At 50.1% G+C, this 52215-nt stretch carries 47 protein-coding genes; 35 read left to right on the forward strand and 12 right to left on the reverse strand.

Features of this window, described 5'->3' with window-relative positions:
• Positions 1-176: 176 nt before the first annotated feature.
• On the forward strand, positions 177-1367 hold the full coding sequence (locus tag HY879_03420; protein MBI5602380.1) for an ABC transporter substrate-binding protein: 1191 nt from the start codon (positions 177-179) through the stop codon (positions 1365-1367).
• Between the two features lie 377 nt (positions 1368-1744).
• On the opposite strand, the gene HY879_03425 is transcribed toward HY879_03420, so the two are convergent.
• Entirely contained in the window at positions 1745-1975 is a 231-nt protein-coding gene (locus tag HY879_03425; GenBank protein ID MBI5602381.1) for a hypothetical protein, read from the reverse strand.
• Between the two features lie 210 nt (positions 1976-2185).
• Between HY879_03425 and HY879_03430 the strand changes: the two genes are divergently transcribed.
• The 4 genes from HY879_03430 (at position 2186) to HY879_03445 (ending at position 3982) form a co-directional block, all read left to right on the forward strand.
• Entirely contained in the window at positions 2186-2434 is a 249-nt protein-coding gene (locus tag HY879_03430) for a hypothetical protein (protein ID MBI5602382.1), read from the forward strand.
• 1 nt (position 2435) lies between these two features.
• Positions 2436-2723: a type II toxin-antitoxin system RelE/ParE family toxin gene (locus HY879_03435; protein ID MBI5602383.1), complete on the forward strand. Its 288-nt coding sequence runs from the start codon at positions 2436-2438 to the stop codon at positions 2721-2723.
• Positions 2724-2878: 155 nt separating this feature from the next.
• Positions 2879-3175 (forward strand): SEC-C domain-containing protein, encoded by a 297-nt coding sequence (locus HY879_03440; protein MBI5602384.1) that lies wholly within the window; start codon positions 2879-2881, stop codon positions 3173-3175.
• A gap of 96 nt (positions 3176-3271) precedes the next feature.
• Positions 3272-3982 carry a transposase gene (locus HY879_03445; protein MBI5602385.1) on the forward strand — a complete coding sequence of 237 codons (711 nt, stop codon included), beginning with the start codon at positions 3272-3274 and terminating at the stop codon, positions 3980-3982.
• Positions 3983-4066: 84 nt separating this feature from the next.
• Here the strand turns inward: HY879_03445 and HY879_03450 are convergent, their stop codons facing one another.
• The 6 genes from HY879_03450 to lipA form a co-directional block, all read right to left on the reverse strand.
• Positions 4067-4414: a type II toxin-antitoxin system HicB family antitoxin gene (locus HY879_03450; GenBank protein ID MBI5602386.1), complete on the reverse strand. Its 348-nt coding sequence runs from the start codon at positions 4412-4414 to the stop codon at positions 4067-4069.
• Entirely contained in the window at positions 4411-4665 is a 255-nt protein-coding gene (locus HY879_03455) for a type II toxin-antitoxin system HicA family toxin (protein ID MBI5602387.1), read from the reverse strand. The genes HY879_03450 and HY879_03455 overlap by 4 nt, the downstream gene beginning before the upstream one ends.
• Positions 4666-4767: 102 nt before the next feature.
• Positions 4768-5277 (reverse strand): gamma carbonic anhydrase family protein, encoded by a 510-nt coding sequence (locus HY879_03460; protein MBI5602388.1) that lies wholly within the window; start codon positions 5275-5277, stop codon positions 4768-4770.
• 13 nt (positions 5278-5290) lie between these two features.
• On the reverse strand, positions 5291-5974 hold the full coding sequence (lipB, locus tag HY879_03465; GenBank protein MBI5602389.1) for a lipoyl(octanoyl) transferase LipB: 684 nt from the start codon (positions 5972-5974) through the stop codon (positions 5291-5293).
• A 40-nt stretch (positions 5975-6014) separates the two neighbouring features.
• The gene (locus tag HY879_03470) at positions 6015-8000 is read right to left on the reverse strand and encodes a sigma-54-dependent Fis family transcriptional regulator (protein ID MBI5602390.1); all 1986 of its coding nucleotides are present in this window, start codon (positions 7998-8000) and stop codon (positions 6015-6017) included.
• Between the two features lie 152 nt (positions 8001-8152).
• Positions 8153-9034: a lipoyl synthase gene (lipA, locus tag HY879_03475; GenBank protein MBI5602391.1), complete on the reverse strand. Its 882-nt coding sequence runs from the start codon at positions 9032-9034 to the stop codon at positions 8153-8155.
• 460 nt (positions 9035-9494) lie between these two features.
• Here lipA and HY879_03480 point away from each other — a divergent pair, with 460 nt between their 5' ends.
• The 25 genes from HY879_03480 to HY879_03600 all read left to right on the forward strand — a co-directional run bounded on the left by HY879_03480 (position 9495) and on the right by HY879_03600 (position 37837).
• Entirely contained in the window at positions 9495-9899 is a 405-nt protein-coding gene (locus tag HY879_03480) for a HEPN domain-containing protein (protein ID MBI5602392.1), read from the forward strand.
• Complete coding sequence (locus tag HY879_03485; protein MBI5602393.1) at positions 9854-10195, forward strand: nucleotidyltransferase domain-containing protein; 342 nt, start codon at positions 9854-9856, stop codon at positions 10193-10195. Before HY879_03480 ends, HY879_03485 begins: the two co-directional genes overlap by 46 nt.
• Positions 10196-10898: 703 nt before the next feature.
• Positions 10899-11963: a cyclase family protein gene (locus tag HY879_03490; GenBank protein MBI5602394.1), complete on the forward strand. Its 1065-nt coding sequence runs from the start codon at positions 10899-10901 to the stop codon at positions 11961-11963.
• Between the two features lie 593 nt (positions 11964-12556).
• Positions 12557-13708, forward strand: coding sequence for a hypothetical protein (locus tag HY879_03495; GenBank protein ID MBI5602395.1), 1152 nt, complete (start codon positions 12557-12559; stop codon positions 13706-13708).
• Positions 13709-13969: 261 nt separating this feature from the next.
• Positions 13970-14311 (forward strand): FAD-dependent oxidoreductase, encoded by a 342-nt coding sequence (locus HY879_03500; GenBank protein ID MBI5602396.1) that lies wholly within the window; start codon positions 13970-13972, stop codon positions 14309-14311.
• 579 nt (positions 14312-14890) lie between these two features.
• A complete protein-coding gene (locus HY879_03505) occupies positions 14891-15874 on the forward strand; it encodes a thiamine pyrophosphate-dependent dehydrogenase E1 component subunit alpha (GenBank protein MBI5602397.1) in 984 nt (327 codons plus the stop codon).
• Positions 15871-16854, forward strand: coding sequence for an alpha-ketoacid dehydrogenase subunit beta (locus tag HY879_03510; protein MBI5602398.1), 984 nt, complete (start codon positions 15871-15873; stop codon positions 16852-16854). Before HY879_03505 ends, HY879_03510 begins: the two co-directional genes overlap by 4 nt.
• Positions 16855-16868: 14 nt before the next feature.
• Entirely contained in the window at positions 16869-18215 is a 1347-nt protein-coding gene (locus HY879_03515; protein ID MBI5602399.1) for a 2-oxo acid dehydrogenase subunit E2, read from the forward strand.
• Positions 18216-18233: 18 nt separating this feature from the next.
• Complete coding sequence (lpdA, locus tag HY879_03520) at positions 18234-19628, forward strand: dihydrolipoyl dehydrogenase (protein MBI5602400.1); 1395 nt, start codon at positions 18234-18236, stop codon at positions 19626-19628.
• A gap of 268 nt (positions 19629-19896) precedes the next feature.
• The gene (locus HY879_03525; GenBank protein ID MBI5602401.1) at positions 19897-20952 is read left to right on the forward strand and encodes an ABC transporter permease; all 1056 of its coding nucleotides are present in this window, start codon (positions 19897-19899) and stop codon (positions 20950-20952) included.
• Between the two features lie 32 nt (positions 20953-20984).
• Positions 20985-22028 carry a sugar ABC transporter substrate-binding protein gene (locus tag HY879_03530; protein MBI5602402.1) on the forward strand — a complete coding sequence of 348 codons (1044 nt, stop codon included), beginning with the start codon at positions 20985-20987 and terminating at the stop codon, positions 22026-22028.
• 283 nt (positions 22029-22311) lie between these two features.
• Positions 22312-24468 carry an SMP-30/gluconolactonase/LRE family protein gene (locus HY879_03535; GenBank protein MBI5602403.1) on the forward strand — a complete coding sequence of 719 codons (2157 nt, stop codon included), beginning with the start codon at positions 22312-22314 and terminating at the stop codon, positions 24466-24468.
• A gap of 42 nt (positions 24469-24510) precedes the next feature.
• Positions 24511-25623, forward strand: coding sequence for an SMP-30/gluconolactonase/LRE family protein (locus HY879_03540; protein MBI5602404.1), 1113 nt, complete (start codon positions 24511-24513; stop codon positions 25621-25623).
• Between the two features lie 46 nt (positions 25624-25669).
• Positions 25670-27187, forward strand: coding sequence for a sugar ABC transporter ATP-binding protein (locus HY879_03545; GenBank protein MBI5602405.1), 1518 nt, complete (start codon positions 25670-25672; stop codon positions 27185-27187).
• Between the two features lie 42 nt (positions 27188-27229).
• Positions 27230-27364: a hypothetical protein gene (locus HY879_03550; protein MBI5602406.1), complete on the forward strand. Its 135-nt coding sequence runs from the start codon at positions 27230-27232 to the stop codon at positions 27362-27364.
• A gap of 50 nt (positions 27365-27414) precedes the next feature.
• Positions 27415-28671 (forward strand): branched-chain amino acid ABC transporter substrate-binding protein, encoded by a 1257-nt coding sequence (locus HY879_03555; protein MBI5602407.1) that lies wholly within the window; start codon positions 27415-27417, stop codon positions 28669-28671.
• Between the two features lie 273 nt (positions 28672-28944).
• A complete protein-coding gene (locus HY879_03560; protein ID MBI5602408.1) occupies positions 28945-29886 on the forward strand; it encodes a branched-chain amino acid ABC transporter permease in 942 nt (313 codons plus the stop codon).
• Positions 29883-31205, forward strand: coding sequence for a branched-chain amino acid ABC transporter permease (locus tag HY879_03565; GenBank protein MBI5602409.1), 1323 nt, complete (start codon positions 29883-29885; stop codon positions 31203-31205). Before HY879_03560 ends, HY879_03565 begins: the two co-directional genes overlap by 4 nt.
• A 2-nt stretch (positions 31206-31207) precedes the next feature.
• Entirely contained in the window at positions 31208-31963 is a 756-nt protein-coding gene (locus tag HY879_03570) for an ABC transporter ATP-binding protein (GenBank protein MBI5602410.1), read from the forward strand.
• Entirely contained in the window at positions 31960-32685 is a 726-nt protein-coding gene (locus HY879_03575; GenBank protein ID MBI5602411.1) for an ABC transporter ATP-binding protein, read from the forward strand. The genes HY879_03570 and HY879_03575 overlap by 4 nt, the downstream gene beginning before the upstream one ends.
• 22 nt (positions 32686-32707) lie before the next feature.
• The gene (locus tag HY879_03580) at positions 32708-33136 is read left to right on the forward strand and encodes a VOC family protein (GenBank protein ID MBI5602412.1); all 429 of its coding nucleotides are present in this window, start codon (positions 32708-32710) and stop codon (positions 33134-33136) included.
• Positions 33137-33146: 10 nt separating this feature from the next.
• Positions 33147-33896 (forward strand): SDR family oxidoreductase, encoded by a 750-nt coding sequence (locus HY879_03585; GenBank protein ID MBI5602413.1) that lies wholly within the window; start codon positions 33147-33149, stop codon positions 33894-33896.
• A 29-nt stretch (positions 33897-33925) separates the two neighbouring features.
• Positions 33926-34945, forward strand: coding sequence for an alpha/beta hydrolase (locus HY879_03590; GenBank protein MBI5602414.1), 1020 nt, complete (start codon positions 33926-33928; stop codon positions 34943-34945).
• Entirely contained in the window at positions 34932-35966 is a 1035-nt protein-coding gene (locus HY879_03595) for a zinc-binding dehydrogenase (GenBank protein MBI5602415.1), read from the forward strand. Before HY879_03590 ends, HY879_03595 begins: the two co-directional genes overlap by 14 nt.
• A 116-nt stretch (positions 35967-36082) precedes the next feature.
• Positions 36083-37837 carry an aldehyde ferredoxin oxidoreductase family protein gene (locus HY879_03600; protein ID MBI5602416.1) on the forward strand — a complete coding sequence of 585 codons (1755 nt, stop codon included), beginning with the start codon at positions 36083-36085 and terminating at the stop codon, positions 37835-37837.
• A gap of 180 nt (positions 37838-38017) precedes the next feature.
• On the opposite strand, the gene HY879_03605 is transcribed toward HY879_03600, so the two are convergent.
• On the reverse strand, positions 38018-38866 hold the full coding sequence (locus HY879_03605; GenBank protein ID MBI5602417.1) for a glucose 1-dehydrogenase: 849 nt from the start codon (positions 38864-38866) through the stop codon (positions 38018-38020).
• A gap of 202 nt (positions 38867-39068) precedes the next feature.
• Between HY879_03605 and HY879_03610 the strand changes: the two genes are divergently transcribed.
• Positions 39069-39362: a hypothetical protein gene (locus tag HY879_03610; protein ID MBI5602418.1), complete on the forward strand. Its 294-nt coding sequence runs from the start codon at positions 39069-39071 to the stop codon at positions 39360-39362.
• A complete protein-coding gene (locus HY879_03615; protein MBI5602419.1) occupies positions 39356-39685 on the forward strand; it encodes a hypothetical protein in 330 nt (109 codons plus the stop codon). The genes HY879_03610 and HY879_03615 overlap by 7 nt, the downstream gene beginning before the upstream one ends.
• Positions 39686-39714: 29 nt before the next feature.
• On the opposite strand, the gene nadA is transcribed toward HY879_03615, so the two are convergent.
• The 3 genes from nadA to nadC form a co-directional block, all read right to left on the reverse strand.
• Positions 39715-40635, reverse strand: coding sequence for a quinolinate synthase NadA (gene nadA / locus HY879_03620; GenBank protein ID MBI5602420.1), 921 nt, complete (start codon positions 40633-40635; stop codon positions 39715-39717).
• Between the two features lie 303 nt (positions 40636-40938).
• Positions 40939-42543 (reverse strand): L-aspartate oxidase, encoded by a 1605-nt coding sequence (gene nadB / locus HY879_03625; protein MBI5602421.1) that lies wholly within the window; start codon positions 42541-42543, stop codon positions 40939-40941.
• The gene (nadC, locus tag HY879_03630; GenBank protein ID MBI5602422.1) at positions 42540-43394 is read right to left on the reverse strand and encodes a carboxylating nicotinate-nucleotide diphosphorylase; all 855 of its coding nucleotides are present in this window, start codon (positions 43392-43394) and stop codon (positions 42540-42542) included. Before nadC ends, nadB begins: the two co-directional genes overlap by 4 nt.
• A gap of 268 nt (positions 43395-43662) precedes the next feature.
• Between nadC and HY879_03635 the strand changes: the two genes are divergently transcribed.
• From HY879_03635 to HY879_03645, 3 genes are read left to right on the forward strand one after another with little or no spacing between them, the layout of a single operon-like run.
• Positions 43663-46494 carry a site-specific DNA-methyltransferase gene (locus HY879_03635; protein MBI5602423.1) on the forward strand — a complete coding sequence of 944 codons (2832 nt, stop codon included), beginning with the start codon at positions 43663-43665 and terminating at the stop codon, positions 46492-46494.
• Positions 46491-48140 (forward strand): AAA family ATPase, encoded by a 1650-nt coding sequence (locus tag HY879_03640; protein MBI5602424.1) that lies wholly within the window; start codon positions 46491-46493, stop codon positions 48138-48140. Before HY879_03635 ends, HY879_03640 begins: the two co-directional genes overlap by 4 nt.
• Positions 48137-51256: a DEAD/DEAH box helicase family protein gene (locus tag HY879_03645; GenBank protein ID MBI5602425.1), complete on the forward strand. Its 3120-nt coding sequence runs from the start codon at positions 48137-48139 to the stop codon at positions 51254-51256. Before HY879_03640 ends, HY879_03645 begins: the two co-directional genes overlap by 4 nt.
• Positions 51257-51271: 15 nt before the next feature.
• Here the strand turns inward: HY879_03645 and HY879_03650 are convergent, their stop codons facing one another.
• Entirely contained in the window at positions 51272-51988 is a 717-nt protein-coding gene (locus tag HY879_03650; GenBank protein MBI5602426.1) for a DNA alkylation repair protein, read from the reverse strand.
• Between the last annotated feature and the right edge of the window lie 227 nt (positions 51989-52215).

The following is a 52215-nucleotide window of genomic DNA, read 5'->3' on the forward strand; positions in this document are numbered from 1 at the left end:
AAAACACCGTCCGTCGTTCGGCGTTCGGTGAAAACCCTTTCATGTTTCGTGGTACTCCCCTGAGCACAAAATATTTGTCTTTATTTCGCCGAACGCCGAACGCTGAACGACGAACGTTATTTTCATGTTAAACTTGCATCTTGAAACTTAAATTTTTTATTAAAAGGAGGGTGTTTATGAAAAAAAGAATTGGGATTTGCGGAATTTTTATTCTGGCCGTGCTGATCGGTTTGGCCGGCCTCAACAGCCCGGTTTGGGCAGCGGAAAAAGTCAGGCTGGGTATCCTGTGTGCTTTGAGCGGGCCGGCAGCCCCCTGGGGTATTCCGAACTCCCGGGGTATTACCCTGGATGCGGAAACCATTAATAAAAAGGGCGGATTCAAAGTCGCCGGGAAGACCTATGAACTCGAAGTGCTGGTATACGACCACAAATATGTCCCGGCCGAATCGGCTAAGGCCGCCAATAAGGCGATTTTTGCCGACAAATGTAACTTTTTAGCCATCCAGGGCGGCGCCCCTACTATGGCCGCCGCCCCGCTGATGAAGGAAAATAACATCCTGTCTCTTAATTTCGCCGGTGGAGCGGATACCTTGATCAAAAAGGAAAACCCCCTGCTTTTCATATACAACCCCTCCATCGAGCTCATGTACGCCTCGGTCTTCCCCTTTCTGAAGAAAAAAGAAAATATCAAGACCCTGATCATCGTTAATCCAAATGATACTTCAGGGAAATCCGGTACGGTGGCCTCGAAGGCGGCTGCCGATCGAGAAGGCCTGAAGGTGATCTCCGAAGAGTTTTTTGAAAGAGGAACCAAAGATCTTACCTCCTTGCTCACCAGGATCATCGCTAAAAAACCCGATTTGATTGATACCAGTTTTACGGATCCCACGACTTCCGCCCTGATCTGTAAGCAAGCCCGGGAGCTCGGGTTCAAAGGGGCCGTATTATTAGCCTGGGGTCCGGCCCCGGCCCAAGTGAAAAAGATTGCCGGTCCCCATTCTGAAAAGGCCTATATGGTCGTAGCCGGTCCCCTTGATCCCCGGACCGACTCTCAAAAGAAAATTCATAAGGCCTTTATGGATAAATGGGGAGAAAAGGAATGGGATTCCAATGTCTGGCCCCAATATGGACTGGCCAGCAGTCTGGTCAAAGGCATTGAAGCGGCCCAAAGCCTTGATCCTAACAAAATTGCAGCGGCCTTGGAAAAAGTAACCTGGGATACCCCCGTGGGCGTTCTTCGATTCGGCGGCTCCAAGCTTTTCGGCGCCAAGCGGCACCTGCTTTATCCGATCACCCTCTACCAGTTCCAGCAGGGAGAAGCCGTCTTCCTGGGAACACTCGATATCAAGGAAGGGGTCATGGATTAGAATAGGGGAAGGAGATCTTTTCTTAGAGGTAATGAAGAGGCCCGAAGACCCTGGCCGGCCAGGATTTTCGGGCCTCTTGATTTTGATCGGAATTTTATTGTAACAAAAGCCCTGATCGGATAGGGTGTTGCTGAAATTAAGGGAATAAAGGGGACATCCATGTTTCTATTCTTTTGGAAAGGATTTAAGCGGGGAGCATAAAGCAAAAATAAAATCCTATAACGATTGATTCTCCCATTTCCATGTCTCCTCAACTACTTCCTTTATCGAAGGTTTTTCGCAGGCAATCACCGCTTTTTGTGAATGCCGGTGATGTGGGAAGGTGGCAATATCTCAGAAATGAGGGGTGTTATCATATTCAGTAGCTTTTTAGGGAATCATGCAGCATGCTGTAAACGTTCTTCTATTTCCTCGCGCATCGCCAAATAGTGCTGATAGTCGTTTGCCCATTCAACGAATTTTTCTGAATCATCGAGATTTCCCTTAGTGTATTGATCAAAGAACTCCTCGGTTTCCAATCCATATCCATGTTCATATATTGCTAAACGTTTTGCCAATGCTACCAAAGCATCCACCCGCGAGTCGTATTCGATAGTCCTTTTCTTCATTTCATTGAGCCCTTTTTTGTAAAGATATTCAGTTGATAAGAAATTATTTGATAAAATCAAGTATAAAATAGAGTGGAAATAAGAGTCAAGAAAAAATCACGGAAAATTTGTTTTCTGAATCGAAGACTTTTCGGACAGTTTGAGCAAGTGGGATTTTCCCACTTGACTATTTATCCACTTTGAGATAATAGTTTTAAAGGAGGTGTAATTATGGAAAATTTAACCAAAGTGGCCGATTCGAAGGGAAGAGTTACCTTGGGGCCTGAATATGCCAGGAAGACTTTTCTGGTTGAAAAAAATGAAAACGATACCATAACCCTGAAGTTGGCGGAAGTCGTCCCCATAAGAGAAGCCTGGTTGTGGAAAAATAAATTAGCTTTTACTAAAGTAATGGAAGGGTTGGAGGATGCCCAAAAAGGCAGGTTTGAAAAAGTCGATCTAAAGAAATACGAAGATTAATATGGGCTATCAAATCATTTATACCGCCAGGGCCAGCAAGGATTTGGAGGAATTAAAGAGGGATAAAAGTCAGAAGAAAATCTTAAAAGCCGTTTGTAAGGCGATTCGATTCCTTGCGGAAAATCCTAAACACCCAAGTCTTCAAACTCACCAATACCATTCGCTTCTTGAGATTTACCCCGGACAAAAGGTCTGGGAAGCCTATGCCCAAGATAAAACCCCCGCAGCTTACCGATTATTCTGGTCCTATGGGCCGTCAAAAGATCAAATAACCATTTTAGCCATTTAGCTCATGGTGTTAGGAAAACCTGCCACCTTTTGGAAAAAGATTGACAAAAAGATCAAATAAATTAGGATATATAAAATTTCCTGTTCCATGAAGCGATTTAAGAAATCCAGGGAAAAAACGGGTGCAAACTGCGACGGCCAGAAAAGGAATAAGCTATGGCAAAATTGGGAACTAAGAAAAACCCTATCATAGCCCGAGTTCAAACTATGGAACGGGCCGAGGAAATTATTTCTATTTGTGAACGTAATAAATGGATTTTTACCATCGGTCTTGAACCGGACCAGCCGGAGGACATTTCGGATGTACTCAAACTACTCAATAAAAAACAACCGGATTCCCAGCCCGCCACCGTTGTTCCACGCTATAGTCGCAATGATTATTGCCCCTGCGGGAGCGGAGAAAAATATAAGAATTGTTGTTGGGACCAAGACCACCCCGGATCGGAAGCTTGAGGCCATTCGGGAGTTGATGTGCCCTCCCGAGATCCCTGTTTCATCAAAACGAAAAACCGGCGTCCCTCTCAAAGAAAAGCACGGAGACCGGGCACTATGATTACCATCAATTATTCGGACGTTTCTGCGAGTTCTTTGTCTGAAGCTAATAAAATCCTCCCAAAATGTCTGGAATGCGACAAGTTTTATAGGAGCCGGGTCGGCCATCAATGCCGCGTTTGCCGGGACCTGGAATTTGAGGAAAAGATTCTGTGTGATCTGAACCGGGCCGTTCAAGATGACCACAACTTCATTTGCCATGCCTTTCGCCCAAGATTGAATCTTGTAGGTTCAGCTGCACCTGAGATATTAACCGGTCCTGGCTCAGTGGATCGAAAGGCGAGGCACAAAACTATTGAAGAAATAATGGCCTCCGATAAGTTTAAGTATCAGAAAGCCCTGGCGCTGCAAAAATTAAACCAGAATCCGGATGAAATCTTTGTAGAACTCAAGTACCATTTGGCCTGGAATGTCAGCCACAGGAAGCCCGTCTTTTCTCCTGGAAAAAAATATTTTGATTTTGTACTCGATACGGTTATGGGCTGCGGGGATCTTGTCGGTGGGATAGCCCGTCTGCTTTGGCTGGCCCCGGATCACCTGCATATCTATGTCGAATCTGATGGAGAAAAATCCATAGAGGCGATTGTCCGGAAAATCAAGCCATTCTTAAAAAAAGCGCTCCTGGCCAATTTCCCCGAGATCAAAAAGTGCCTTGATAAAGGAACGGCTCTTTGGGATAATGCCTATTTTTCAGAAACATTGGGATAAGACTTTGACAGTCCGGGTGAAAGTCAAGGCGAAGAAGATGGTCTGATCAGAAGAAATGATTGAATTTAGAGTTGAATGATTATGTTACGCGCCTTCGCTATTAGATAAATATTTCTCCAGCGCATCGGTAATAATTGAATTCATATTCAGCCCTTTAGATTTTGCAAACAGCATTGTTCTTCGATGCAAATCAGGACCTGTTCGAACATTAAAACTTCCTTTAAATGGCATTTCCGGTTCCTTACGCTCCTCTTTACATAATTCCAGGTAATCATCAACTGCCTCTTCAAATGCCTTCCGCAGACTTTTAACATCTGTTCCTTCATAGCTGACAAGGCTTCGGATAAACTCAATTTTCCCATGAAATACCTGGTCTTCATCGCTATAATGAACCGAGCCATAGTATCCCTTATAGGCCATCATATCTTTCATACCATTCCCTCTTTTCTAATATGAACCAAAATATCATTAATCACATACTTTTTAACAATATTGTTAGGATGAGGTTTGTGCAGAGTAATAGGTGGAGCTGCGGGGTGTACAAATCTCGTCCTTGAACCTCCCGTTTTTCCGGTTTTTTTTTGCGTATAGCCCAAAATTTTTAGCAGGCTTGTCAGCTCATTCCAGGAAAAATCCTTTGGCCTTTGCTGCAACCTTTCCAATAATTTTTCTTTTCGACCCATTTATCCCCTTTAATAAAAATAATATAACTCATTAATATCGATGTTGCAACTAAATATAGTTGCTGAAATGGGAATCGTAAGTAAGGAAAGACGAATAACCAATCAGGGTTCTTGATATCGTTTGGCCAACTCCTGGTAGGTCTTCAGGCTTTGATGAATTCGTTTTTTTTGATCCTCCGATAAGGCTTTGACTATTCGGGCGGGATTTCCGGCGACCAGCAGGCCGGCGGGGATATGAAAATCTTCTTTGACCACGGAACCGGCGGCGATCATGACATGCTCCTCGATGGTAACGCCGGACATCAGGATCGACCCCATGCCGATCAAAACATAATAATCGATGGTGACGTCATGCAGGATGGCCCCGTGGCCGATGGTAACCTGGCCGGCGATGGAAACCCCTTCCCGGAAGCCGACATGAATGACACAATTATCCTGAATGCTGGTCCCCGGTCCGATTCTTATTTTATCAAAGTCCCCCCGCAGGACGGCCCCGGGACCGATAAAACAATCCCCGGCTATTTCCACATCGCCGATGATGGTAGCCTGGGGATGGACGTAAGTGGATCCGTGGATTATGGGCGTTTTGTTTTCAAATGTATAAATCCCCATAAAAGTTCCTTATTCAGATTGACCGTGTTTGTCCGTTTTTTGAGTGGGACCATTCTCTTAAATCGAGTTTAAATTGTCGGCTAAAATGCCCGGTTATTACCGATCTGAGATCTGATGCGTTTATCGGCCTGCCAAGGATCTTTCGCATAGAGGTCATTCGGACCCCGCTCAATCCGCAGGGGTTGATCAGGTCAAAATGGGCCAGGTCCGGGTCGTAATTGAGGGCCAGGCCATGAAAGGAGACCCCTCCCCGGACAGCGACTCCGATAGAAGCTATTTTTTCCTTTCCCACCCAGACGCCCCTTTTCCCCGCCTCCCGTTCGGCGGTAATACCAAAATCAGACAGGGTTTGGAGGATAATTTCCTCCAAGCCGTAAACCAATTCAGGTACAGACAGCCCCATGGACCGAAGGTTGAAAATGGGGTAGGCCACCAACTGGCCGGGTCCGTGGTAGGTGATCAGCCCCCCACGTTCCACGTTATGGACCTGGATGCCCTTTTCTGCGAGAACCGCTTCAGGGGCCAGAATATCGGTGGGTCCCGCCCGCCGGCCCATAGTCAGGACCGGCTCATGTTCGAGGAGAATCAACACTTCCGGGAATGGAAACCGGCGTTTTTGGTCCACCAGGCCTCGCATGAGTTCAAGGGCTTCTATGTAAGGAAGGTAGGGGAGATTGAGTAACTTTGTTGAAAACATTTCTACCGGAAACTTCTTGGAAAAAATTATGAGACCGTTTTTACATTCCAAATTCTTTCATTTTTCTATAAAGGGTACTTCTGGCTATTCCAAGTTCCCGGACTGCCATGGTGACATTTCCACCGCACCGGTTCAGGGTGCCTTCGATCATTTCCTTGTAACCCTGGCGAAGAGACGCCGGCCCGGATGGAAAATCGCTCGCTCTTTTTTGGGGACGCATAGAAAGATGCTCTTTTTGGAGGGTACTGCCCTCGGAAATCAATAAAGCCCGTTCAATGCAATTTTCCAGTTCACGGACATTGCCAGGCCAATGGTAGGTCCTCATTACTTCAATGGCTCCATTAGAGATTTCAGGTTTTTCAATACCCATCTCTTTACAGTGCCGACTCAAAATGTAATCGATCAACACGATTAAATCCTCGGCCCTTTCTCTTAAAGGGGGAATTATGACTTCCACAACGTTGAGTCTATAATAAAGGTCTTCACGAAAGTTCTTGTTCTCCACCTCGCTGATCAAATCGATATTACTGGCGGCAATCACCTTAACATCAACGGGGATGGTCCTTCTGTCTCCCAATCTGGTGATCTCCCTTTGCTGAATAACCCGAAGCAGCTTGGCTTGCCGATCCAAAGGCAGGCCGTTTACCTCATCCAGAAATAAGGTGCCTTTGTTGGCAAGCTCGAATTTCCCCATCTGTCCTTCACGGCGGGCGCCGGTGAAGGCCCCGCCCTTGTAGCCGAAGAGCTCGGATTCAATTAAATCACGAGGGATGGCTGCGCAGGAAATGGCCACGAAGGGTTCGTTCCTCCGGTGGCTATAGTTATGAATCGCCTGAGCAAACAGCTCCTTACCCGTGCCGCTTTCTCCGATGATCAGTACTTTTGAATTCGTTCTGGCCGCAATTTTGGCAATTTCTATTTGTTTATTGAAGGTGGAGCTGTTACCTATGATGTCCTTGAACTCATATTTGGCATAATTTCCACTGAATTTTTGGGCGATGTTTATCACCTGCCGCTTTTCGGTCATTGTGATGATCGCGCCCAGAATGTGGCCGGATGTGTTACGAACGGGATCGCTCGAACATATATAACTTTTTTGTCCAATAGGGCTATTAAAGCCGATCTCCACATTGCTCAGGTAATTTTTTTCTTTAAGCGATCGAATAAGGGAATCATCGGACTTAACCACCTTGGTTAATAAATGGCCCACGACCGAAATGGTGTTCAAACCAAGCATTTCTGCGGCCTTTTTATTAAACCGGATAACTTCCAGATTATTGTCCACAGCGATGAGACCGTCCGATATAGCATTAAAGATCATATTGAGTATGGAACTGAGCCGTTGTTTGTCTTCGGTCAAAGCCCGTTCCCGCAGTTGGCTTTCGATGGTTTCTGCCGCTGCCGTGACTAAGGCCAAGGTATGCTTGTGCCTTCCCATGGACTTTCCTGAAAGGGTAATGGCTCCAAGGAGATTGCCCTGCCTATCGCATAGGGGAGCCGAAGAGCAGGTCCAGGGATGGTGATGGATCTTATAATGTTCGGCTCCCGTAATTTGAATAGGTTTTTTTTCGGCTAAACATACGCCAATGGCGTTGGTCCCGGCATGTTCAATAGACCTCAGGCAGCCAAGTACATAATAGTTTTGTTCGGCCATTTCCAGGATGTCTTTATCTCCATGGACCACCAATACATAACCGTCTTTATCGGTCAAGGTGAATATGAAACCGGTTTCTCTGATCGAAATTTCGATCATATCGATCACCGGTTTGGAGATCTCGATCAGTTCCCTGTTGCGAGTGAGCAGACTTTTTAACTCGTTATTGGAGAGTACTATCGGGGTACATTTAGTGAAGGGATCAACTCCGATCTCCCGGCATCTGGCCCACGATCTTAAAATCTCCGGTCTGACTTGTGAAGGTGAATTCTGCCCTTTTAAAATGAAATCCTCCCAGGCGCTCTTGACCGGGTCCCCATCAAGGGAAGAAGCAATTTCCAACCGGAAAGCTTTTGCACCGATTGATTTCATTCGATCACCCTCTCAGATAAAAAATGTTCTTTTGTTTGATAGGCTCAACAGTTAACACTTTATATGCGGTGTGGATTGGCTATTGCTATACCATAGGAGGGTAATCAAGTCAATAGGAATGTATCATTTTGAGACGGATTTGAGCAATAAGGTTATCGGCAGAAAAGCCGACTACGAGCAATCCTGAAAAGTTGTTCGGCTTGGTATGAGCTTCTGACCAGGGGGGCGCTGGCTACACCCGAGAAGCCCCTGGCTAGGGCCTCGGTCTCGAATTCGGCGAATTCTTCGGGGTGAATATACCGGGCGACTGCATGGTGCTGTTTTGAAGGGGCCAGGTACTGGCCCAGGGTCAGGATGTGGCAGCCGGCCTTTCGCAAGTCATCCATGACCCGCAAGACCTCTTCCTTTTTTTCGCCAAGACCCAGCATCATCCCTGATTTGGTGACAATCGGGGGAACATTTTCAGAAGCAATAGACAGCAGTTTCAAAGAGCGTTGATAATCGGCCTGAGGGCGAACCCGGGGGTATAATCCGGAAACGGTTTCTATATTATGATTCAGGACCTCCGGTAATGCGGCAAGTACGGTCCCCAGAGCCTTCCAGTTGCCGTCCAGGTCTGAAATGAGCAATTCAATCCCCACCCCGGGGCAATTACGGCGAATGGCCGCAACGGTTCGGGCCACCTGGGCAGCGCCGCCGTCGGAAAGATCATCACGGGTAACCATGGTCAGGACGCAGAAAGTCAACTTAAGTCGGGCCACGGCCTCGGCCGTCCGGGCCGGCTCGTCCAAATCCGGGGGTTGGACGGCGGACTTGTCCACCGCGCAGAAGGTACACCGCCGGGTGCAACTGGGCCCCAAAAGGAGGAAAGTGGCCGTGCCTTTGTTGAAACACTCCATTTGGTTCGGACAGAGGGCTTCGCCGCAGACCGTGTGGAGTTTGTTTTCCCGGATAGCCGATACGACTTTCGAGAAAGATCCCGAGTTCGGTATTTTTAATCTGAGCCAGGGAGGTTTTGATTTTGATAAGGTCATTGCACTTTCCTACCAACATTCTTTCCGCCAAGAGACATTTCATAATAGAGATCAGTATTATTATACTGAAAATCAACTCATAAGTACAATAATTATGCCAAATCATTTATTGGGCTGTCTCAAGCGGGTAAGCGATCAAATACCAAAGGGATTCTTCCTTAGGAATATTCCAATATAGGTTTGTCCAACCCCAATTCCGGTCAAAAATTGTCTCATAATAGGACACCATTATTTGATTTTGCAACAGTGGTTTGAATGCGTTCGATTTCATAACCCGATACCTCCGAATATGATTATCACAAAGATATTGAAAAGATACAACCCGGACTTAAATCCATTTTGGAGGAATGGCCCGACTTTTGCGAAAAGGGAGGCCAAGGAGGTGATAAAGATAAGTCGGAGAAATGCGAAGGAGAGATACCAACTTGACACCACAACCTGATGCTGTTATCATTTCAGCATGAAAAAGGCTACCCTTAACTGGCTTAAATCCTCTGATTATGATCTCAAGACCGCCGCCTTTTTGCTTAAAAGCAAACGATATATCTATGTGGTTTTCATGTGCCATTTGTCTTTGGAAAAAACTTTAAAGGCCATCTTGTCCGAAGTGTTCGGCGAACTGCCGCCGTATACCCACAATCTCAATCGACTTTTGGAACTTGGCGGCATTATCTTGCCGGAGGAAATGCAATCGTTCGCAAATACAATAAATCTCCAAAGCGTTCCGACTCGTTATCCAGAGGACTTTTCGAGATTATCAAAGGAGCTTGATGGCAAAACGGCCGCCGAATATCTGGGGCAGACAAAAAGGATCATCCGATGGTTAAAGAAAAATATACCGTGTCTGAAATTAAAAAAATCATAAATAATCTTGCCAAGATATTGACCGCGAATCGCATAGCGGTGGAGAAAATCATACTTTACGGTTCATACGCAAAAGGAACCCCGCGGGCACATTCCGATATTGATCTGGCCATCATCTCCCCTGATTTTAAAGGGAAGAAGATGTTTGAAATTCAGGCGACTCTGGCCGGATTGCTGGCCCAATACCTATCTGCAGCGGAAATGGTCGGATATTCTTCTGACGAGTACCGGTCTGCATCTCCTGAAACATTCATCGGCGAAATCAAACGAACCGGGAAAGTTCTCTATACCCCATAGCGGCCCTTCTTAGCGGGATGGGAGAGTAGGACACTGCCGGGAATTTTTTTAAGCCCGTCTTCAATTTTGATTGAAGACGGGCTTTTTTATTGGTTTGCCTGTCACTTTTAACCTCTTTTTGGAAGGCCCAGTAGCTTCCTGACCTGCTGAACCCCGCACCGATTAAGCTCGTCTAAGTCCGGTTAAATGGGTTTACCTCCGCTCAAAATCGATGAGCAGGGCTTCTACGGTTACCCAACTATCGGCTGTGCGGGCCGGCTCACTTAAATCGGGAGGATGAACGGCTGATTTGTCTACCACCATAGTCGGTTTATCCAACCCCAATTCCGGTCAAAAATTGTCTCATAATAGGACACCATTATTTGATTTTGCAACAGTGGCTTGAATGCGTTCGATTTCATAACCCGTGCCCCTTGAATATGATTATTACAAATAAATCGAAAAGATACAACCCTATTAAAAATTATTTGTGAGAAATGGCCCGTTAATTGCTTTTAGATAAGGCCGGGGAGGTGATCGAGATATGATTTATCGGTAATGTTATAAATCGAAAGGAGAGATACGACAGTACGATTCCTAAATAGCGGCTTTGTAGGTGGAAGTCTTCAAACTGAGCATATTACCAAGGATTAATAAATTCAAAATAAATGAAAGGAAAGGTACAAAAATGAAGAAGAGAGTGAACAGGATAGTTTTGGTCAGTATGATGTTAGCCATTTGTTTTTTGATCAGTACCCCTTTCACCACTGTTTCCTTCGGCGAAGGAAATAGAGATTACATAATTAAAGCAGCTCCGAACGTTACAGACAACCCATTACAAGCAGAGAAACTCAAGGGGTACCCATCGAACTGGGGTAAATGGGGACCCGATGATGAAATTGGTACCTTGAACTATCTGACTCCAGAAGTGGTTGCCAAAGCCAGCCAGGCGATAAAGTCCGGAAAAGTATTTACCCTTCAAAGGGTCTGGAAAGGTGGGGCAAACGATCCGATATTTCCAGGGCGAACAGGTATGGTCAGGTTCAATGCCGCCGATTTTGGCACTTATCTGGATGGTAAATATCCATCCAAATGGCTGTCTGACATGTGGTACGGTGATGACTGGTTTGGAGCGTGGACACATGGAACCTCACATATTGATGCGCTGGGTCATGGAACTTATGGAAATCAGATATATAACGGGTATCCTGCTGAAACCTCTTTCACTAAGTATACTAAGGCTTCAGTCTTACCGTTGGCAGAAAAGGGTATCGTGGCTCGAGGGGTTCTGCTTGATGTCGCTCGTTTCAAGGGCAAAGGCACAGGCGAATGGCTCGCGCCGGGTACTCAGATCACATTTAAGGACCTTATGGATACAGCCAAAGCACAAGGTGTGACCATTCAACCGAACGACTGGCTGCTTATACGCACGGGTTGGCTCAACACCTTTGATAAAGATCCCAAATTTCATGCAGCTAATATTATAAATGAGCCCGGGATCACTGCGGAGAAAGAACTCGTTGAGTGGTGGGCGAAATTACCGATTATTGGCTGGTCTTCTGACACTATCGCTTGCGAGCAAACTACTTCCAGTGTTACAGGGACTTTGCTCCCTCTTCATGGGGCTCTGTTGCGTAATCTCGGATCTACTATGAATGAAATCGTCACCTTGGAAAAGTTGGCTGAGGACTGCGCCAAGGATGGGCAATATACCGGTCTTTTCATTGCCTCTCCTTTGAAGATCGATGGAGCCACCGGTGCTCCGACCAATCCAGTTTTCATCAAATAGAATAGAAGGCTTTTCAAATCTTACGAGGAAATACATGATGTTCTATTTGTCTACAAGCCCTACTACTCGTGCAAGCGGAATTACCGGTTTAAGTGAAATGAAAGGGGCGCTACTTTGGTTTTTTAGATCTTCATTGTAAAAATTATTGTGTAGGGGTCCGCTATAGGGTCGGCCAACCCTATGGTGCGGCGTAAGAAATAGAAAAGCGGCTTGGTAAGGAGCCCTTACCCTTCTTCCAAGCCGCTTTTCTATTTGCCCCTGATAACTCAAAAATAAAACTTGTGGAAAGGAGGGAATGAAAAAGGGGTGAGTTACAAAATTAAAAATAAAGTAAAAAAATGAGTGGAATTGAGTTGAACGACTGAATTTTAGGTTAATTGTAACAGAGAAGATTAAAAAACGAAAATTAAGGAGATAAAAACAGATGATGGCAAAAATAGCGTTCGTGGTTGCTTTAATTGTTATGTTGACAGGTACGGCATTGGCCAATGACCCTAAAGACTATATAGAATTAGTTGTGAAAGTTGGGGTTTGAAATTGAGGGATAACCTTTTTTTAAATAAAAAATTTTTAAATCAAAAAAGAAAGGAAAGATGATGAAAAAATCAGTCCTGTTTGCTTTGGTAGTGGGCCTGGTCATTGCGGTGGCCATGCCGGTCCTGGCCTTTACCCTTGAGGGCGCCAAAGGCGAAAAGATGTACATCGGCGGTTTGATAGTGAACGATTTCGGCTACTGGAACCGGAGTAAGGAATTAACCGGTACAGGTAGCGATCAAACCCAGTTTATCTCCTCGGTGGCCACCTATTCCCAGGTAAGAGGGTCCATGGAAGTGGGTAACACCGGCATGTACTGGGAATTGGGTAACGGTGGTAGTGTGACCGGGGGCACCGGCTCCGGCGTGGGCGTCAACAACTACATCGAAACCCGTAAATTGTACGGCTGGTATAAATTCGGCAACTGCGAATTACGAGTTGGAAAAGACGATCGGTACGTATATACCCTTTCTACGGCTTCGTTATTGGGCATGAATAATAATTTTCACGTGGCCAACTTAGGTTGGGGAGCGGTGTATGATTCTCGTAATCCGCAGATCCGTTTCACTCAGAACGTGTCCAAGCAGTTCGGGTGGCAGATTACCTTACTGCAACCCAATACCTACGTCGATCAGACCAGGACCTCTTATGCCAGCCTGCCGGCTGTAGCCATCAAGTTGAATATGAACTTCGGCGCCATCAGCCTTTATCCTGCCGGTTTGTGGCAGCAAGTCAAGTGGGATAAAATGCCCTCTGGCTTTGATGATAACATGACTGCCTGGTATGTCGTACTGCCGGTGAAGGTGTCAATGGGTGGTTTTACCGGTATCGTTCAGGCTGGCTACGGCCAGAACCTCAATGGGGTCCTGGCTTTGGAAAGTGCTTTCCATGCCTATCAGCGGGTAAACGGAGCGATCAAGAATGCCACGGGTCTGAATGGCTTTGTGGATCTGTCCTATGCCTTCGGTCCGGTTGCACCTCATATCTATTTCGGTTATGACAATGCCAAGAACAGCGATTTCTATACCAGTGGGGACGACAATAACACGAGGACCTCTTACGGTATTGCTATCAATTACACTGTGACTCCTAATTTCTATGTGGTTCCGGAATTCACCATGTATGATTATGGCAAGACTCCCGGTGTGGCTGGCTCGCCTGATATCGGCAAGGAATGGCTCGGCGGTCTGTCCTTTATGTTTGCTTTCTAATTAAGCGCTCATGCCTGCCTGAAGCAGGCACCGACGAAGCATGAAAATGGTTTACTCCGAACTCTAAACCCCGAACTGGTTTTCCGGACCTTGAACCGTATTTTCGAACTAAAGTTAACACTTGACTAAAAACTCTGGAGGGACAACCCTCCAGGGTTTTGAATAGATTCAAAACGCTCTTGAGTGGAGAGGTCTCCCCTGAGGATAACGTGGTGGTCATCGGCGGCGGCGGATTTTCTCTGTGAGAAGGGGGGCAAGAATGTGACCCTGGTGGAGATGCTGGCCAAAATGCCCGTCCGGCCCATATCTTCTCATGGCGTGATGCTTCACCGGCGCCTGGGTGCCGCCGGGGTCAAGCTTTTGCTCAATACGAGGGTGATAAGAATCGAAGAAGGTGCCGTTCATGTCAGCACCGAAGGCAAGGATCAGAGGCTCGAGCCGGTCAACCAGGTAGTTGTTGCCGTGGGTGTCACCCCGAGGCAGGATCTGAAGGAAATGCTTGACCGGGAGAATATCCGGCATTTCATTATCGGGGATGCCAAAGAGCCACGCCGCATCATCGAAGCAACCGAAGAAGGGGCCAGCGCGGCCTGGGCAATTTGAAATGACTTACGGTCGAAGGGCGTCTCGGATCAAAGGCCGCCAGGACACTTCGATCTTCTGTTTCGCCTGGAAGAAGATTGTTGACTATCGTCCCGGCGGCCCCGGTTTATCGGCACGGGATTATGTCCTAACGGTCCTTAACCATTCAGAATTTAAGAATTTAAATAGCTCTGTTTAAAATGGGGTCGTTCGTCACCTGAGATGCAAAGGCTCCTGGTTTCGTTCCACCCGGCGGATGTTTTCTGCCACGGTCTTGACAATCCCCCTCATGGAGACATCAAAGGGTCACGAATATATAGTTCTTTATACCAAGGTACTGGGGATCCCGACTGCAGATACGAAGTCCTCAAGGATTGTTGCAAAGTAGGACACTGTTTCTATTTGGGACAATAGTTTAATTGGCTTTTCATTTAAAGATCGCGGAGTTCAAAAACAATTATTTTAATGATTACAATATGATTGTTATAAGCACGAAGACTTTTAGGGCATTGGCATATTGTTTGCTTTTTCAATGTAATCACATACGGGTCTCTGATGAAAAACACCCGACAAACTCATTATTAAACGGTGAGGATTTTTATGGATATAAAAAATGACAGGCTATGCGGACTCTATACCACAATGTTAAAAATTCGCCTCTTTGAAGAGCGGATTATCGATCTTTACGCCAGGGGCATGGTGCCGGGATTGGCCCATTTGTACATCGGGGAGGAGGCGGTGGCCGCCGGGGTCTGTGCGACCCTGAGGGAGGATGATTACATTACCAGCACCCATCGCGGACACGGCCATGTCATTGCCAAGGGAGCGGAACTCAATCCCATGATGGCCGAGCTGTTCGGAAAGAAGAGTGGCTATTGCAAGGGAAAGGGAGGTTCCATGCACATTGCGGACATGGCCATCGGTATCCTGGGGGCCAATGGAATTGCCGGTGGTGGACTTCCCATTGCCGTGGGCGCGGGGATGTCTGCCAAATGGCGGGGGACCGACCAGGTAACCGCCTGTTTCTTTGGGGATGGATCTTCCAACAACGGGACGTTTCATGAGAGCCTGAACCTGGCCTCTCTGCATAAGCTGCCGGTTGTTTTTGTCTGCGAAAACAATGGGTACGGGATATCGGTCAGCCAGGAAATGCACCAACCCATAAAAGACATTGCCATCCGGGCCATTGGTTTTGATATGCCCGGGGTGGTAGTGGACGGCAACGATGTCATCGAAGTCTATAAGGAGGCGGAAAAAGCCGTCAGACGGGCTAGGGCAAAGGAGGGTCCGACCCTTATTGAGTGTAAAACCTATCGGTGGCGCGGACACCATGAAGGCGACCCCAATCAAGGCGGGCGCTATCGCACCAAAGAGGAGATCGAAGCCTGGAAAGAAAAGGATCCCATTAAACGGTTGGCCCAAAAGCTGATTGTGGAGAAGATCATATTAAAGAAAAGGCTAACCGCCCTTGAACAGGAGATCAACGAGGAGATTGATCGGGCCGTGGATTTTGCCGATAAAAGTGCCTTTCCGGCCATGGAAGCGTTATACGAAGATGTTTATGTACAGGAAGGTGAGAAATAATGAGAATGATCACGTATGCCCAGGCGCTGAATGAAGCCTTGCGGGAATGTATGAGACAGGACGAGAAAGTGGTTTTGCTCGGAGAAGATATCGGCCGATACGGTGGTATCTTTCAGGTGAGCGCTGGACTGCTGGATGAGTTTGGGCCCCAGCGGGTGATGGATACGCCCATATCCGAGGCCGGATTCGTCGGCGCCTGTGTCGGGGCGGCCTTGACGGGAATGCGGCCGGTGGCTGAAATTATGTTCATTGATTTTTCCACGGTCGCTATGGATATGATAATCAATCAAATGGCCAAGATGCACTATATGTTCGGGGGCAGGGGTCGGGTCCCGATGGTTTTGCGGGTCAATATCGGGGCCGGCCGGGGCACGGCGGCCCAACATTCCCAGAGCTTCCATGCCCTGTTTATGCACATACCCGGCCTATTGGTTGCAGCCCCTTCGACGGCCTATGATGCCAAAGGGTTGATGATCGAGGCCATCAGAAATGATAATCCGGTTATCTTTGTAGAGCACAAAAAACTCTATAATGAAAAAGGCCCTGTCCCCGAAGAGAGCTATACCATTCCCTTTGGTCAGGCTGAAGTCAAAAGAGAAGGAAAAGACCTGACCATCGTCGCCACCCATGCCATGGTGGTGCGTTCTCTCGGGATAGCTGAAGCGTTGGCCAGGGAAGGAATTGAAATCGAGATTGTCGATCCAAGAACATTAACCCCTTTGGATAAGGGAACCATTCTCGATTCCGTCAAAAAAACCGGGAGATTGTTGGTGGCCGATGAGGGCCACAAGACCTGTGGTGTGGCCGCTGAGATATCGGCCATGGTCGCTGAGGAAGCCCTCTATTACTTAAAGGCCCCTGTCTTGAGAGTATGCTCGCCCGATACACCTGTGCCGTTTTCGCCACCACTGGAGAAGGCCTTCATCCCCGATGAAAAAGACTTATTACCGGCCATCAGGCATCTGATGGAGTATGTCTGAGAGGAGGATGTTCTATGGCCATTGAAGTTGTTATTCCCATGCTCGGTATAACTATTGAGAAGGGAACGATCGTGGAATGGTTGAAGCAGGAAGGGGACGCCGTTGAGAAGGGGGAGATCATTTTAATCCTCGAGGTGGAAAAGGCGACCACGGAAGTTGAATCACCGGCCTCCGGGATCCTGGCTAAAATACTGATCCCCAAAGGGGTTGAGGTGCCCATACTCTCCGTGGCCGCCATCATAACCCGGCCCGGGGAGGAGTTGCCGGCCCAATATGCTGCTCACGTATCAGGGGGGGGTGCGCCAAAACCTTCAGGGGAAGGGGTTAGTCCGGTGATGTCGGTTGAGGTCTCTACCGCATCAACCCGGTCCCAGGAAGGGATTGGGGCCGTACCTGCTGCCCGAAGATTGGCCAAGGAGCATGGTATTGATCTGATCGGTATTACCGGCACTGGACCTGGCGGGAGCATCCTGCTCAGAGATGTGGAGACGTCTCTGAGCAGGACTCCCAAAGAGGTTGAACCGGCTGCCTCAACCCTGGCCCGTAAACTGGCTGAAAAGAAGGCCGTCCCGCTGGGGGAGGTTGAAGGCCACGGGATCAGGGGACGGATCATGCGGGCTGATGTTATAACCTATATCGAAAAGGTTGAGCAGGCTGGTCCGGGATTGGGTGTCACCATTCCTATGAGCAGCATCCGACAGGTCATTGCCAGACGGATGTCGGAGAGCGCCTTTACCGCACCTCATATCTATTTTTTTGCCGAAGTTTGTCTTGATCCGTTAATGGAGTACCGGAAAGCGGTATTGCCCGATTTCGAGAAGGCCTTTAAGTTACGTCCCTCCATAAACGATTTTCTGATCAAGGCGGTGGCCTTGAACCTCTGTGATTTCCCTATGCTTAATGCCCGAATCAAGGGGGATGGGATTCAAATCATGCCCGAGATCAATATGGGTCTGGCCGTCGCCGTTCCCGAGGGATTGGTCGTACCGGCCATTGCCCTGGCCGATCGCTGTGGGCTGGTGGAGATAGTCCGGCAGCGGACCGATCTGGTGAAACGGGCCAGGGAAGGGAATTTGAGCCTTGAAGAGATGCAGCGAGGCACCTTCACCATTTCCAGTCTGGCCCAGTACGACATCACCCATTTTACGGCCATACTCAATCCACCGCAGAGTGGTATCCTGTCCGTGGCCAAGACCGATGAGAAGCTGGCCCTGGTGGATGGACGGGTCGAGGTCAAACACGTGGTCCAATTGGGGCTATCAGTGGATCACCGGATCATTGACGGGGCCATGGCGGCTGATTTTCTCCAGAATCTCAAATGGAAAATGGAGAGACCGGCTTTCACGTTTCTCACTTTGTAGATGGATCAGGGAGGAGTCATGTACGATCTGGCAATTATCGGTGGAGGTCCGGGCGGCTACGTGGCGGCCATCAGGGGGGCACAGAATGGTTTGAAGGTCCTGTTGATTGAGAAGGATTCCCTGGGTGGGACCTGCCTGAACCGAGGGTGTATTCCTACCAAGTGTTTTATCCACGACGTTAAACTTCTGGAAGAGGCCAAAAGGTCTCCGGTTATAAAGGGGACCGAGGCCCTTTCCATTGATCTGGACAAGATGGTGGCCCGTAAGCGCAAAACGGTAAAAACCCTGGTAGGTGGGCTCGGGTCCCTGATGAAAGCTAACGGCATAGACGTGGAACAGGGCCAGGGGGAGTTGATTGCCCCGGGGCGGATAAGGATACAGTCTCATCAGGGGACAGACAGGGAGCATGAGGCCAGGCAGGTGATCCTGGCTACGGGATCAAAACCGGCTGTTCCTTCTTTCATTGAAGCGGATGGCCGGTTTGTTCAGACTACCGATGAGGCCCTGGATCCCGAAGATATACCGGAAAAATTGACGATCATCGGCGGCGGTGTGATCGGTCTGGAGATGGCCACTATCTATCGAAACTTAGGCTCTGAGGTCACAATTCTGGAGCTGCTTACGGATATTATCACTAATGAAGAGATTGAGATCCGACGGGCCATGCGGATGCTTATGGAGAAACGGGGGGTAAAGATCCACCTCAAGACCAAGGTCCAGGAGGTAGTTCGTCGGAAAGGGAAGGTCCAGGTCGTCTATGAGGGGAATGACGGTCTTACTGAGCGTATTCAGTCAGACAGAGTACTCATGGCCACCGGGCGGGTTCCCGTTCTCGACGGTATTAATGCCAATAAACTGGGATTAGGCCTGAATGGGATCTTTGTCAAGGTAAACGCAAGGCTTGAAACCAATTTGCCGGGGGTCTATGCCATAGGGGATCTGAACGGAGGCCTGATGCTGGCACACAAGGCTTCGGCCGAGGCCGAGGCGGTTATTGTCAACATCTTGGGAGGGTGCAAGGAAATAAGGCCGGAATTGATCCCGCGCTGCATCTGGGGATTTACTGAAATCGGTTCCGTCGGCTTGACAGAGGAAGAGGCAAAGAAGACCGGACGGTCGATAAAGGTAGGCAAGTTTCTTTATCTGAACAGTCCGGCAGCCCAGGCCAGGGAGGATGTGGATGGTATGGTAAAGATCATCGGTGATGCCGAGACAGGGGAAATACTGGGGGTCCATATCATCGGTCCCCGGGCCACGGATCTTATCGGAGAGCCGGTCATGGCCATGACCATGGAATCGGTGGTGGAGGACCTGTCCGAGGTGATCAAACCTCACCCGACCTTGAGTGAAACCATTGTGGAGGCGGCCATGGATTGGAATGGTCGGGCCATCCACCGTCCTGGTAAGAGATAGAAAATGATGAATAAAAAATCGAAACCAAATGACTTGATTTGTGGGATTAACGAATTGATATTATTTAATGATTCTTTATTGTGAAGCGCGAGTTTAATCCCCCGCACCTTGGGGCATTCATTTTAGATGAATAAGATTTTGCTGGGATTTATAACCTGAAAAGATTTGCCACGTCACTAACGCGGCAACGGCTTTTATCGAGAGACTTGATTTCCTGGCTGTCGAGAAAGATGTACAAACACATTCAGGTAAATCAGAAGAGGGCCAAATGAAAAAAAGCAAATACAGCGATTCCTCAGGCAATGCACGCCAAGAAGGCATATCTGATGTTGGTAAAGCGGAAGTTCAAAGAAACCAAGGCAGGTACAAGCCAAGCCAGGAGACCATCGTCCTGGGGACTTCGGCCCTCATCGCTATCATCCTGAGTATCACTTTAGAGGGTTTTTTTTCCCTGGGCAATTTTTTTGCACTGCTTCGATCGATTTCTGTCCTTGGCGTTTTTGGCCTTGGCATGGCCATTGTGGTGATCGGCAAGGGAATCGATCTTTCAATAGTGGCGATTGGCTTTGCAACGGGCGCATTGTCCGTCAAGATGATCAATGCGGATTACTCCCTTGTTTTGACGCTGTGCGTATGTATTGCGATTGCATGTGGTTTGGGGATAATAAATGGTTTCCTTATCTCCATTGTGGAGATTCCGGCTCTGTTCGCAACGTTGGCTTCTTCGTTTCTATCTCTCGGGATCGTCCGCAGTACATATGTTCCGAATAACGTGGCGAATCTGGCTCAAGAGCACAATGAACTACTGCGTTTGGGAGGGAATATTGCGGGCCATATCCCCATACCCGTGATCATTTTCACCCTTTGCGCTTTAGTGGTGTACCTGTTTCTTTCTCGAACAGTCCGTGGACGCTTCATCTATGCCCATGGAGATAATGCAGATGCGGCACGCTTAACCGGAATCGCGGTGCGTCCCTTGACCATGGTGGAATATGGATTATCAGCCGTCATCGGATACATCGGGGGTATGATGATGGTGATATCGAGCGGAGTGCTGCAATATCAAGTTGTAGAGGGCACCTTTATTTATGATATCATCCTGGTGGTGGTTCTCGGAGGCGTCAGTCTGGTGGGGGGACGCGGGAGCGTGATATGTGTCATTGCCGGGTCCCTGCTGATTGGTGTGATGAGAAATGCCATGACGATTATGAATATAGATGCACAGATCCAAAATATCATTATGGGGGGGGTGTTGCTTATGGCTCTTGTGGTGGACAGTTATGTACATCCTCGGGATGACGAAACGGCAAAGCAAGGCGACTGATGAAAACTCACTAAAAAGAAGGGAGAGAACTAATGTTTGGATTAAGAAATTTAAAGGCAAGTAAATTTTTTTTGAAGGGTATGCTTATTCTCGGGATTCTATGTGCACTAGTGGTCTGGTCTACTATGGCTTTCGCGAAAGAAGATCAGCGCACCGAACTTAGCGAGAAATTCACTAAAGCCGTCAAAGGAAAGACAGTGGCGTGGTCGTATTGTTGGGCCGGCATCCTGGAGACAGAATGGACCGACATAATGCGGCTGAACTTTGCGCGCTATGGAATTAAATTCATTGCAAGGGATAGCGATTTAAAGCCTGATGTCCAGCGTCAGGCGATTGAAAGCCTTATTGTCCAGCGCCCGGATGTTCTGGTGGTGCAGAGTGTAAACCAGACCAATACGGCGCAGGTAATCAAAAAGGCCATGCAACAGGGAATTTTTGTGGTGCAGGTTAACATGCCCTCGGTTCAGGTGAGTGATGGATTTGTAGGTATTAATGTTCCCCAGGTGGGCCGCATGATCGCCCAAGACATGATCAAGGAGATTGGCGGAGGTAAAACTTCCGGCAAGGTCGCGATCATTGAGGGTGATACGGCTGCGCCCTATTCCCGCGACCAAGCGGAAGCCGCAATAGCCGAGTTCAAAAAAGATCCCACCATTAAGGTCGTTTCACGTCAGCCCGCTGTTTGGGATCCCAACAAAGGCAACGAGATCATTTCCACCGTGATTCAGGCGCATCCCGATTTGGCCGCCGTTTACAGTGTCTGGGGACCGCAGTCCGCCGGTGTGGGCCAGGCTTTGAAACATGCCGGATCGAAAGCGAAGGTGTGGGTTGCCAGCGACGGCCAGATGCCCGACTGTGACCTGCTGAAGCAGGGGTTTTTTCACAAGGCTCTGTCTTATCGGGGAGATATTCTAGGAGAAGATATCGTAGCAATGGTTCTGCATTTGTTGCAGAACAAAGATGTTGTCAAGCCTGGGCAAAGGCAAATTGCCCATTATACGGCTCTTTTCTGGGTCAATGGACCGGCGGAAATTCCATACTATTGCTGGCCGCCGATAAAAAAATCGATGAATTAAAGTGAAATAGCCTGACGGGCTTCTGATATTGCTGGAAACTAATAGAAGACCTCGATGTTGCAAAAGCCGAGGATGCCGGAGATCCGAGACGTCAGAGGCGAAGTAGTACTAAGGTACTGCGAGCCCTTGACAACAAAGGAGATGTGGCATCTCACGGCTTTACCGAAGGGTAAAAATTGATCGAGTGACATAAGCAAAATCTATTTAATTAATAAAGTATCACTTCTGTTCAATTTTTATGCAACAATGTGGTAGACTGATAAAGTAAAAGGAAGGCAAAAATATGAGTTCAACCGCCTCGGGCTTCAGGCTTAATGAAGTGATAATGCGCTTCTGGTACAGGCACACGCCTCAATTATTCCTGAGCGAATTGCTCGAAAAAAGATGGATGGAACCGATTATTCCGTTCACCATGCTGTGCTTAGTGTTTCTGACGTCCATTCTGTTTATACCCGGCTATATGTCCATAGTCCAGCAACAAATTTTGATGCAGGAGTTCGCCGATTTGGGTCTGGTGACGATAGCGATGGCGGTGACCATCATGTCCGGTGGTATCGATTTGTCGGTTGGCGCGGTATTCGCTTTGGGATGCTTTCTTGCGATATACCTGCACCTGGTCCTGGGATTGCCTTTACTGGTGGTTTTTATCAGTGAACTAGTGTTAGGTGCGTTATTAGGGATGGTGAATGGCGGTCTGATCGCTTATGCGAAAACACGACCCTTTTTGACAACCATAGTTACCCTCATTATTGGTCGAGCCGTCTACACAAAGCTGGTAACAACGTCCGCCTCCGCGTTTGCTGACGTTGCCGGCAGGGAAGGTGGGGCCGTTTGGGATTTTTTGGGCAGTGGCGCCATTTTGGGTGTGCCTACCAACATGGTTATCCTTATTGTTGTGGGGGTGGGGTTTCATTTTTATTTAACCAGGCTGCGGCCAGGTGTGCATATAATGGCCGTCGGCTCCAGCCGTAAGGCGGCTCGGCATGCTGGTATCAACGATAAGTGCGCGATTTTTTTCGCTTATGTGATATCCAGCATGCTCGCCACATTGGCTGGCATGCTGTTCGCTTGCCAACAGAACAATGCAGGTGTCCAAGTGGGAGATGGGTGGGAAATAAATGCTCTGGCCGGGGCCGTGCTTGGCGGCATAAGCCTTTCAGGGGGCCGGGGAACCATGGCGCGAGCCCTGATAGGCGGCTTAATCGTTTACATTGTGCTTAACGGCCTTACAAACATAGGTTTGTTGGGAGGAATGATTAAAGGCGCCGCGGGGCTTCTTCTGTTGATAGCGGTGGGCCTCGATGTCAAGTGGTTTAAGAATAAAAGCAAAGCCTTGCAGAAGATATACGTGACTCCAAGTTGGGTCGATTTTCAAAAGGCGCCTTCTATAGCTCGAGTTAGTGGCAGTCCCTATGCTGAGAATGATCGCCTGCTCAATGCCGAAGCCCTTGGCTTCGATCAAATCGAAGGCCCGGAAGACATTATTCTGGATTGCCAGGACAATCTTTACGGTGTTGATCGTCGAGGTCATATCATGCGTTTCCAACCTCCTGATTATAACGTTGGAAAAGTGTTTGCCAGAATTGGTGGACGTCCCTTGGGAATGACACTTGATCGGGATGAAAACCTTCTGGTCTGCGTAGCTGGCATGGGTGTGTATGGCGTTAAACCCGACCGTACGGTTTTCAAAGTCACAGACGAGACAAATCGTACCAGGTTCAGGTTGAAGGATGACTCACGCATTCTCCTGGCGGACGATCTGGACATTGCACCGGACGGGAAAATTTACTTCAGTGACCCATCTATACGGTATCCTCTGGAAGAATGGGCGCTGGACGGATTCGAAGGACGCGGCAATGGACGGGTTATCTGTCATGATCCCGGGACGGGAAAAACCAAAACTATACTAAGAAATTTAAACTTCACGAATGGTATTTGCCTCTCACACGACGGGAACTCAATTTTGATAGCCAGTACATATGGATGCCGGATTTACCGTTATTGGATCGCAACAGGGAGGGCTGGGACTTTAGAGGTGCTCATTGACAACCTGCCCGGTTATCCAGACAACATTAACCGGGCTTCGGATGGAAGATATTGGCTTGCTTTAGTGGGGCTTCGCGCGCCAGCCTATGATATCGCGATGGCTGCCCCTTCATTTCGGCGACGTATGGTCAAGCAAATCCCGTCAGACGAGTGGCTGATTCCTGGGATCAATTACGGTTGTATCGTTAAGTTCGATGACCAGGGAAAGGTGATTGAGTCATTATGGGACCCATCTGCGGATTCGCACCCGACGATTACTTCAATCCGCGAGCATAAGGGTTACCTATACATCGGCGGCCTTGAAAATAATCGAATCGGACGCGTGCGGTTACCGAATGCCGATCCGGATTGGACAGGATGGGAGTCGTATTGGGGCCAGAAGCGGCAATATTAACTCTCAATAACAAATTAAAATAATTTATGAAGGAATATTGTTATGTCAGTCATTAAAGAGTTTATTTACTCACTAATATTCCGTAATCAGGATATTTCGGGGTTCCACGTGAAGCCTGTAATGGACGGCGATTTTGCCGCCAACAACAGGCTGGATGAAGCTATCGTGCTGAAGTCCGAGGTGACTGCCCCTGATGATTTATTGTCAGGGTCCGAAGGGAAATATTATGTTTCGAGCGGTAAGGAAATACTAGTGTTCGATGGTCCGGATTTTACTCGTCGAGGTTTGTTTGCCAAGTTTGAGGCGGAAGTAGGCGGGCTGGAATGGTCGCAAGACGGAGAATTGTTAGCCTGTGTGTCAGGACGAGGAGTTTGTGTGTTGAGTGAAAGTGGTGTTGTTAGTAAATGGTTGGAATCAGTCGGTGGTGTGAAGTTGGCGTGCCCGACAGCAGTGACTACGGCTGCGGACGGAACAGTGTATGTAACGGACGGCTCCCGCCGGAATCCAACTGATAAATGGCTACAAGATTTGATGACGAATGAAAAAGGAAGCGGACGATTGATATCCTGGGAGAACGACTTGGGCAATGCGCGCGTCGTTGCCGAAGGGCTTTCTTGGCCGGCGGGAGCAGTTGTATCACATGATGAGAATCAAGTCTTGGTTACGGAGGCCTGGTCCCATAAACTATGCGCAGTGGAGCGGCAGAGCGGTGAAAGACGTTATCTTGTAGCCAATTATGCGGGCTATCCATGGCGTATCACGCGAGGCCTGAAAGGTGATTACTGGCTTGCTTTTTTTGCCGTGCGCTCGCAATTAATCGACTTTGTCTTGCGTGAACGTGATTATTGCGACAGAATGATGGCGGAGGTACCGACCGAGTTTTGGGTCGGACCGGCGCTTTCGTCCAAATCCCACTATCTCCATCCTACCCAGTACGGACGTATAAAGACGCTGGGTGTGCAGAAACCTTGGGCGCCTGCCCGTTCTTACGGCCTAGTTGCAAGATTAGATGCTGATGGCCAGGCGGTGGAGAGTTTTCACAGTCGGGTGGGTGGAAAAGTACATGGGGTGACAAGTGTGCGATGCATAGACAAAAGGATCATCGCTTGCTCGAAAGGAGATGACAAGCTCGTGGAGGTAGACCAGTCCACCTAGAGAGACCGTAATCATTAGAAGATAGGAAATAAAGATAATGATAGCTATGGCAAGTGAAACGTCGGCGCAACTTACGGAATTACACATTGTAAAGGGAAGCAAAATTTACGGTGGTGTTCATGCAATTGAAGATCTCGACTTCGATGTGCATGGCGGGGAAATTCACGCGTTGCTGGGTGAAAACGGATCCGGTAAATCGACGCTTTGCAAGGCAATCGCAGGGGCGATCGAACTGACTTCAGGCAGTATTCGTTTGAACGGCAAAGAGGTGCATTTCCATTCGCCGGCAGAGGCATTGGGAAAAGGGATCACAATGGTTTATCAGGAGACCAGTTTGGTTCCCTCAATGACTGTTGCGCAAAACCTCGAACTCGGTATGGAGGATTTATTCACGATCTATCGCAAGATTAATATCAGGGCGCAACAATCGCAAGAATCGCTTAATTTTCACGTTAACCCGTTAGCATTGGTAGAGACATTAGGAACCGCTCAACGGCTGATGGTGGAGATAGCACGAGCGGTACGGCAAAAAGCGAAAATCATCATCTTTGATGAACCAACCGCCAGCCTGACACCAGAAGAAATTCAGCATTTGTTTCATCTCTTCAATCGGCTGAGGGCCGAGAATGTCGCTATTATTTTTATTTCGCACGCGATTGAAGAGGCTCTGAAAATGGCAGATCGTATAACTATTCTGCGGGATGGAAAACTTATCACCACAACTAAAGCAAGTAACCTGGATCGGCCTCAGATCGTTCGAATGATGGTTGGCCGTGATATCTCCAATCACAAAGCACCGGGTGGAGCTAAATCATCTGCCCAAAAGCACCGAGAGAAGGTTTTATCGGTGGAAAATGTTACGATGGGCAATATCGTGAAGAACATGTCGTTTTCTGTGTATTCTGGCGAAGTGCTTGGCATCTTCGGCCTTGTGGGAGCCGGTCGTACCGAGATTGCCCACATCATTGCCGGAGTAAGGAAGCGCAATCTTATTTACGGAGGTATGATCTACCTGAAAGGCAAACCGATTCGCTACCGGGTCCCGCGGCAAGCAATCAAAGAAGGTATTGTGTATATCACCGAGGATCGCAAGAACAACGGCTTTTTCGAAACTATGACTGTGGATGACAATATATATATCGGCTATGTCGCTTCCCTAAAAGGACACAGGATGTTGTACTCGCGTCCTGAACGAAAGCGTGTGGCTGATCATTGGGTTAAGACCCTAGGGATATCCGCGCTTAAACGCAGCCTTAAGATCATAGAATACTCAGGGGGTAATCAGCAAAAAGTTACGGTGGCAAAATCTCTGGCTCAGGACCCTTCAGTGATAATCTTTGACGAACCGACTCGCGGTGTGGATGTCGGTGCCATTACTCAGATTCATGAGTCCATACGTTCCATAGCCGCAGAAGGCAAGGCTGTTGTGGTTATATCGTCTTATCTGCCAGAGATTCTTACAATCTCCAATCGCATCCTCGTGGCTCGATCCGGCAAGATTGTAGAAGAGATAAATAGAAGCGATGCAACGGAAGAAAAAATTATGTTCGCTGCCGTTCACTAAATTATCGGTCCACGGGCCACGGATCTTATCGGAGAACCGGTCATGGCCATGACCATGGAATCGGTGGTGGAGGACCTGTCCGAGGTGATCAAACCTCACCCGAATTTGAGTGAAACCATTGTGGAGGCGGCTATGGATTGGAATGGTCGGGCCATTCATCGTCCGGGGAAGAAATAGAAGTATCAGGATTAAATAAAACCAAAGGAGGCAAGAAAATGTTTGAAAAGATGAGGAGAAAAACATGGAGTTTCTTGAAGGTTGGGTTGTCGCTGGCAGTGTTTAGTATTTTCTTTGTCACCGCCGCATTAGGGGCACCGCTCAAAGTGGGAATAGTCGAAACACTCAGCGGCCCCCAGGCTTCAACCGGCTTGAAATGCCTCGCGGCTGTCAAGTATGTGTTAAACGCTTTTAATGCCGCCGGCGGCTGGGGTGGGGCGCCGGTCCAACTGCTTGAATATGACAGTCAAGGCAATCCGGCTGGCGCGGCTGATAAAGTAAAGGCGGCCATTGCCGACGGGGTTCAAATAATTTTCCAAGGATCATCATCGGCTATAGGTGGACAGGTTTCGGATGATGTGCGCAAACATAATCTGCGTAATCCCGGCAACGAGATTATCTATCATAACTTAGGCGCCCAGGCAATGGAGTTTACCGGTAAGAGAAATCATTTTTACCACTTTCGGTATTCCCCCAACGCGGAAATCTACGTGAAGGCACTGGTGTCGGCCATGAAGAAAGCCGGTGTTCTTGGGAAGCGAGTCTATTCCATGAACCAGAACTATTCGTGGGGTCAGGATGTGCAAAAGGCTATTCTTGATTACGCTTCCCAGGGGGGCTACCAGGTGGTGGGGGCGACGCTCCATGACGTGAATAAGATTCAGGATTTTGCCCCATATGTAGCCAAGATCAAAGATTCCAATGCAGAAACAGTCATTACGGGAAATTGGTCCAATGATTTATTGCTGTTGATGAAGGGTGTCCATGCAGCCAATCTGAAAGTCCGTTTTGCAACGATCTTCCTCGATCAGCCCGGCAATATAGGCAATGCCGGTGAGGTGGCCCTCGGCTACTATCTCGCCAATGGTTTCAATGCCGAAGGCGGGGGGAAAGAAGGGGAAAAATTTGCCGGGGATTACAAGGCGAAAACAGGCCACTATCCGGATTTTGTCGAGCCACCAATAGTCTTTGGTATGCAAATGCTCTGTGAGGCTTTGAAGAAGGTAAAACCTGAGGGAGGTAAGCTGAACACCACTACCCTGGTCAAGGCGATTGAAGCTGTTCAGATCACTACTCCTGTCGGAAAATGGAGGATGCGCGCCGAGGATCACCAAGTCCTGTTGCCCATTGTCTTATCCGTAGTGTCTAAGGATGCCAAGTATAAAGTTGATGATACCGACATGGGCTTTAAGCCAGTCAAAGTACTAACCGCCGATGAGGCAGCCTGTCCGGTGCAGGCCGACAACGCTATGCAACGGCCTAAATGAAAGAACATTCGGGTTGTTTACTGTGTTAAGCCCTCATACTCCACGGGGCACCGGCGAATCATGAAAATTTAGTTTAACGCGCGTAACCCATCATTCCTCGCGAAGGCGGGAATCCAGGCAAGGCAAAACCAGATATAACCACTGGATTCCCGATAGAGACATTCGGGAATGATGGAGGAAAGAGCAACCGTAATACTAATTCAGACCTACTTTCGTATTAAGGGTCAGCCGGCCGCTTCAAAAATGTTTCTGTAATAAAAAGGGGGAGATTCCATGGACTATTTTGTCACTTCCTTGCTCAACGGGACTATTTACGGCTTATTACTGTTCATGGTCTCGGCCGGCTTGACCCTTATTTTCGGCATGATGGGGGTTCTTAACTTCGCCCATGCCTCTTTTTACATGGTAGGGGCCTATTTCGCTTATACCCTGCAAAAACCTCTGGGGTTCTGGCCGGCCATCGTGGTAGCAACGCTTCTGGTTGGAGGGGTCGGGAGTATCACCGAGCGCTATTTTCTCCGGCGGGTGCATCGATACGGACACGCCCATGAGTTACTGTTGACCTTCGGGCTGTCTTTTATTATCGCCGAACTGATCAAAATGTTTTATGGCAATTATCCGGTGGATTACCGGCTGCCGAAATTCCTGGATTTTGCCGCCTTTAATCTATTCGGTTCCGATTATCCGGTTTACCGGCTTATCATGGGGGGTATCGCCATAGGAATGTTTATTATTATTTATCTATTACTCACTCTGACACGGGTCGGAATCGTAGTCCGCTCGGCCATCTATAAGCCCCGTATGGCCGAGGCCCTCGGTCACAATGTGCCCCTGGTCTTTATGGGTGTCTTCGGTATGGGGGCGGCTTTGGCCGCCCTGGCCGGTGCCGTGGCCGGTCCCTTTTATACCACCAATCCCAATATGGCTCTGGAACTCGGTGTTCTGGTATTTGTAGTAGTGGTAGTCGGAGGCCTGGGTTCCCTGGAAGGGGCTCTTCTGGCCTCTCTCCTCATCGGACTGGTTACTTCCTTTGCCGTTGGTATCGATCTTAGTCTGTCTGACTTTTTTGCCCTTTTTGGGGCCCGGGCCTGGGCTGAAAAGATGGGGGACCTGATGACGCTTAAAATTTCCAGTCTGGCGGCAACCATCCCCTATCTGTTTATGCTGATCATATTACTGGTTCGCCCCTCCGGCCTGATGGGGGAAAAAGAATGATAAAGAAATCGTCACGTTGGTTGATTACCGCCGCGGTCGTTCTTTTGAGCGTAATGCCTCTTGTTTTGTCCCAGTCGCTGATCAATGCGGCCATACAGATGTTGATCGCCTTGTTGTTCGCCTGCGCTTTCAACTTGCTTTGCGGCCAGGGGGGGATGCTCTCTTTTGGTCATTCGGCTTATTTTGGTGTGGGGGCTTTTACCACCATACATATAATGAGTGACATAGGGGGGAAAGGCCTTTTGCCTACACCGCTGCTGCCCCTGGCAGGCATGTGCGGAGGGTTCCTTTTCGGTCTGGCCGCCGGCTGGTTTTCCACCAAGAGGACCGGGGTCTACTTCTCGATGATCACCCTGGCCATTGCAGAGTTGTTGCATGCTATCTCTTCCCAACTCAAGGGGTTGTTCGGCGGTGAGGCTGGCATTTCGGTCATGCGGGCGCCGGCCTGGGGTTTGAGCTTCGGCAATGCCACCCAGATGTATTATCTGACTCTCGGATGGGTGCTCCTCTCGCTTGTCATGCTTTATTTTTATACCGGCACCCCGGTCGGCCGGCTCACCCTGGCGGTCCGTGAAAATTCCCACCGCCTGAGATTCCTGGGTTATAAAGTGCACACTTTAAAGGTTCTGGCTTTTGCCGTCTCGGCCATGTTTGTCGGTGTCGCCGGGAGCCTGCAGGCCATCAACAACGAGGCCTGCAACTATGTGATCTTTGATCTGCGTCTCTCCGCAGAGGTGGTGCTCAATACCTATATCGGTGGAGTCAATGTTTTTCTCGGACCGGCTTTGGGTGCGGCGGTGATGACCTTTTTCGGCTATGCCGTCTCCGACCTGACCCGGTCATGGCTCTTGTATCAGGGGGTTTTGTTTGTCCTAGTGATGTTATTCATGCCGACGGGGCTTGCCGGTCTGATGCAGTGGTGGATGGAGGCCCGTCGAAATCATTCTTTTGTGGCGTTATTGCCGATTCTGGCCCTTTCCCTCCTGTCCGCCCTGCTGCTTATCGTGGGGAGCGTGTTCATGGTGGAAATGACCCAGCGCATATTCTCCCAGGATTATCAATCCCTGTTGAGGGTGGCCCAATCGAGCGCCTGGCCGCCGGTGTCCCTTTTCGGCCGCCAGTGGCCGCCGGGGTCTTTGTTGACCTGGTCAGCGCCCCTGCTGTGCCTGATCTGCGGTTTATTCATGGTGAAAATGACGCGAAAGCAATGGTTCATCCTGAAGGAGAACAATTCGGATCCTGAAGGGGCGGCTATCCAGGATAGCGAGGTCGGAAAAGCTTCAAGTCAGCCGAACCGCCTTCTCGTTGATGAGGAATGAGCATGAACACTTCGATACTTTCTTTGCACAACGTGCATAAATCATTTGGCGAGGCCCTTATTCTGAACGGCGTTAATCTGGAACTTTTCCCGGGGGAGCGCCACGCCGTGATCGGTCCGAACGGCGCCGGCAAATCGACCTTGTTTCACCTGATTTCCGGCCAGTATTCCCCTGACCAAGGAGAGATTTTATTAAAAGGCCGCCCGATTCAAGGGCTGGCACCCCAAAAAATCAATCATCTGGGACTGGCCCGTTCTTTTCAGATTACCAATATCTTTCCCCGGCTTACCGTGTATGAGAACCTGAGGATTGCGGTTATGCAACGTTTCGGCCTGCAATACACGCTGTGGAAACGGATCTCCGGGATCGCTTCCGTCAGTGAAAAAACCGAACATCTTATGGAACTCCTGCGGTTAAGCCCCCGCCGGGGGACGCCGGCCGGGGAATTATCCTATTCGGAGCAGCGCTCGCTGGAGATCGGTATGACCCTGGCCTCAGACCCGGAGATCATTTTACTCGACGAACCCATGGCGGGTATGTCCCGGGAAGAAACCGACTATACCATCACACTCATCCGCGAGTTGACGAAAAACCATTCCTTATTTATTGTAGAGCACGATATGGATGTAGTCTTCTCTCTGAGCGATAGAATCAGCGTGTTGGTCTATGGTACCATCATCGCTACCGGAACGCCTGATGAAATTCGCAACAACAACAAAGTACGGGAGGCCTATCTGGGCCAGGAGGCGGGCCGATGAATGGAAGATCGAATTCCTCTTTGCTAACCGTTCACGACCTGCACGCTCACTATGGGAAAAGCCATATTTTGCGGGGGGTGGATTTTCAAGTGGGAGCCGGTGAGATCGTCAGCCTTCTCGGTCGCAACGGGTCGGGACGTTCCACAACTCTCAAATCGATCATGGGGCTGGTAGTGCCTTCCGCGGGCAAAATCTCGTTGAGGGGGAAAGATCTGACCGGTGCGAGGTCATTCACCATATGCCGTGCCGGCATCGGCTATGTGCCCGAGGAACGGGAGATATTTACCAATCTGACCGTGGACGAGAACCTGCGTATGGGTGAACAGCCCCCCGCTGAAGGAGCCTCGGCCTGGACCGTCGAACAGATGTTTGATTACTTTCCTAATCTGAGAGAGCGCCGCAAAACGAAGGCCGGTAACATTTCCGGTGGAGAGCAGCAGATGCTGACCATTTGCCGTTCCTTGTTGGGAAATCCAAAGGTACTTTTAATCGATGAGCCGACGGAGGGCCTGGCACCGCTAACCGTTTCCATAGTCGAAGAAGCCATCCGGGACATCCACCTACGCGGCGTTTCCATTGTCCTGGTGGAGCAGAAACTGGCCATCGCTCTTAAGGTTTCAAGCCATGTCTGCGTCATGGGCCATGGTCAAATTGTTTTCGAGGGCACACCCGAAGAGCTGATTAACAATCCGGACCTATTAAAAAAATGGCTGGCGGTCTGACTTTATCGGAGGTAAAGAGATCATGGAAATAAACTGGCATCACGTGGCAATTTCGGTAAAAGACCTAAACAAAGCACTTACGTTTTACTGCAACCTTTTGGGATTCGAAGTGGATTGGGACAGGGACCACTACAGTGGTGAGCAGATGTCCAGGGTGGTCGGCCTTTCCGGCGCCGATGCCCATGTGGTGATGCACAAGGGCCACGGCACCCGCCTGGAGCTTTTCCAATATTATACACCGGAGGGGGAAGATGGCCGGCCGATACGCCAGTGCGATTTTGGGCTGACCCATTTTGCCCTTTCCGTTAAAAATATTCACGCCCTTTACGAACGACTCTTGGAAGCCGGGGTCGAGTTCAATTGTCCGCCACAAAATCTTCGTCCAGGGGTCTGGGCGACCTACATGAAGGATCATGAAGGTGTGACTATAGAATTGGTGCAATATGATTAAATAGGAGGGCATGATGAGATGTGAAGGAAAAGTGGCAATCGTTACCGGCGGCGGATGCGGGATTGGCTTGGCTATTGCGCTGGCCTTGGCTAAGGAAGGAGCAAAAGTTGCTGTCTGGGATGTAAAGGAACCGGAAGCAACGCAAGCCGCTGACAAAATAAATTTAGGCGGTTATTTGGCAATGGCTATAAAAGTGGATGTATCTGCCGGCCCTGAGGTGAAGTCGGCCGTCCGGCAAGTGCTTGATAATTGGGGCCGGATCGATATCTTAGTCAATAATGCCGGCATCTGCCAGGTGGCACCCATCGAGGAGATCACAGAAACAGACTGGGACCGGGTATTGGCGGTCAATCTCAAGGGCACCTTTCTCTGCTCCCAGGCTGTGATGGGCGTAATGAAGCGCCAAAAAAGTGGTAAGATCATTAACCTGGGATCGGTCTCCGGTAAGGTAGGCGGCATTGCCGTGGGCTCACATTATTCCGCCTCAAAAGCGGCGGTGATGTGCTTTACCAAGTCTCTTGCACGGGAACTGGCTCCATTCAATGTTAATGTAAATGCCATAGCGCCTGGGATAATCGAGACCGATATGACTCAGGGCATTACCGGTGGTAACTGGGACAATTACCTTTCGATGATCCCCTTGGGCCGTGTGGGAACAGTCGACGAAGTAGCCAAGGTGGCCCTGTTTCTGGCATCGGACGAATCCAGCTATCTGACCGGCGAGATCATTGATGTAAACGGCGGTCAGTTTATGGATTGATCTGAAATTGAAAGCTCAAAGGAGGCTGTATGCCTGACAATCTAATTCTTGATCCAAGATGGTTCAGCCCCGACTCTTTTGACCAGGAAATCGCTGAGTTTAATGAAAGCATCCATAAAATCCTTTCAGAACTTCCACCCACCTACACCCAGACACCGCAAGCCTTACGGGATGCCCGGGAACGGGGAGAGGGCTTATGGCCCATGCGACGCCTTGAAGAAGTTGAGGATAGGTCCATCCCTGGACCGGCAGGCGATATTCCTTTGCGTGTCTATGTCCCGAACAGGGTTAGGGGCGTTTATCTGCATATCCATGGCGGGGGGTTCATGTTCGGCCGGCCCTATCAATACGACGAACCTTGCGTTAGAATCGCCAAAGCCTGTCAAGTGGTATCGATCAGCGTCGATTATCGACTGGCCCCTGAACATCCCTTTCCTGCCGGCCTCGATGACTGCGAAGCCTCTGCCCTTTGGGCCATCAGGCACATGAAGGCCGAGTTTGGGGTGGATCTGATCCTGATCGGAGGAGAATCCGCCGGAGCTAATCTCAGTGTGGCCACATTGCTGAGGATGAGAGATCGTCATGGCTATATGGATTTTGCAGGTGCGAACTTGATCTATGGGGTCTATCTTTTATCCGGAACTCCCAGTTGCAGGATATGGGGGGAAGAGAGAAAGTTGATTCTAACCTCAAGGACTATGGAATGGTTTAATGAGAATTATGCACCCCGGAAGCAATGGGACAATCCCGAGGCATCACCGCTTTTTGCGGACCTGAAGAGTCTGCCCCCGGCCCTTTTCACTATCGGCACCATGGATCCCCTTCTCGACGATTCCCTGTTTATGTCTTCCCGTTGGACGGCTGCGGGCAATAAAGCCGTTCTGGCCGTATACCCTGGAGGTATCCATGCTTTTAATTTATTTCCCTCTGGATTGGCTGAAAAGGCTAACGATCGTATGGCGGATTTTATAAGGGGAATTGTTGATTTCGAGATTGGACCATCTGCGGATTTAGAAAATCGTAAAGGAGATTCCATTGAAAGCTCTTAGAAAAACAGCCCAGGGCGCTGGTTATGTTGAGTTGACAGAGATCCCCGAACCGGAGATTGGGGAAGGTCAGGTTTTGATAAAAGTCGAAAGGGCCGGTATTTGTGGAACAGATCTGCACATCTTACACGGCTTTTTTTCAAAAACGAGACCTCCGGTCACCATGGGGCATGAGTTTGCCGGAGTGGTCGCCAAAGCAGGATCGGCCGTAACGGGTTGGCTTCCGGGAGACCGGGTTGCCGTGGAAAGTAAGTCCTCATCCTGCGGAAAGTGCCGATATTGCCTTTCCGGGATGACGAACTTATGTTCGGAAAGGCTGGCCTTTGGCTACAGCCTGGATGGCGGATTCGCCTCTCTGGTAGCGGTCCGATCCACCGCCCTTCATCGTTTGCCGGATGAAACGACTTTTCAGGAAGGCGCACTTTGCGAGCCCCTGGCCTGTGCCGTCCATGCGGTATTTGAAATTGCCATGATCAAACCCAATGATCTGGTGTTAATCACCGGTCCTGGTCCGATCGGGTTATTGATGGTTCTGGTAGCCAAGGCCGCTGGCGCTCGGGTGATCATCACGGGCACGGAAAAGGATCAGGAACGACTCGACCTTGCTGTTGGTATCGGTGCGGATTATGTGGTCCGGGTTGACAGGACCAATCTTTTCGATTTGGTGATGGATTTGACCGGCGGTCTGGGTGTCGATACGGCCATTGAATGCTCGGGTGTCTCTGCTGCGATAAGCGATTGTCTGGCCTGCGTGGCCAGAAGGGGCCAGATTGTTCAGATGGGCTTGTCCGGACGTCCGGTTGAAACGGTTATGGACCATCTGGCGCTAAAGGAAATCACTTTGAAAGGCTCTTTCGGCCATAACCATGAGACCTGGAACAAGGTTATCGATCTCTTGGAAAAGAAGAGGATTGATTTGAAACCGCTGGTGTCGGGTGAATTTCCCCTCGATAATTGGCAGGAAGCTTTCAGGCTATCAGAAGAGGGCAAAGGGATTAAATATCTGCTCTATCCCGCCGATTAGACTGATATAGCCATAAGACCTGAAGCCGGCCAGACAAACGATATTTCACAAAAGCGAGCGGCGTTCACATATTCTCCTGCCGTTCATTCCCGTTATTTTAAGTAAAGGTGAAGCATATGAAAGGGTTTTTCAATCGTATCTTAAAAATTGACGTGGGTGAACAATCCTTTTCCATCCAGGAATTGACCGATCAGGAATTGGGATCGGGTTTGGGAGGTAAAGGCTTGGCCACCAGACTGTTGCTGGAAAATAATCCTCCCGGGGTGGACCCCTTTTCACCGGAAAACAGTCTGATCATAGCCCTTGGTCCGATTACCGACAGTCCGATTTATGGGTCCTGTCGTCACGGGATCTATACCAAGAGTCCCCAGACCGGGCTCTATGCCGAATCCTATTCCGGGGGCAAGGCGGCCGAAAGCATCAGCCGGACCGGGTATGATGCCCTGGTCATCCGGGGCATTTCCAAGGAGCCGGTCTTTTTGGAGATCAGCGATGAAACCGTGCGCTTTCATCCGGGACAGGATTTATGGGGCCTGGACACCTATGCCACGGAAGATGCGGTCCTAAAAAGGATCGGGAAAAAGAGGATAGGCCAAGCTGCGGACCGGGCCGCGGCCCTGGTGATCGGTCCAGCAGGGGAAAACCTGATCCGCTTTTCGGTGATCGAAAACGATTACTGGCGCTCGGCCGGCCGGACCGGAACCGGTGCGGTTATGGGCTCCAAAAAGATCAAGGCAATGTGTTTTTATGGAAACCGGAAACGACCCCTGGCCTTTCCGGATGAGGCCAAGGCCTTTGTCCAGGAGATTATGGAAAAGGGCAAGACCGATGCCGGGGTGGCCAATTACCGGAAAATGGGGACCCCCATGATGGTCGGGGTCTTAAATAAGGCCCAAGCCTTTCCGACCCAGTACTGGTCCAAAGGGGTTCTGGAGGGCTGGGAAGCCATTGGGGCGGACAGCCTCCATGAACGCTGTGAAGTCCAACCCCGGGCCTGCGCCCGCTGTTTTATCGCCTGTGGCCGCTTGAGCAGGGTCAAGGAAGGCCCCCATAAAGGAATGACGCTGGAAGGTCCTGAATATGAGACCATCTATGCCTTCGGTGGTTTGTGCCTCATCAAAAGCATCGAAGACATCCTGTATTTAAATGATATCTGCGACCGTCTCGGATTGGATACCATCACGGCCGGGAATCTGGCCGGACTGACGATTGAGGCCTCTAAGCGGGGAAAGATTCCGGAAAAAATAGAATACGGCGATGTGCCGGCCATTGCGGCCTTGCTGAAACAAATAGCTTATCGACAAGGCCCCGGGGCTGTTCTGGCCGAGGGGATCCAAACAGCCGCCGCCGAGTGGGGGCTGGAAGATATCGCCATTCATGTTAAAGGGCTGGAGCCGGCCGGTTATGACCCCCGGGTGCTCAAAGGCGTGGGCCTGGGCTATGCCACTTCGGACCGGGGGGCCTGCCATCTACGGGCCACTTTTTACAAACCCGAACTTTCCAGGATGATCGATCCGGATCAGATTGAAGGCAAGGCCGAAATGTTTATTGATTTTGAAGACCGGCTGTGCCTTTTTGACACCCTGATCCTCTGCCGTTTTTACCGGGACCTCTATCCCTGGTCGGAACTGTCCCGGATCATCCATATGTCCACAGGCCTGAATTGGGGTAAAGCCGAAATACAAAAAATGACCAACCGGGTGATCTCCCAGTGTCGGGAATTCAACCTGCGGGAAGGCATGACCCGGGACCAGGACTCACTGCCTCCCCGATTTCACAAAGAGGCCCTGCCGGAGAGCGGTAAAGTGATCACCGAAGACGAACTGAATCGTCTGATCACGGATTATTATCGATTGAGGGGGTGGGAATAGACAAGTAACCGTTTGGTTTCTCTTCATCCGATTGAACAGAGTGACCATAAACGACGCCAGTCCGGACGGTATACCTCTATCTTGTGCTATTCTTCCCCTGAGGAAACTCGGTATCTGTCTCTTATGTTTTGTGTTAAGCTTCCTTCCAGCGATTTCGAGGTAGGCCTTCAAGAGCTTACTTCAAGTCTCAGTAGTAATGCCGAGGCCGGCCCGCATCAGATTCAGTCCTTCCTGCTGGATGGACCATTGTTTGCCTCCGACCAGACCGCCGTCCACCACCAGGTTGTGGCCGTTGACGAAAGTTGATTCATCGGAAGCGAGAAAAACAGCCGCCATGGCGATATCCTCCGGAAGACCGGCCCGGCGGATGGGTTGAAAGGTCGTAAATGCCTGTTTGACCAATTCGGCTGATTTTTCGGCTTCCTCCGTCGGCAGGCCCAGGGCCTTGCCGAAGATGCCGGTGGCGATGCCGCCGGGGGAGATGCTGTTGACCCGGATGTTCTTCTCACCCAACTCCATGGCTACGCATCGGGTCAGGTGGATCACGGCCGCCTTGGCCGCCGCGTAGATCATGGAAGAAGAATAGCCGGCCAGCACCCCGGCCACGCTGCCGTTATTGATGATGCTGCCCGAGCCCTGGGCCTTCATGACCGGAGTCACATGTTTCATGCCCAGCATGACCCCGCCCAGAAGAACTGACAGGGCGGCTTCATACTTGTCCAAAGGAATAGTCTCTATGCCCCCCACCGGGGCCGGGCAGCCGGCATTATTAAAAAGACAATCCACCCGGCCGAAGCGTTCCACGGCATAGGCGATCATGGTCTTGACGTCGGCCTCTTTGGAGACATCGGTTTTTAAAAAATCGACCTTGGGGCCCAAGGCCTTGGCCAGTTCCCGCCCTTCCTTTTCCCGGCGGGCCGCGATAAGCACATAAGCCCCTTCGTCAGCAAAAACCTCAACGGTTCGTTTGCCGATCCCGCTGGTCCCGCCGGTAATAATCGCCGTCTTCCCTCTGAGTCGTCCGCTCATTTCCGTTCTCCCTTTATATCGTTCAGTTGTTTCAATTGAAACCGCCCATCCACCATGGCGGATTTAAAGAATTTCCTATTCCTTATTCAGTAAAAAGTCAATAAGTTTGGTTCTTCTCTTGGGATGAACTAATAAAGCTTGACAAAAAAACGGAAGTTATACCAATATTATTAAAAGGAAACCTATTTAAATAGGGGGAGTTATGGTTCTTGAGTCAATTGAAACCACTGAAAAAATTGTCAGGTCTATTCCAATCGATGAAATTAAAGAAGCCTTGGTCAACGAATATCGGAGACGTCTTATTCGATATAAAATGATTGACGAGGTAATGAAAAAAAAATATGGAATGGATTTTAACAAATTTGAATCAGAAAATATTGTTGAAAAAAGAAAATTCTCTTGGGAAGTTGAATCGGATGCCATGGAATGGGAACATGCCGTGGAAGGAATACGGTATGCCTCTGAAAGATTAGAGGATTTTAAAAACCTATGCTGACTTCGAATCAACTGATTCATCTTACTGAAAAATATGGTCTTAAAATAGTTCGCCTTGATACCACCGATATAACCTTGATTGCGAGGATCGAAATTCTCCCCATGGTTTTTATTGAAATCTATGAAAATTTAAGAAAAGAAAAACTGAATTTGGCATTAATTTTTGGGAATACCAGGGTCTTTGGAGTAGACAGAGAAGGAGGTTTTTACCATGAACATCCCCCTGAAGACCCGGAGCAGCACATTCCAATCAAGAAAAGTTTGGACCTCGAAGATTTTATTATTAGGTCCATCGAAATATTAAACAGTAAACACTTATTATAAATTCCAATAGATTTTTTTTTCTGGAATCCTTATGGTCCAATCGCCAGCATTCTATCGACGGTCGATAACGCTTTGTCCCTGATGGATTGGGGTACGGTGACCATAAACTGCATTTCCTGTAGGGCACGGAGGACCTTCTCCAAAGTAATTTTTTTCATATTGGGGCAAACGGCTTTGCTGTTGACGGGAAGGAAGGTTTTTCCGGGATTTTCTTTTTTCAGACGGTCAATGATGCCCGTCTCTGTTCCGATAATGAATTCTCTCCCAGAACTTTCCCGGGCATAACGCAGCATGCCGCCGGTGCTGAGTACTTCATCCGCCGCTTCCTTGGCATCGGCGCGGCATTCCGGATGCACCAGCGCCATCGCACCGGGGTGTTTTCTCTTTTCCTCGATGATTTTTCGGCCTAAGATCCGCAGGTGGGTGGGACAAAATCCCGGCCATAAATGCATTTTTCTGCCTGTTTTTTGGGCCACCCATTGTCCCAGATACTGGTCCGGAATAAAAAGGATTTCTCCCTGGGAGGGTAAACTCTGGACGACCCTGACGGCGTTGGCCGAGGTACAGCAAATATCCGATTCGGCCTTGACTGCAGCCGAGGAATTTACATAACAGACGACCATAGCCCCGGGGAACTTTTTCTTTTCTTTAATTAATTGTTCCGCCGTAATCATATCCGCCATCGGACAACCGGCTTCGATATCAGGCAATAATACCGTCTTCCCCGGATTGACCAGATAGGCCGTTTCGGCCATAAAATGAACCCCGCAGAAAACAATGACCTCCGCTTCGGTTTGAGCCGCCTTCCGGCTTAGTTCAAGTGAATCCCCAATAAAATCGGCAATATTTTGAACTTCCGGTCGTTGGTAATTATGAACCAGTATGACGGCATTCTTTTGTTTTTTCAGGTTTGTTATCTCTGCAATAATTTTATCAGGGTTAATAGCCATTATTTAGTCTCCAACAAAACGCTCATGACCCTGGTGGGGCACCGACAAATCATCAAAATATTGCCGTCGTAGGGGCGGGTTTTTAAACCCGCCCCTACATCACCCCAATATAGGCCAAGGTCCAAGATTTGCCACACTTGAAACTTACATCTTGAAACTTTCTTTTCGTATTAAACTCGCCTGTCCCATGGGGGCACCACGCATCAGGAAAACAACAAAGTGAAAGATGAAATGGAAAGGGATAAACCCCATGGACCGGCCCCTGACCCCTGATCCCCGACCCCATAATTATAGGGGATGCGCTCACAACCACCTGTCCCCGCCATCGACGCTATCGGCCCTGAAATGACAGCCGCGGCTCTGGCGGTTGTGGCGGGCCGCCTGGGAAATGATCAGGGCTACCTCGACGGCGTTACGCAGACCGATCAGGCCGTCGCTCAACTTGGTCCTGCGATAGAAGGTCTCAATCTCGTTTTGCAAATGTCGCAGCTCGCGGATGGCCCGCGAGAGCCGGTCACCGGAGCGGATGAGTCCCACATAATGCCACATGATATTCTGGATGGTCTGCATGTCCCCTTGAATGAGGGCCGGATCGGAGTCCTGGGTCAGCCCGGATTCGTCCCAGGCCGGGATGTCCTCCGGGGTGGGCACTGCCGACTCCGGGCCATCAGCCAAACGGGAAGCGATATCGCGGGCCGCCCGGGTGCCCCAAACCAGTCCTTCCAGCAGAGAAGTCGAAGCCAGACGGTTTGCCCCGTGCAATCCGGTGCAGGTCACTTCACCGGCAGCATAGAGACGGTCGATGCTGGTGCGGCCCCGCTCGTCCACGGCCACCCCGCCGCAAAAATAGTGGGCCGCCGGGACAACGGGAATCGGTTCCCTGGTCATGTCAAGGCCGACCCGTTGGCATTCCGAGTAAATATTAGGAAATCGAACCTTGATTTCCCCGGCCGGCAGGTGCGAGGCAATATCCAGCAGGACGTAGGAATAGCCGTGGGTTTCCATTTCGGTATGGATGGCCCGGGCCACCACGTCCCGCGGGGCCAGATCTTTCCATTCGGGAGAATAGGCTTCCATAAAGGGCCTGCCGTCCGGCCTGAGCAGTACCCCCCCTTCACCACGCACGGCCTCACTGATAAGGAAACCCTCCGCCCCGGGAACGGCCAGGGCCGTCGGGTGAAATTGAATATACTCGGCGTTAAGGATACGGGCCCCGGCGCGGTTGGCCATGGCCAGCCCGTCGCCCCTGGCCCCGGCCGGATTGGTGGTGTTGCGATAGAGGCGGCCAATGCCGCCGGAGGCCAGAATGGTGAAAGGGGCCAAGGTACGGTGAACGGCTTTTCCCTTGCGGTCGAAGACATAACCGCCATGGCAGGTGACCGGCTCGTAAGCCGCCAGTGGGTCCCGGGAGTGGTGGGGATAGGTGATCAGGTCCACAGCGGTGGCCTCGGTAATCAACTCGATGTTGGGTGTTTGTCGGACGCCCCGCATCATGGCCGAGATGATCGCCTGCCCCGTCCCGTCGCCGACGTGTAGAATACGCCGGCGGGAATGGGCCCCTTCCTGTCCCCAGGCCGGTTCTCCGTTGCCTTGTGCATCAAAAGGGACTTCGGCCGTTTCAATCAGGACTTCCTGCAAAAGGGCCGGTCCTTCTTCGGCCAGGATGCGTGCTGCACGGGGCAGAGAGGCTCCGGCACCGGCGGCCAGGATGTCTTCAACCAACAGCTCCGGGGAGTCTCCCGGCCCTCGTCCGATAATCCCGCCTTGAGCGTACCGCGAATTGGATTCGCAGGGATCAGGTGCCCTGGTGATCAGGATGATGCGGCGTTGCGGGTTCCGGGCCAGGTTCAGGGCGGCTGTTGCTCCGGCTATGCCGGAGCCGATGATCAATACATCGGTTGTTTTCATAAATTCTTCGATAAATACTCAAAGGATAGGTCAAATACCCTCGGTGAATGGGTCAAGGCGCCGGATGAGATGAAATCCACCCCGGTCTCGGCAATCCGGCGGACGGTCTGAAGGGTTACATTGCCGCTGGCTTCCAGTTTGGCGCGTCTGGCGGTCAGGCGGACGGCTGCGGCCATCATTTCAAGGGTCATGTTATCGAGCAGGATCCGTTCGACCTGGATGGCCAGGGCTTCCCGGACATCATCCAGGGAGCGGGCCTCCACCTCGATCTCCATCTCGGTCTGAGCGGACCGGGCCCGCCTCACCGCCTCGGTAATAGACCCGGCATAGTCTATATGGTTATCTTTGATCAGGATCATATCGTACAGCCCGATGCGGTGGTTTTCCCCTCCGCCCCGTTTCACGGCCAGCTTATCGGCCAGGCGCAAACCGGGGGCCGTTTTTCGCGTATCCAGAATGACCGCCTTGGTCCCGGCCACCGCGTCCACGAATAGACGGGTCAGGGTGGCGATCCCGGACATCCTCCCCAGGAAGTTGAGGGCGGTCCTTTCGGCAGTCAACAGGCTTCGTGTCCGGCCTGAGACCAGGGCCAGCACCTGCCGGTTGGCAATCCGGTCGCCTTCGTCCCATTCCGGGCGGAAGTCCACGTCAGGGTCCACCATCCGGAAGACGGCCTGGGCCACATCCAGTCCGGCGATGATTCCGTCCTGTTTGGCGATAATCCGGCCGTCCATTCCGGCGGTGGCGGGAACAATGCTGTAGGTGGTGACGTCGCCGGGTCCAATGTCTTCGGCCAGGGCACGGCGGATGGTCTCAAGGATATCAGGATGAAGAGAGTGTTGAATGGTCATTTCCTTAATTTATTTATGAATTCCTATTCCTTATTCGTTAAAAAGTCAATAAATTTGGTTCTTCTCTTAATCATTTGGGAGAAAGGGGGCGAGGATCCCAGGATTCAATAGGTCAAGCTATTTATTTTAAATTGACTTTAAGTGATGGATATGTTTTATTTTGTTTATCTGAAATCGGCGTTCTATCGTAATTGTCTTTGCAAATAATCACTGAAAACTCTAAAATTTAAATACTTTTTACAGGGACTTGCAGGGATAAAACCAGATAATGGTGACATCTAAGAAGACGGGAAACTATAAGAAATCGCAGGTCGGCAGGAAAGGCGGAACGGCAGAGAAAGGTCTTACAGAGCCGTATCGCCATCCAACTGCGGAGAGTTTGATGCGGCCTGAAGTGGGGACCCAGGCTCAGTTCAGGAAAAAGAAGCCGCCTGTCAGCTATCGCTACGATTCTTCTCTTTCGCCGGCCCTCGAGTGGGACGGGCAGAACCCGGCGCGTGAACAGGGTGAGGTCCTTATCGCCAAGCTCTATGACGTGTCTGCCTCCTTGGCGGAGCTCCAGGCAAAGATAAAAGTCGCGGAATCTGAAAAAGAACGGGCAAAGATTCGGGCAGAGATCGACAAAGCGCAGGGCACGGTCGTCTCGATTGCGGATGGGCTCAAGGCCCTTGGCAAGCCGTTTCTGAATTGGGCCGGCAAGGCCGAAAGGTTGTCTTTCGACGTGCCGACGCTGCCTTTGTTTGTCCATGAGCGGCTTTCGACTAAGGCCATTATTGAAACGCTCGCCAGCCATAAAAAAGACAGGCAGCTTGACCTGTTCAGCCTCTTCGGCGACCCGCAGCATTCGATTACCGACCAGATCCTGAAGGCCTACGAATATAAGGACAAGTGGGTGAATCGCCTGGTGCTCGGTGATTCGCTGGTCGTGATGAACTCGCTGGTGCATTACGAAGGACTCGGCGGGCAGGTCCAGATGATTTACATGGACCCACCCTATGGCGTGAAATTCGGCTCCAACTTCCAGCCCTTTGTCCGCAAGCGCGATGTGAAGCACAACGAAGACGACGACATGACCCGGGAGCCCGAGATGGTAAAGGCCTATCGCGACACCTGGGAGCTCGGCCTTCATTCGTATCTCACTTACATGCGCGACAGGTTACTGATTGCAAGGGAACTCCTTACTCCAAGCGGAAGCATCTTTGTGCAGATCAGTGATGAGAATTTGCATCATGTAAGGGAAGTGATGGATGAAGTTTTTGGGGCGGAGAATTTTGCTTCATTGATTACATTCCAAAAAACTACAGGATCTACAACAAAAACAATTCCTGCTACCTCTGATTATCTGCTCTGGTATGCCAAGGAAATGGATCATGTGAAGTTTCGAAAGCTCTTTGAGCGGCAGAGTCCGGGGTTATCGGGTGCGCTTGAATATAAACGTTTGGAGTTGGCGGACGGATCGCATGTACCAATAAGCCATTTTAATAATGAAGGTGTATTGTCTTTGCCTCCGGGAGCTAAGATCTTCGCAACGGACAGCATTGTATCAAAGGGTGGAGACGATCTCGATATAGACCTCGAATGGGAGGGAAAGCGCTTCCGACTGTCATGTAAACCTAACCGCCATTGGAAGCCCGGAGTAGAAGGCATTAAAAGACTTTGGGATGTTGGTCGGTTACTTCGTCAGGAAGGTCTGCGCATCTACAAACGGTACTTCGAAGACTTCCCTTTCAGAGAGTTAGTTCATGTTTGGGCTGATACAAGAGGTGAGGATGATCCGGATTACGTAGTACAAACACACACTAAAGTCTTGGAACGTTGTATTAATATGACCACCGACCCCGGCGACCTTGTTCTCGACCCCACCTGCGGCAGTGGAACGACTGCTTATGTTGCCGAGCAGTGGGGCAGGCGTTGGATCACAATCGATACGAGCCGGGTGCCTCTTGCGCTTGCACGCCAGAGGTTGCTGACAGCTACCTTTCCATATTATGAGCTGAGAGAACCCGACCATGGACCGGCTGGCGGCTTTATTTACAAGCGCAAGCAAAACAATAAAGGCGAAGAGGTCGGCGGCATTGTACCCCATGTTACGCTCAAATCCATCGCAAACAATGAACCCCCCGCAGAAGAAGTGCTGGTGGACAGACCGGAGACCGTAAACAGCATCACCCGCGTTTCCGGTCCTTTCTGCCTTGAAGCGACGATCCCGACTCCGGTTGACTGGGAAGGTGACGGGGTTGAAGATTGGGGGGCGCCGGAAGCCGGTGAGTACGGGTCATTCATCGACCGGATGCTCGAGGTCCTGCGGCGGTCTCCGGTGCTTCATTTAGACGGCGGCAAGACCGTTGAGTTCAAAGTTATCCGCAAGCCAGCCAAGACACTGTCCCTTTCGGCAGAAGCGCTTGTAACTAATGGCAGCGATAAACCCGTGGCCATTCTCTTCGGCCCTGAAAACGGAGCGATCAGCGAAAAGCTTGTATACGAAGCTGCGCGTGAGGCGCATGCCAAGAATTATTCCCACCTTTTTGTGATCGGCTTTGCCATTCAACCGGGCGCGCGGAATTTTGTCGATAATTGCGAGGCCGCCGTGGGCGTGCCGGCAACATACGTGCAGGCCACACCAGACCTTTTAATGGGCGATCTCCTGAAGAACATGCGCTCAAGTCAGATATTCAGCGTCTGCGGTCTGCCGGAGGTTGTGCTGAGAAAATTGTCTAAAGGCGCCTCCAAACCTTCTCATACCAAGGGAGAGGGGAATGCTAAGTATCAGGTGGAACTGCTGGGGCTCGATGTCTTCGATCCGGTCACGATGATGGTCGATCACCGTAAGGGTAACGATGTCCCTGCCTGGTTCCTCGATACCGATTACAACGGTCTTTGCTTCCATGTCAGCCAGGCATTTTTCCCCCGCACAAGCGCCTGGGATAATTTGAAACGGGCGCTGAAGTCTACCCATGAAGACAGTGTCTGGGACCATCTTGCCGGAACGATCAGCGCGTCGTTTGAAGCCGGGGAGCATGGACAGATTGCGGTTAAGGTGATCGACGACCGTGGAAATGAGTTGCTGGTTTTGAAAAACCTCGCGGAGGCAAAGGAATGATTTCCAAAGTTGTTATCCGCAGATTCAAGCGTTTCGAAGAAGTTTCTTTCGACATCCCGGGGCATATTGTTCTCGCCGGGCCGAATAATACAGGGAAAACAACGCTCTTACAGGCTATTGCCTCGTGGTCTTTAGCCCTGGACCGCTGGAAACAACTCAATGACTTTAATCCGCGGCAAGGCTATGTAAAGGCCCCGATTGCACGTCAGGCCTTTGCATCAGTGCCACTCAGGAGCTTCGACATGCTCTGGAATCGGCGTCAGTACACCGGAAACCTCGAGATTGAAGTTACTTCAACGGACAACAAGCCCATAACCATGGAGTTTATTTCCGACAGTACGGAACAGATCTATGTGCGGCCGCGCGCAGAGGTTGACCCCTCAGCGCTTAAGAAAAAAACTTTATCCGCAGTTTACATACCTCCGATGACCGGTTTGGGGACTGAAGAACCCCTTTACCAACCTCCAAAGATTGCTCAGCTTCTTGGCCAGGCTAAACCAGGGGAAGTAATAAGAAACCTTCTGGTTCAGGCAAAATACTCCGAAACGGCCTGGCAGGCTCTTACAGAATCGATCAAACGTTTATTCGGGTATGAACTTATTCCTCCCGATGAAACGGGCGCCGACATTCTTGCCCAATATCGCCATGGATCCGGTGAGAAAGAATTGGACATAGCCAGCGCCGGGAGCGGGTTTCAGCAGATATTGATGCTGCTCACTTTCCTTCATACCCGCCCGGCCTCGATTCTTCTCATTGACGAACCGGATGCCCATCTGCATGTGGTTCTTCAAGATGCCATTTACAGTGAACTACGATCTGTAGCCATGGACCAGCATTCACAACTCATCATTGCGACGCATTCAGAGGTCATCATCGATTCGGTCGAACCAAGGGAGTTGTTTGCCATGTTTGATGGCCCGCGGCCGATAGCGGATAATAAAGAACGCGCCAGCCTGATGCGGTCCCTGTCCATCCTTTCAAACGTCGATATCATCATGGCCCAGGACGCACCGGGCATTCTTTATGTGGAAGGCCATACCGATATCGCCATATTGCGTGAATGGGCGCGGATTCTAAACCATAAAGCTTATGACTTGCTGACACGAACCCTTTTCTGGAAACCAACCGTTTGGGAGAGCAGACTCGGGGCCGGCGACGTGCAGGCCCGCGAACATTATGACGCCTTACAGCTTGTTAAACCCGGCATTCCCGGTTTGATGCTGCTTGACGGCGACTGCCGGGTGGAAGTCACCGCGTCCCAGATTACCGGAATCGGCTTACAGCGCGTCCGCTGGAAAAGATATGAAATCGAAAGCTATCTGGTTCATCCCGCCGCCTTAAGACGTTTTGTCGAAAACCAGGTTGGGGAAGATGCGGCAGAACCGCATTTGGCCGATCTCGACAAATATTTTCAGGCCAATTTTCCGCCACCCTTTATCGAGAATCCATTATCCGACCCGGCATTCCTGATAAGCACCAAAGCCCGTGTTGAATTTATTCCTCCGGCTTTGGAGGCGGCAGGCCTTTTCAACATTCCCTATACAAAATATAATGAAATTGCAGCGGTTATGCTGCCAGAAGAGATACACCCGGAAATAATAGAAAAACTTGACGCCATCTGTAGCGCTTTTAATATACCCCTATGAACCAGTACGAAGTTCCCGAACCGATCCTGAATTCACCTTATCTTGAACCTTCGTCCTACTGGCGCATTATCGAAGGCGAGCCTCCTGTGCAGATAGAAGGCCGGAGACCGGCCATGTACTATTATCGTCCCCCTTTGAAATCCCTGTCTGAATCTCCTGAAGGCATCGGCACGGCTATCGAACTGAAGCTTGTTAATCGTGTTCGGGGCCGGATGAAGGAGTGGCTGCCGTTGGCGCTCAAAGGGGATGGCGGAGTGACCGGGATTAGCTGTGAACTCCTTAATTACTGGCGCCGCGAAGGCCGACAGCAACGGCTTTTCTTTGCCCAGCTTGAGGCCGCCGAGACCATTATTTTTCTGAAGGAAGCCCGCGCTGATTTTCTGCAGGGCATTTCTGTTCCACCTGACGAGCCGAGCGAGGAGCGAAAAGCCGAAGGGTTCAAGGCATTCGGTCGTTATGCCTGTAAGATGGCCACGGGGTCCGGCAAGACCACCGTCATGGGCATGATAACCGCCTGGAGCATATTGAACAAGATTAATAGCCGGAATGACAGCCGCTTTTCTGACGCCGTGCTCGTCGTCTGTCCCAATGTGACGATCCGAAGCAGGCTTCAGGAACTCGATCCTGAACGAGGAGAGGCAAGCATTTATCGCACGCGTGATCTTGTGCCGTCTCATCTTATGCCGGATCTTACAAAAGGGAAAATACTCATAACGAACTGGCATGTTTTTGAGCCCCAGGTCATGCAGACAGCGGGGGTCAGCGCCAAAGTAGCCAAAACCGGCGTGCCGGTAAGCATCACGGAAACGATTATTATCGGCGAAAAGACCACTACCGCCCGTGGGACGCGTTATTTGACATTAGAAGATCTGACCAAACAGGTGGATGCCGGGATATTGCATATCCTTTCGGAAGAGCGTGATAAGCAAGGCCATCTCAAAAAAGTAAAGATCGAATCCACCAAGTATGTTGAAAGCGATACGGCGCTGTTGAATCGTGTGCTCGGACGTGACATTGGAGGAAAGCGGAATATCCTGGTGCTTAATGATGAGGCCCATCACGCTTACCGGATCAGAAGGCCTGAACCCGAAGAAGGAGAAGAAGACCTTTTTGGCGAGGAAGAGGAAATCGAAGAGTTTTTTAAAGAGGCCACTGTCTGGGTTGAGGGGCTTGATCGTATCAACAAAAACCGTGGCATCAATTTCTGTGTGGACCTCTCCGCAACGCCTTATTTTCTCGGCCGGATGGGACCGGACAGCAACCGCATCTTCCCCTGGGTGGTCAGCGAATTCGGGCTGACGGATGCCATAGAATCAGGGCTTACCAAAATTCCCCAGCTTGCCGTGCGTGACACGACCGGCAAAGAAATACCGGGCTACTTCAATATCTGGCGATGGATTTTGCCACACCTGACAACTTCCGAGCGTGGCGGTAAGAAGGAGGCTCCAAAACCGGAGGCGATCCTCAAGTGGGCCCATACCCCGATTGTCATGCTGGCCGGACTCTGGGCTGAACTCTGTCAGGAATGGGAAGGGAACAAGGAAGACCCCCGACCTCCGGTGTTTATCCTCGTCTGCAAAAATACAAAGATTGCCAAGGTCATTTACGAGTGGCTGGCTGAGAATAATCCTCCTGCCGGAATTCCACCGTCGAAAATCGACGGGTTTCGCAATAACGGAAGAATCAGCACGATTCGGGTCGACTCTAAGGTGGTCCATGAGACTGACACGGGCGAGGCCAAGAGTGATGAATCCCGTTGGATGCGTTTTACCCTTGATACCGTCGGCAAGCTGGAGTGGCCCCGGGACAGACAAGGTCGGACGCTCTATCCTGAAGGTTTCGAGGAATTAGGAAAGAAGCTGGACAGGCCGTTATACCCACCCGGCAGAGACATTCGTTGTATCGTCAGTGTCGGTATGCTTACCGAAGGCTGGGATTGCAATACCGTGACGCATATCATCGGACTCCGTCCCTTTATGTCTCAACTGCTTTGTGAACAAGTTGTAGGCCGTGGGCTGCGGAGATCAAACTACGAGGTGGGGGAGGACGGAAAACTGACTGAAGAGGTCGCTAAGGTTTTTGGTGTTCCCTTTGAAATAATTCCCTTTAAGGAAACGAAAGATGGCCCGCGGATACCCCCGGTCAAGCGGCACCATGTCTATGCTATCCCGGCCAAGGCCCGCTATGAAATCAAGTTCCCTCGTGTTGAGGGGTATACGCAGGCCATACGCAACAGGATATCGGTGGACTGGAATGGGATTCCTGAACTCATTCTGAACCCTCTCCACATTCCTCCTGAGGTGCAGATGAAAGCGGCCCTTCTCAGTAATCAAGGAAGGCCGTCTCTTTTGGGGCCGGGAAAGCTGGAAAGTGTAGACTTGAGTCCATTCAGAACAGGACGTCGATTTCAGGAATTGGTCTTTGAGCTTGCTCGTGACTTGACTCGGGTGTATGCATCACAGCCAGGTTGCGAGGTTCCCGTTCAGGTCCTTTTCCCGCAGCTTGCCGGAATCGTTGATTATTATTTAAGCGAAAAAGTAAAACCAGTCGATCCGGCAAGTATCCTTGATGTTTTTCTTTCTCCGTATTATGGCTGGGCCATAGAAAGCCTTTTAAGCGGTATAAAACCTGATGTCATGACAGGTGAAACTCCTGAGGTAGCCGTCTATGAGTCAAGCAGAGGGGCGGGTTCGACCTCGGACGTCGATTTTTGGACAAGTAAAGAAGTGCGTGAAGTTGAGCGGTCCCATCTGAACTATATCGTTGCTGATACCCGAATATGGGAGCAGTCAGCCGCATACACCATCGATACCCATCCGGCTACCGGGGCTTTTGTGAAAAACCAGGGCTTGGGATTTGCAATGCCCTATTTCCACAACGGCCAGAGCCACGATTATATTCCCGATTTTATCATTCGATTAGATACTGGGGGTGGAGTGTCTTATTTGATCCTTGAAACCAAAGGCTTTGACGAGCTTGAATCCATCAAGAAGGCTGCGGCAGAGCGCTGGATTAACGCCGTCAACGAAGATGGACAATATGGGTATTGGCAGTACGCTGTTGCTAAAAAGCCAGAAGAAGTCAGGAAGTGCCTGGATAATGCGAGAAAACGATGACGGCAGCCATTTTTTTTAAATTTTCCCCTTCAAATAGCCCTGTCTCAACTCCTCCGGAAACCGTTCGATGGCATACCGGAGCATGGTTCGGGGCATCTGTTCGTAATGTTTTTTAAGGAAAGACTCCTCGGCTTTTTGATCCCGCTTGCCGACCTCCCGAAGCATCCAGCCCACGGCCTTATGGATCAAGTCTTGGGGATCCTGAAGTAATAACCCTGAAATACGCAGGGTTTCGGAGAATTCCCCTTTTTTGATGAAGAAAAAGGTGGCCATAATGGCGATGCGGCGGTCCCAGATAAGGCTCGATGCGGCCAATGCCTGGAGAGGCTCGCGGCTGCCGGTCCACAAACGAGCGCCCACAATATGCTGAGCCGATAGATCGACCAAATCCCAGCTATTGATAAAGCGGGTATTTCCAAGATAGGTTTGATAGATTCGTTCTTGATGTTCTTTATCACCGCGTCTGTAGGCCTGAACCATGATGAGCAGGGCCAGGAGTCTGGCTTCATGGATGGGGGATCGAAGTAATTGAACGGTCTTCGGAAGGGCCAGGACCTGGTATTCTTTGGCCAGCCTTCTAATCTCCGGCACCTTGAGACCCCCAAAAACATCCCCCTCGCCATATTCTCCGGGCCCGGTCTTAAAAAATCGTTGCAGTATCTGGGCCTGTTGGGGATTACCCAGTTCCTGTATTTTTTTAAGGATCTCCTGGATGCTTGTCGATCGGATCATTTTTCAATCCAATTTCAAGGGCCTGTAGTTATCTGCGGGAATCGGCGAAATTCCGGGTCTTAATTTAACCCAAAGGGGATTGATGTCAAGAAAATTAACCAAAATTTAAATAGGATGGGCAAGGTCCGGCGGTAGATGGATACTATTTATGTCGGCTCCGGGGTAATTTTACTTTGGGATGATTTTCTTTCGAAGAATAATATTTGCTTTCAGAACGATAGTAAAGG

The organism is Deltaproteobacteria bacterium (assembly GCA_016219225.1).
Lineage (GTDB): Bacteria > Desulfobacterota > RBG-13-43-22 > RBG-13-43-22 > RBG-13-43-22 > RBG-13-43-22.

What these genes read in the sequence shown, in the direction of transcription:
- HY879_03420 (MBI5602380.1), top strand. Translation starts at nt 177, where the DNA reads ATGAAAAAAAGAATTGGGATTTGCGGAATTTTTATTCTGGCCGTGCTG.
- HY879_03425 (MBI5602381.1), bottom strand. Translation starts at nt 1,975, where the DNA reads ATGAAGAAAAGGACTATCGAATACGACTCGCGGGTGGATGCTTTGGTA.
- HY879_03430 (MBI5602382.1), top strand. Translation starts at nt 2,186, where the DNA reads ATGGAAAATTTAACCAAAGTGGCCGATTCGAAGGGAAGAGTTACCTTG.
- HY879_03435 (MBI5602383.1), top strand. Translation starts at nt 2,436, where the DNA reads ATGGGCTATCAAATCATTTATACCGCCAGGGCCAGCAAGGATTTGGAG.
- HY879_03440 (MBI5602384.1), top strand. Translation starts at nt 2,879, where the DNA reads ATGGCAAAATTGGGAACTAAGAAAAACCCTATCATAGCCCGAGTTCAA.
- HY879_03445 (MBI5602385.1), top strand. Translation starts at nt 3,272, where the DNA reads ATGATTACCATCAATTATTCGGACGTTTCTGCGAGTTCTTTGTCTGAA.
- HY879_03450 (MBI5602386.1), bottom strand. Translation starts at nt 4,414, where the DNA reads ATGAAAGATATGATGGCCTATAAGGGATACTATGGCTCGGTTCATTAT.
- HY879_03455 (MBI5602387.1), bottom strand. Translation starts at nt 4,665, where the DNA reads ATGGGTCGAAAAGAAAAATTATTGGAAAGGTTGCAGCAAAGGCCAAAG.
- HY879_03460 (MBI5602388.1), bottom strand. Translation starts at nt 5,277, where the DNA reads ATGGGGATTTATACATTTGAAAACAAAACGCCCATAATCCACGGATCC.
- lipB (MBI5602389.1), bottom strand. Translation starts at nt 5,974, where the DNA reads ATGTTTTCAACAAAGTTACTCAATCTCCCCTACCTTCCTTACATAGAA.
- HY879_03470 (MBI5602390.1), bottom strand. Translation starts at nt 8,000, where the DNA reads ATGAAATCAATCGGTGCAAAAGCTTTCCGGTTGGAAATTGCTTCTTCC.
- lipA (MBI5602391.1), bottom strand. Translation starts at nt 9,034, where the DNA reads ATGACCTTATCAAAATCAAAACCTCCCTGGCTCAGATTAAAAATACCG.
- HY879_03480 (MBI5602392.1), top strand. Translation starts at nt 9,495, where the DNA reads ATGAAAAAGGCTACCCTTAACTGGCTTAAATCCTCTGATTATGATCTC.
- HY879_03485 (MBI5602393.1), top strand. Translation starts at nt 9,854, where the DNA reads ATGGTTAAAGAAAAATATACCGTGTCTGAAATTAAAAAAATCATAAAT.
- HY879_03490 (MBI5602394.1), top strand. Translation starts at nt 10,899, where the DNA reads ATGATGTTAGCCATTTGTTTTTTGATCAGTACCCCTTTCACCACTGTT.
- HY879_03495 (MBI5602395.1), top strand. Translation starts at nt 12,557, where the DNA reads ATGATGAAAAAATCAGTCCTGTTTGCTTTGGTAGTGGGCCTGGTCATT.
- HY879_03505 (MBI5602397.1), top strand. Translation starts at nt 14,891, where the DNA reads ATGGATATAAAAAATGACAGGCTATGCGGACTCTATACCACAATGTTA.
- HY879_03515 (MBI5602399.1), top strand. Translation starts at nt 16,869, where the DNA reads ATGGCCATTGAAGTTGTTATTCCCATGCTCGGTATAACTATTGAGAAG.
- lpdA (MBI5602400.1), top strand. Translation starts at nt 18,234, where the DNA reads ATGTACGATCTGGCAATTATCGGTGGAGGTCCGGGCGGCTACGTGGCG.
- HY879_03525 (MBI5602401.1), top strand. Translation starts at nt 19,897, where the DNA reads ATGAAAAAAAGCAAATACAGCGATTCCTCAGGCAATGCACGCCAAGAA.
- HY879_03530 (MBI5602402.1), top strand. Translation starts at nt 20,985, where the DNA reads ATGTTTGGATTAAGAAATTTAAAGGCAAGTAAATTTTTTTTGAAGGGT.
- HY879_03535 (MBI5602403.1), top strand. Translation starts at nt 22,312, where the DNA reads ATGAGTTCAACCGCCTCGGGCTTCAGGCTTAATGAAGTGATAATGCGC.
- HY879_03540 (MBI5602404.1), top strand. Translation starts at nt 24,511, where the DNA reads ATGTCAGTCATTAAAGAGTTTATTTACTCACTAATATTCCGTAATCAG.
- HY879_03545 (MBI5602405.1), top strand. Translation starts at nt 25,670, where the DNA reads ATGGCAAGTGAAACGTCGGCGCAACTTACGGAATTACACATTGTAAAG.
- HY879_03550 (MBI5602406.1), top strand. Translation starts at nt 27,230, where the DNA reads ATGGCCATGACCATGGAATCGGTGGTGGAGGACCTGTCCGAGGTGATC.
- HY879_03555 (MBI5602407.1), top strand. Translation starts at nt 27,415, where the DNA reads ATGAGGAGAAAAACATGGAGTTTCTTGAAGGTTGGGTTGTCGCTGGCA.
- HY879_03560 (MBI5602408.1), top strand. Translation starts at nt 28,945, where the DNA reads ATGGACTATTTTGTCACTTCCTTGCTCAACGGGACTATTTACGGCTTA.
- HY879_03565 (MBI5602409.1), top strand. Translation starts at nt 29,883, where the DNA reads ATGATAAAGAAATCGTCACGTTGGTTGATTACCGCCGCGGTCGTTCTT.
- HY879_03570 (MBI5602410.1), top strand. Translation starts at nt 31,208, where the DNA reads ATGAACACTTCGATACTTTCTTTGCACAACGTGCATAAATCATTTGGC.
- HY879_03575 (MBI5602411.1), top strand. Translation starts at nt 31,960, where the DNA reads ATGAATGGAAGATCGAATTCCTCTTTGCTAACCGTTCACGACCTGCAC.
- HY879_03580 (MBI5602412.1), top strand. Translation starts at nt 32,708, where the DNA reads ATGGAAATAAACTGGCATCACGTGGCAATTTCGGTAAAAGACCTAAAC.
- HY879_03585 (MBI5602413.1), top strand. Translation starts at nt 33,147, where the DNA reads ATGATGAGATGTGAAGGAAAAGTGGCAATCGTTACCGGCGGCGGATGC.
- HY879_03590 (MBI5602414.1), top strand. Translation starts at nt 33,926, where the DNA reads ATGCCTGACAATCTAATTCTTGATCCAAGATGGTTCAGCCCCGACTCT.
- HY879_03600 (MBI5602416.1), top strand. Translation starts at nt 36,083, where the DNA reads ATGAAAGGGTTTTTCAATCGTATCTTAAAAATTGACGTGGGTGAACAA.
- HY879_03605 (MBI5602417.1), bottom strand. Translation starts at nt 38,866, where the DNA reads ATGAGCGGACGACTCAGAGGGAAGACGGCGATTATTACCGGCGGGACC.
- HY879_03610 (MBI5602418.1), top strand. Translation starts at nt 39,069, where the DNA reads ATGGTTCTTGAGTCAATTGAAACCACTGAAAAAATTGTCAGGTCTATT.
- HY879_03615 (MBI5602419.1), top strand. Translation starts at nt 39,356, where the DNA reads ATGCTGACTTCGAATCAACTGATTCATCTTACTGAAAAATATGGTCTT.
- nadA (MBI5602420.1), bottom strand. Translation starts at nt 40,635, where the DNA reads ATGGCTATTAACCCTGATAAAATTATTGCAGAGATAACAAACCTGAAA.
- nadB (MBI5602421.1), bottom strand. Translation starts at nt 42,543, where the DNA reads ATGAAAACAACCGATGTATTGATCATCGGCTCCGGCATAGCCGGAGCA.
- nadC (MBI5602422.1), bottom strand. Translation starts at nt 43,394, where the DNA reads ATGACCATTCAACACTCTCTTCATCCTGATATCCTTGAGACCATCCGC.
- HY879_03635 (MBI5602423.1), top strand. Translation starts at nt 43,663, where the DNA reads ATGGTGACATCTAAGAAGACGGGAAACTATAAGAAATCGCAGGTCGGC.
- HY879_03640 (MBI5602424.1), top strand. Translation starts at nt 46,491, where the DNA reads ATGATTTCCAAAGTTGTTATCCGCAGATTCAAGCGTTTCGAAGAAGTT.
- HY879_03645 (MBI5602425.1), top strand. Translation starts at nt 48,137, where the DNA reads ATGAACCAGTACGAAGTTCCCGAACCGATCCTGAATTCACCTTATCTT.
- HY879_03650 (MBI5602426.1), bottom strand. Translation starts at nt 51,988, where the DNA reads ATGATCCGATCGACAAGCATCCAGGAGATCCTTAAAAAAATACAGGAA.